Origin of the sequence: Pedobacter sp. MR2016-19 (genome assembly GCF_014947265.1) — a bacterium.
Taxonomy (GTDB): Bacteria; Bacteroidota; Bacteroidia; order Sphingobacteriales; family Sphingobacteriaceae; genus Pedobacter.
On record NZ_JADCNK010000015.1, the window covers coordinates 1 to 57,671 of the forward strand.

Consider the following 57,671-nt stretch of genomic DNA (forward strand, 5'->3'; position numbering starts at 1 on the left):
AATCGATTGCTTATGTTAGAATGATTTCCCAAAAGGATTGAGCGTACAGCAGGACCGAACGCAAGCTAAATGCACAAGAAAACTGCGCTCCAAAAAAATAAAAAGCAGCTGAGACTGATTATATTAAATTCATCACCTACAGTCTATAGTGTGCCATTTAAGAGTATCTTACTGATTTTGATCACATTTAAAACTGATTTAGCGCTAAATATGTTAATATCATAAGGTTTGCCGCAATATTTGGTTATCTTTGTTGTTAACAATATATAAATACAAATAATGAGTTTTTTTGCAGATAAAAGAAGGGAAGTAATGGTGCATATAGAAAAGTATATGCTGGAGATGATGGATACCTATCTTAAACCAATTGATACTAACTGGCAACCATCTGATTTTCTTCCTGATTCTACTAGCGAAACATTTTATCAAGATATTAGAATATTAAGGGATAATGCAAAGGATCTTTCTTACGATCTTGTAGCCGTATTAATTGGCGATACGATTACAGAAGAAGCATTGCCTACTTACGAATCGTGGTTAGCCATGGTACAGGGTCCAAGCATGAAAGAAGATGGTGGATGGATGAAATGGAACAGACATTGGACTGCTGAAGAGAACCGTCATGGTGATTTGTTAAATAAATATTTATATCTGTCAGGTCGTGTAGATATGCGTCAGATGGAAATTTCTACTCAATATCTTATCGCTGATGGTTTCGACATCGGAACTGGTCATGATCCATACCGTAACTTTATCTATACTTCTTTCCAGGAGATGGCAACCAATATTTCGCATAGAAGGGTAGCTTCTCTAGCTAAAAAGGATGGCGATACTTTATTGTCTAGAATGTGTGGTGTGATTGCTTCTGATGAAGCCAGACACGCTAAGGCTTATAAAGATTTCATGAACCGCATTTTTGAGGTTGATCCTAATGAAGCGATGTTAGCTTTTGAAGATATGATGCGCCAGAAAATTGTAATGCCAGCACATTTCTTACGTGAGGTAGGTTTAAAGATCGGTCAGACTTTTGGTCACTTTACCGACGCTGCACAGCGTTTAGGCGTTTATACCGCAATTGATTATGTTGAAATTATGCAACAGTTGATTGAAGACTGGAAAATTGAAGGGATGCGCGATCTAAATGAGGCTGGTGAAAAAGCCCGCGATTATATTATGGCTTTACCTTCGCGTTTATTACGTGTTGCAGAGCGTATGAAAACACCAACCATTGATTATAAATTTAGCTGGATTGCTGGCTAGGATATTTAAATCTTTAGTTATAAAATATATGAGCCCTTATCAAATCGATAAGGGCTTTTTTTATTACATGTTTCTTCTGTATTGTCCACCTACCTCGTAAAGGGCTTTGCTAATTTGACCTAAAGAGCAGATTTTACAGGTTTCCATTAACTGTTGGAAGATGTTATCGCCTGCAATGGCTGATTTTTGCAATTGTTTCAGTAAATCTGCTGAACGGTCTGCATTACGGTCCTGAAATTTCTGCAATGCCGAAATCTGGTACTGCTTTTCCTCTTCAGTAGCACGGATTACTTCGCCGGGAACAATAGTAGGCGAGCCATTTTTGTTTAAAAAGGTATTTACACCTACAATTGGATATTCGCCGGTATGTTTCAGGGTTTCATAATACAAACTTTCTTCCTGGATTTTTCCGCGTTGATACATGGTTTCCATCGCACCTAATACACCACCGCGATCGTTTATACGTTTAAATTCGGTGAGAACAGCATCTTCAACCAGATCAGTCAGCTCTTCTATAATGAAAGCGCCTTGTAGCGGATTTTCATTCTTGGCCAGGCCTAATTCCCTGTTAATGATCAGTTGGATTGCCATTGCCCTTCTAACCGATTCTTCGGTAGGCGTGGTAATGGCTTCATCATAGGCATTGGTGTGAAGTGAATTACAGTTATCGTAAATGGCGTATAGTGCCTGTAAGGTGGTTCGGATATCGTTAAAATCGATTTCCTGGGCGTGTAACGAACGACCAGAGGTTTGAATATGGTATTTAAGCTTCTGTGAACGATCGTTCCCTTTATATTTATTCTTGATGGCTTTGGCCCAAATTCTTCTGGCTACGCGACCGATAACGGCATATTCAGGATCAATTCCATTGGAGAAGAAGAAAGATAAGTTAGGTGCAAAGTCATCAATATGCATGCCCCTGCTTAAATAATATTCTACAAAGGTAAATCCGTTGCTTAGGGTAAAGGCCAGTTGTGAAATGGGGTTAGCTCCAGCTTCGGCAATGTGATAGCCAGAAATGGATACGGAATAGAAATTCCTTACTTTTTCATCAATGAAATATTTCTGGATATCGCCCATCATCCTTAAGGCAAATTCTGTTGAAAATATGCAAGTATTCTGTGCCTGATCTTCTTTTAAAATATCGGCCTGAACGGTTCCTCTAACTGAACTGATTGCTTTTGCCCTTATGTTGGCATAAACATCGCCAGGTAAAACCTGGTCACCCGTAACACCTAAAAGCATTAAACCTAAGCCGTTGTTTCCTTCCGGAAGTACACCATTGTATGATGGCCTTTCTATATTTTTTGCTTTGTAAATTGAAGCGATTTTAGCCTCAACTTCTTCTGTTAAACCATTTTCAATAATGTATTTTTCGCATTGCTGATCAATTGCGGCATTCATGAAAAAGCCCAATAACATTGGTGCGGGGCCATTGATAGTCATAGATACTGAAGTGGATGGTGCACAAAGGTCAAAACCTGAGTATAATTTTTTTGCATCATCCAAAGTAGCAATACTTACACCCGAGTTTCCGATTTTCCCATAAATATCGGGGCGGATATGTGGATCTTCGCCATAAAGGGTAACAGAATCAAAAGCTGTAGATAAGCGGTGCGCCGGCTGACCTAGAGAAACATAATGAAAACGTTTATTGGTCCGTTCGGGCCCACCTTCTCCGGCAAACATCCTGGTTGGGTCTTCACCATCTCTTTTTAAAGGAAATACGCCTGCCGCATAAGGAAATTCGCCTGGAAGATTTTCGGTTAACAGCCACCTTAAAATATCACCCCAATCTTCATATCTTGGTAAGGCTACTTTTGGGATATTCAATTTGGAAAGTGATTCGTAAAATAAAGGTTGTTTAATTTCTTTATCCCGGACTTTATAAATGAAAAACTCTTCTTTGTAAGCTCTTTTGGTTTCTGGCCATTGGCGGAGTAAACGTTTGCATTCGCCATCTAATTGCTCTTCAAAGAATTCATAGGTTGCATTTAGGCTTTTTGACACCCCGTCCTGCGGACCCCCCTCAGGAAGAGGGGAATTATTCTCGCTTAATAAATCGATTACACCTTTAAGCTGGTACATTTTACGGGCAATGGTAGATTGTTTATCTACCCATTCGTTATATGTCTGGCTTGCTTCGGCAATTTCTGCCAGGTAGCGGATGCGATCAGGTGGAATAATATAAATCTTCTCCGATTGATCGGAAGTTAACTCCATTTTGGCCTTAAAATCGGTTCCGGTTTTTAATTTAATCTGTTCCATTAAGGCCACAAACAGGTTGTTCATTCCCGGATCGTTAAATTGAGAAGCCATGGTGCCGTAAACAGGAATTTCGTCATCTTTGGCATCGAAAATATTATGGTTGCGTTTATATTGTTTACGCACATCGCGCAAGGCATCTAAAGCACCTCTTTTATCGAATTTATTAATGGCTACCAGATCAGCGAAATCTAACATGTCAATTTTTTCTAACTGCGTAGCTGCACCAAATTCAGGCGTCATTACATAAAGCGAAACATCGCAATGTTCGGTAATTTCAGTATCCGATTGGCCGATGCCCGAAGTTTCTACAATAATTAAATCATAACCGGCTGCTTTACAGATATCGATACTTTCCTGTACATTTTTAGATAAAGCAAGGTTAGCCTGACGGGTGGCTAAAGAGCGCATGTACACCCGTGGATTATTGATCGCGTTCATGCGGATACGGTCGCCAAGCAACGCACCTCCTGTTTTTCTTTTTGATGGATCTACTGATATGATCGCTAAAGTTTTATCTTTCACTTCTACCAAAAAACGCCGAACCAGCTCATCTACTAAAGACGATTTTCCGGCACCGCCAGTTCCGGTAATCCCTAAAATAGGGGCGGTATTATTTTTGGAGAGTTTCTTTAATTCATCAACAAATTTCTGGGCACCTTCAGGATCATTTTCTGCAACGGTAATGGCTCCGGCGATGGCTTTAATATCTTTTGTTGGAATGGTTTCGAGCTCGTTAGTGATATTGGCTTTGGTAACAAAATCGGTTTGGATCAGCATATCATTGATCATGCCCTGCAACCCCATCTTACGGCCATCATCAGGAGAGTAAATTTTAGAAATTCCGTAAGCCTGGAGTTCTTCAATTTCAGAAGGTAAGATTACGCCACCACCACCTGCAAATATTTTAATATGTCCTGAACCTCTTTCTTGCAGGAGATCGTGCATGTATTTAAAGTATTCGATGTGTCCACCCTGATAGGAGGTCATTGCAATGCCCTGAACATCTTCCTGAATGGCACAGTTTACCACTTCATCAACCGATCGGTTGTGGCCAAGATGGATGACTTCAGCACCTGAAGATTGGAGGATACGGCGCATAATGTTGATGGTGGCGTCGTGTCCGTCGAAAAGAGATGCAGCGGTTACAAAACGGATTTTATTTTTAGGCTTATAGATTTCTAATTGTTGCATACTATAGGATTTTAACGATCGGTATGCTCTGGTTACCGATCATTGTTTCCAAATATATTTGGTATGCAAATGTACTAAATTAAGCAGCTTAAAGCATGAATACCCTATACCGTTATGGCTTTTGGTTCAGTTACAAATTTTGCCCGAACTGCAGTAAATAACCGTTATTATCGTAAATGGCAAACTCCCTCATGCCGTAGTCAAAATCTTCAAGCGGATAACAAATTTTGCAATGATCTTTTAAACTTTCCCAGAGTGCTGTTACCTCGTTTGTTTTAATGTAAAGTGAACCACTCATGATCGGTTTTGGTATATTGCGATGCTCGTTAGGGCTACAGAACATGATTTCTATCTCATCTTTGCGGAGGGTTAACCAACTCAGGTCGTCGAATTTTGATGCACAGGTGAAGTTTAAAATTTCGGTATAGAATTTTAGCGTTTCTTGCATATCATGAGATTCGAGCATGGGCGTAAGTTTGGTAGCGGTGTATGTTGACATGATGTTAAGATAAAATATAGTTTATTTTTTACCATATAAGACATTTGAGACCATATAAGCTCAATGCGAAATCAGTGTATATAATCTTAGGTGTGCTAAGGTGACTAAGTTGGTTGAGAATAATTAGTTGTTTCCGTTTTTCTACCACCTAAGTCGACTAAGTTCATGTTAGTGGTAAGCTATCATTCTAAATATCTATAAACAAAAAAACTATGCTGGTGAGCATAGTTTCCTTAAATTATTTGTTTGTAATCTCTGTGATTGGTTCTCCAACATTACCATTTGGCATCTGAATATGGAGCAGCGCAGCCAGCGTTGGTGCAATATCGGTCATGTAATGTGTTTTATTAGAAGCGCCTGATTTGATTCCCCAGCCCATAAAAACCAATGGAATGCGTGAATCGTATGGGTTCCAGTTTCCATGGGTTGTACCTGTACTGCTACCGTTAAACCAGTTTGGTTGTAAAACATAATAGATATCACCACTTCTACGTGCATTGTATCCGTTGGTAATCATTTTTTTCTGGATTTCCTGAATTGTAGCCTGTGATATTTTAGCAATATCAACTGCATTCTGGAAACCATCTAACCTTTTTAAGAATTCTACTGATGCTGATTTAATTACATCGAAACTCACATCACCTTTGTCGGTTTTATCATGATCGAAAATGATCTGGTTGTTCATCGATCTTAAAACCACATTATTTACTTTAAATTTATCATTTAAGTAAGCATTTAATTTGTCTGCGATATCATGGTCACTCACTACGCCTGAAGGTAATTTGTTCTCCTGCATAAAACCTGGTACATGCGCAGCTCCATGATCAGCAGTTAAAAATACGGTATAATTTCCTTTACCTACTTTTTTATCCAGGTAGTTGAAAAACTCTTCGAAATCTTTGTCTAAACGTAAATAAGTATCTTCTGCTTCTACAGAGTTCGGACCATAGGCATGACCAACATAATCGGTAGATGAGCAGCTAACCGCCAGGAAATCTGTAATATTATCCTGACCTAAATCTTCTGATAGGATGGCTAATTTGGCCAGATCTAAAGTAATGGTATTGCCATAAGGGGTGCTTCTGATGGCATCGAAATTTTTATCAACGTTTTGCGTTAATTGGTGTGGAAATGTGCTTGATTTACCTTCGTAAGCATTCTCATCTTTGGTACTGTTTACATAGGTATTGATGGGGTATAAAGTTTCCCAGTTTTTTGCATAAAACTTGTTCGCTAGTTTCAGTTTATTATAATCGGCAATCCAGGTGGGCACTTCTTTCATATAATAGGTGCTGGTAATCCAGTTTCCGGTACTACCCTGGTACCAATATGCTGCATTTGCCGCGTGGCCGGCCGGAAGGATGGAACCTCTATCTTTTAATGAAATTCCGATTACTTTGCCTTTAAAGTTAGTGGCTAATCTCAACTCGTCTGTAATGGTTGTGGTTAGCATATTTTTTGGCGACATATTACCTTCTGATGACGGGGTACTGCCAACAGTAGATACCGAAGAATCCTCTGTACAATACACACTCTTTTTGGTTTCAGGATCGTACCAATCGTTACCGATAATACCATGAACAGCCGGAACGGAACCCGTGTAAATACAAGTATGGCCACATGCAGTATAAGTTGGGGTATAGGGGATGAAGGTATTTTCCACAGAAAAACCCTCGTTGATTAATCTTTTAAATCCGCCATTGCTATAGCGGTTATAGTAGCGGTATAAATAATCCCAACGCATTTGGTCGACCACTAAGCCAACCACCAATTTAGGGCGTGCAACCTCAGCTGGAAATGCTTTTGAAGGTACTGCGGTAGGTTTTTTGGTTTGAGCTGAGGAAAGTGAGATCGAAAAAATAGAAATGGTAAAGATTAAACGGGATATTTTATTCATTGTGTTTTAGTTAAATGGCTAAAGTAATCAATTTAGATAAAGCTAATTTGAAGTTTATGTAAAGATTTTATATCGCTTCGGCCACTACAAATGTACTTCCACCTATAAAAATAAGGTCATTTGTGCCGGCTGCCTGAATAGCAGATGCTTTTGCTTCGGCAACTGATGCATAAATGTATCCGTTTAAGTTAAATGCTGCCGCCTGTTCTTTTAGTGCGTTAGCAACTAAACCACGTTCTAAATCAGGTTTGCAAAAATAATAAATGGCATTTTTTGGCATAAGAGACAACACTTTCGAAATATCCTTATCGTTTACCATACCGAAAACAATGTGCAGGTTTTGATATGGAGTTTGTGTAATGTTTTTGATTACCTCCTTAATTCCCGCTTCGTTATGGCCGGTATCGCAGATGACTAAAGGATTTTTAGATAAAGTTTGCCAACGGCCCTGCAAACCGGTTTGTTTTTTTACCTGGCTTATTCCTTTATAAATACTTTCCTGATCGGTTTTTATTTCAGTTTTCTCGTTCAGTACTGCCAGAGTTTCTAAAACGGTTAGGATGTTTTTATACTGATAAACACCGGTAAGGTCGCTTTGAAGATCTTTGTATTTGATTTTACCATCCTGATAAACGGATAAAGAAAGTTTACTGTTTTTTATTTTAAAATCCTGGGCAGTTAACACTTGATCAGCGAAAACAATAGGAGCGCCCTCAGCTTTGGCTTTTTTGATAAAAACCGGTGCCGATTCTTCCTGGGTTTCGCCAATTATTACCGGAATATTCTTTTTAATGATGCCTGCTTTTTCACCTGCAATTTCGGACAGGGTATTGCCCAGCATATTCATATGATCGAGGCTGATGTTGGTGATGACCGAAATTTGTGGTGTAATGATATTGGTAGAATCTAACCTTCCGCCTAAACCCACTTCGATTACAGCTACATCTACCTGATGTTTGGCAAAATGATCGAATGCCATGGCAACGGTGACCTCGAAAAAAGAAGGCTCAGTTTTTTCGATCAATTTTTGTTGATCTTTTACGAACGATACCACTTCCGTTTTGCTCATCATTTTTCCGTTGATGCGAATGCGTTCGCGGAAATCTTTTAAATGGGGAGAGGTGTAAAGCCCCGTTTTGTATCCCTGTGCCTGCAATACTGATGCTAACATGTGTGATGTAGATCCTTTACCGTTAGTGCCCGCTACATGGACACTCTTAAATTTATCTTGCGGATTATCCAAAGCCTCACAAAGAATAATGGTATTGGTTAAATCTTTTTTGAAAGCAGAGGCACCAACGCGGGTAAACATCGGGAGTTTACTGTATAAAAATTCAAGCGTTTGTTGGTAGTTCATAATTTGCGTCAAATATAATGGATTGGCGTTTGAAGTTCAAATGAGATTGACTTCCGAAGTTTTGAAATTTGGGATTTGGGGGAGGGAGAACTTCTGAAGTCTAGGTGGTGTTCTGTGAAGACACAGACCATGGCAAGGGAAATATTTATATTAACAAAAAAGGTCTGTGAAGACACAGACCTTGGTTATTTAATTTATTTTTTATTTCACTTTGAAGTTAAACATCACAATTCCGGTTTGTACATCGGGAGCTGATTCCAGTTTATTTAAACTCGCACCTAAAACAGCCTGTTCACATTTTCTCCAGAGTGCTAAATCAGATAGGGTAGTGCCTTTTGCACCCGCACGGGCCTGAACCACTTTACCATTTTTATCAACCCGGATTTGAACGGCAATTTTTCCTGCACTTTGCCCATCATCCTGTATCCTTGGGATATCGATAAATTTTCTGCTGGCCAATGATAACTGTACATTACCATTTCCGGAACCACCTTCTCCATAATTAGAAGCCAATGGATCGCCATCTTTATCGCCCTGGTTACCTGGTGTTTTTCCGGTGCCGTCTCCTTGCCCCTGACCAGTATTTTTTTTGCCTTTGTAAAGTGCATTCTGGTTAATTACCGGTTTGGCCGGCTTGTCTTCTGTTACCGGAGTTGGTGCTGCTTTAGTTGGTTTTGTAGGTTTAGTATTTACGGCAATAGCATCTTCAGTATTTTGTGTCTGCACTTCTTTATCGCTACTTTCGGTAGAGGTAGTTGGTGTAACTTTTTCTTCTGGTGTTACCTTTTCTGGTGGCTTGCCATTTGCATTTGGATCAGCCGATGGCTCTTCAATGCTGGTATAATCATCACCCATTCCTTCTGCTGAAGTACCGTAATTTACAACCATACCGCCCATACCCACTTCTTCAGGTGGCTGGAAAGAACCAATCACTATAAAAAAGCTGATCAATAATAAAAAAACCATAATTCCGCTTGCTATGGCAATGGCTTTAGGGTAATTATTTTCTTCGTTAGGTATTTGTGCTTTGTAGTTCATTATTTTTTAGGCTCAACGGCTACAATAAGTTTTAATTTCAGTTTATTGGCAATATCATTTACCACAAATCCTTCCTGATATGTCACATTGCGCGATACATATAAAAGAATGGTCATATCTGGTGCTAATTTTTGGTATGATGCCAACGTAGGCTCTAATTCTTCAATACTAACCGGTTTCTTTTCAACGAAATATTTAAGGTTTTCATCTATTGTAACCGTAACTGCTTTCTTGGCGGTAGATTGCTGTCCGCTTGAAGATTGTGGTAATAATAGTTTAACTACTGTAGGATTAACCACGGCAGAGGCCAATAAGAAAAACAGCATCAGGAAGAACATAATATCGTTCAACGCTGAAGTATGTACTTCTACCGATCCTTTTGTTCTCTTACGTAAGTTCATTATTTGCCTGGTTCTTCTAATAAATCAATAAAATCAATTGCATCGGTTTCCATTTTAAGAATGATTTTTTCAACCATAATGTTTAAAATGTGGTACAGTACATAAGCGATGATACCAATAATTAATCCGGTTGCTGAAGTAATCATTTTGGTATATAAACCACCAGAGATAGTACCGATTTCAATCGCACCTTTTATTGATACTTGGTGGAAAATGGTAATTACCCCCACAATTGTACCTACGAAACCAAGCATAGGTGCAATACCTGCAACAATACCCAATATACTGATGTTCTTCTCTAATTTAGAAACCTCTAATTTACCAACGTTTTCAATCGCGCCTTCAATATCTTTAATTGGGCGACCAATGCGTTTTAAACCTTTTTGCAACATCCGCGAAAGGGGAGAGTTATTATTTCTTAACAGCGACATTGCGCCTTCTAAATTTCCAGATTGGATATAAGACCTGATCTGTACAATGAGGTTAGCCTCATCTTTAGTGGCTTTTTTGATGGTTAAATAGCGTTCAACAAAAATAATCAAGGCTAAAAAAGCAAGAAAAACCAAGGGGATCATTACCCAACCGCCTTTAAAAAGCAGATCGATAAAATGTAGTTCTGGCTGTGGCTGTGTTACTGCTTGGTTAACCGCATTTGCTGTGTCTTGTAATGCTTGTGTGGTGTCCTGAATTAATAAAGTTATCATTATGGTTGTGTGTTGTTAGATTTTTGTTGTACGAAATAGCCTTTTCCTTTTAGTTTTTTCTGTAAAATATCTTTCTGTTCTTTAGCTTCTTTTTCAGTTGTAAAACTCGCTATGCTTACCTTTTTTAAACGACCAGGTACTTTTGCGATTTCGGCACTTAAACCGATTTTTTCCATTTGCTTAATAAATACAAGTGCTTTTTTCTCTGATTGAAAGGATGCTGCAATAACATAAAACGTAGAAGGACCAGTGTTTGGTACAATTTTATTTTCTTTTGGTGTTTCTACAGTAGGGTTGGCTACAGGTTTTGATGCTGTTTTTTTAACCGTATCGGTTTTTTTCTGAACCTGATTGGCTTTTAAAATGCTATCTGTTTTGGCTGTTGAATCCTGTTTTGCTTTTAAGGTATCAACAGCAACCTTTGGCGAATCGACAATTACTTGTGCTGGTTTTATTGCTTCAGTACTTTTGCCTGTAAATAATTCGGGCTTAACCAAAAAGGTTATCGCTGCAATAACAGCTAAAGCTAAAATTGCAATTGTAATCATCAACCAGGTAGACATACCTTGGCGCGCTTCGTTTCCATGTTCAATTGGGTCATGGCCAAAACGGTTAGGATGCTCTGCATGTTGCTCTTTTATAAACGCCGGAGCCTCAATTACAGGTTCTTCATTTTTAGCCTCTTCTTCTAAATTGATGTATGTTTTTGGTTCCTCCGGTTCTGATCTAAGCGAGAAGCGGCCTGGTCGTTCGCTTTCCTGGATAACTTTTTCTGGTAATTCAACTGATTTGGTTTCTGTAGACACTGAAGTATTTTCTGTGGACTTTACTTCTTCTAGTGTATCGTCAGCCTCTGGTGTTTCTATCGCATCTTGTTCAGCAGCAGTATTTTCTACCTCCGATTCTGGTGTATGGCCAAAACGGTTAGGGTTTTCTTCGTGTTGTGTTACAACCGATTCTGGTATTGCTACTTCTTCAATAGTATTTGCTACTTCCTCTTGCGTTTCAGCAGATACAGGTGTTTCTATAGCATGTTGTTCTGCAGCAATATTTTCTACCTCTGATTCTGGCGTATGACCAAAACGGTTAGGGTGTTCTTCGTGTTGTGTTACAACCGATTCTGGTATTGCTACTTCTTCAATAGTATTTGCTACTTCCTCATGTGTTTCAGCAGATTCAGGTGTTTCTATTGCATGTTGTTCAGCAGCTATGTTTTCTACCTCCGATTCTGGTGTATGGCCAAAACGGTTTGGATGCTCTTCGTGTTGTTCCTTTATAAATTCCGGTGCTTCAACAACCTCTTCCGAATGTTTTAAAGTATTTTTAAGATCATCTTTAACTTCATCAAGTTCGATATTCTCAATAACAGGAGGCTGATAAGACTTGTTTTCGAAAGGAGAAGGGGCAACGGGTGCTTCGGCAATTTCGTCGAAAACTTCTTCCTCTTGTTGAGGTAAACCAGGTTTTGTTTCCTCAATTACGGTTTCTGCCAATGATGGAAGTCCATAAAATTCAGACCCATAGTTCATGTTTTTTACCGGTTCGAAACTTATTCCCTGCTCAGTAAAAAATAAACGACCGGTATTTTCTAATTCGACCTCATGGTTAAGTTCCAGTTTTTGCTTTACATCTTCAACAAACTGCGTGATGTAATAATTGGCACTCTCGTTAGAGATATTCCTTTTAGCGACAATAAAATCTACCAGCGCCTTTTCTTCGGTTAAATCGCTAGAAAACTGAAGGGTATAGCCCGGAGGTAAAAACGTTTGTTTTTCCTTATCGTATCTTCCAGGGTATTTCTTTTTATAAAAGGTGCCCAAGCCGGTAATACCAACTTCTTTGCGTTGCTGCAAGAGTTCTAACAGGTATGATAAGATATCCATTCGGGTAAAATTAAGCGTTTAAAATTAAAAATTATATTCTACCTTCAAATAGTGTCTATTGATGTTTTTACACATCATATTCCAAAAAGGGGACAAAAACGGGTACAATTTTGTTGTTCCAATCATGAAAAAAATCACAATTTTTAAACTTATAGCTGTATCCGTGCAAAGATAACGGTTACAAAGATAGAAATGGTATGTTAGTAAGCAAATCGCTAAATCGATATAATACTGAATGTTGTGGCATGCAACAAGATGGATGTAAAAAAAGTAGGACAGCTTATGCCGTCCTACTGGTTATATTTATGGCGATTACTGATTTGTTAAATTATATCTCTTAAAGTGTAGGTTTTATGATTTATCAGTTAAGGTGTGTATGTCGTGGTTTTGCCACCATATAAGTTGCTTGATATGCTTGATAAATAAGTATGCACATCGCTGTTGGGTAAATTATAGTAAAGGTAAATTCCATAACCATTATTAACGGTTTGGGTAGCTAAAGATGCTGCTGTAGATGAACTGGTAGCCTGAATATCTATTGCAGCAGGACCAAGATTTGCTTTGGCCAATCCGGGTATATTTGGAACGGAATAACTTCCGTAGATGGCATTCCAGCTATAGTTTACTTTAGATCCTACGGTAACACCGTTATATGATAATCTTGATGCTGCCGGGCCATAGAAGTAAAATGAAATGATTTTGTTCGGCAGTAATGATCTCAATGCGGTTACGAGGTATACAAATGAACTGGAATTTGGCTGGCCGGTACCGTTATTACCATATTCTGCATATTCATCATCAAAATCAATACCATCAAGCCCGTAAGTATTAACGGCATTTGCCAATTGCTGCGCAAAGGCCTGTGCTGAGGCTTGAGAAGTGAAATTACAAAAGCCTGCACCCTGGTGGTTGCCCAAAATGGAAAGCAGCACTTTTATACCTTTGTCTTGTAAAGGTTTAATGTAAGTTGTTTTATTATTCAAAACATTGGAAACATTTGTGTTGAAGAACAATTCAGCTTTTTGGGTTGAGGTATTGTAATTGATGTTGGCAGCAAAAATAATCGCAATGTCGAACAGCTGTTGCCCTGTAGAAAGTTTGTACTTTCCTACGTTTCGGATATCGGCATTGTTAACTTCTACATAACATACACCTTTTGGACCAGTTACACCGATTGCCGACGGAGATGCGGTTGATTCTTTTTTAGCCGGACCAGTTAGGGTTTCATCCTGGGTAATGTCTTTTTTCTTACAGCCGCTAATAGAAACGGTTAAAAAGAATGCAAGGGCTAATGCCACATTTTTGCATGTTAACGATTTGGTAGTTGTCATAATTTTTATTTTAAATTGGTTAGAAATTGATTGTAATCGCTACAAATAGGTTTTTATTCAGAGAGATATTATATTTTATTGATGTTCATCCTGTAAATCAGGAATTAGAAGGATGGATGGGTTTGCTTTTTCAGAGAGATCAACTTGCTCTAAAAGCATAAATAAAGCGAATTGAGTTTACAGCAATACGCCGAAAAGGGTAGTTTTCTCATAGGTTAAAAAAAAAATGGTTAGAATTGGTTTGATATAAAAAAGGCAGGATAACTTTCGTCATCCTACCTGGTATTTGTGTGTTAAAAATTTGCTTTGTTAACGTCCCACCATAATCTGGTGCCGCCGTTGTCCGGTCCGCCAAGTAAGGTTACTGCTTTACGCACCTCATCCTTATTTCCATTGCCGTATTCTGCTGTTGGATATGGCAATCTGCGAATTTGTAATTGGGTATTGATTGTACCACCGCTATTATTGTTGGCTACTGTAAACAATTTTGGATAACCAGTTCTGCGGAAATCAGCCCATGCCTCAGCTCCGTCAGGAAAAATAGCCAACCATTTTTGTGTAATAATGCGTTCTAATTTTACTTCGTTAGATGCAGTTCCATCCCATTTAACAGTAATGGTACTTGCTGCAGCCGCATTGTTAGCCGGGTTTTTCGGATCTACATAGTCAGTTGGTTTACTTGTTGCATCAGCTAAATAATTGCCAATATTGGCATTCCATTGTTGCATTGATGTAGTGATACCAGTTTCATAATTGGTCTGTGCATCTCCTGCACCTGTCCAGCCGCGTAAAGCTGCTTCAGCTTTTAAAAACCAAACCTCGGCAGCCGTCATTAATATTTGCGGCGCCTTTTGCCCTATAGGTGCTTTTGAGTTATCTGGAGTAGAAGAATTTAAACTCGAATAGGTTTTGTAACCAGCTTTGCCCAAACCATTAAAAGAAGTATTGGCTCCTGATCTGATTCCTACATACTTTCCTGCAAAAAGAGGATCGGTAGCCGGCGTACAGTATATTGATAAGCGGGGATCAGCATAACCCACCATGTATGATTCTAATGCTGCGCCCATGGCGTTATCTCCATCGTAATTTACAGTTACATTCCAAAGGTCGTTATTTCTGTTACCCGATTGGGCAACCGCTGCGTTATCACTTGGCACAGTCATCAATCCACCTGAAGCAGCCATTGCTTTTTCTGCCTGCAACTTTGCTGTAGCCGGATCAACTTTAACAATGCGCATGGCCAAACGTAACCTTAACGAATTGGCTAATTTAAGCCATTTTGCAACATCTCCACTATAAACCAGATCGCCGGTATCGTAATAGGCTTTTTTACCCGGATTTGCTGTGATAAAAGCTTGCAGATTATTTGCCGCTGTATCAATCTGTTTAAAAAATTCGTTATAAACGGTTTTCTGGTCATCGTAAGGTTGAGAAATCAATGATTTACCTGCTTGCGTATAAGGAATCGGGCCAAATTTATCGGTTACCCTATCCATTGCAATTACCTGTACCAAAAGTGATATACCCCACGATTCAGGCGCAGTTGTTTTTAAAGGTGATATGGCAATTTTAGAAATTGGTGCCATTACATTGGTATACTGGTCGTTAAAACCGGTTTCATTCCAGCCGTTATTAAGCGAATAGTTCATGTTGTTGATCCCACCGCCAAATGGTGTTGGAGGCATCATGTAACCACTAAATGCATCAGAACTTAAATTTTGAGCAATCTGGTAGTTGGAAAATATATTTTGCTGAATAGGCCCGATTGCTGATCGCAATAAAGCTAAACTCTGTTCTGTAGTTGGTAAATTATCGTTGGTGTTAAAACTTTCAAAGTTCTTCTTACAGCCCTGGTTTAAACCTGCAGCGGCTAAAAGTAAAACTAAAGATAAGCCTTTAATTTTATGTTGTGATAAATGATATATCGATTTCATGTTTGTTCGGATTAAAATAAAACATTAAGGTTAAAACCAAAACTTCTGGTAACTGGTTGGTTAAAAACGTCAATTCCTGATAAACCATTACCGGTAGACATGGTTACCTCTGGATCGTAAGGTGCTTTTTTATAGAAGTAAAACAAGTTTCTACCAATTAGCGAAAGGCGCATGCTTTTAAATGTTCCTTTTAAAGGTAAGTTGTAACCTATTGAAGCTTCGCGCAGGCGGACAACAGTAGCACTATAAACATATTCGCCGGTTACACCATTTCTATCACCTAAGAAAGAATAATAGCTTTGTGGATTAATGGTAGCCGAAACTGCTTTTCCGCTGGCATCTACTCCATCAATTTTAACACCGCCTTGTGCCCTTGCATCGCCTGATGCTTTTGAGGCACCAGCCTGATCCATTAATGCTTCGGTTAGTGAAAGTACCTTACCGCCAAACTTACCATCTACCAGGAAGCTTAAGCTGAAGTCTTTATAGTTAAAACTGTTATTCCAACCCAATTGAAATTTAGGGTTTGCATTTGCAATCAGACTATAATCTCCACTTTTAACCGGGAAATAAGGGTTTGCAGTTGTTCCATCACCACTTAATATGATACGGCCATTAGCATCTCTTTGCAAAGTATAGCCATAAATATCGCCATAAGATCCACCGGCTGCAATACGCGAGATATATGCATTATTACCACCACCTGTTAAATCTATCGAATTTAGACCCTGTGAAGCGGCTACATCAATAATTTTGTTTCTGTTTAGTGATCCGTTTATAGCTGTATTCCAGTTCAGACCATCGCCTTTTAATACGTCAGCTCCTAAAGTAAACTGTATACCTTGATTTTGAACATCGCCAGCATTTAGGTAGCCTGTAGCCACAAGGCCAGAAGGTGCTGGTTTAACCGGAATGTATTGGTTTTTGGTGTTTGTTTTATAATAGGTAAAGCTAAAGTTTAAGCGGTTGGCCAGAAAACGCATGTCTGTTCCAATCTCGAAAGATTTTGTTCTTTCTGGTTTTAACTCAGCAAATGCCCTGTTAGTGTTAATGTTAAGTGCACCACCATTACCCAAAGTGTTTTGGATAAAGGTTAAGTAAGGTGGCACTGCATTACCCACCTCGGCATAAGTACCTCTTATTTTGGCATAAGTAATGGCCTCTGGCAGTTTAGCCATTTGAGATACAATAAATGACAAACCTACCGATGGATAGAAATAGGAAATATTTGGTGTGAATGCAAGGTTCGAAGACCAGTCGTTTCTACCTGTTAAAGTTAAGAACGCCCAATCTTTATATGATAAATTCGCATTTGCAAATACGGCTTGTAACTGGCTGTGGAAAGCATCATTTGCTTTAGTTGTGTTTAATATATCCGAAGTATAAGTGCCGGCATTTGCTACAATGGTATTATTTGGTGTAAATAAATCAACCGCACTTAAATCGCCTGCTAAAGATAATCCCGTTGTTTTCTGATCGTTAATGCTACCACCAATTAATCCGTTGATCTTAAAGTCTGATCCTTTTAATGGCACGGTTACATTTAATATCGCATCAGCATATTTTTGGATAAAAGTTTGCGTATTCTGCGATAAGTATCCTTTGCCATTTGAGTTAAAGTTTCCGTTGATACCAGAATAGCGTCTGTTTTCGAAATCATCAGTAGTACGGTCTATATTTCCCCTTACCTGAAGGTTTAGCCAAGGTGTAAATTCATATTTCACATTTCCACTTAATAAAAAGCGGTTTCTGATGGCTGTGTTTGGGTTAAGGTTGGTTAAAAACCATGGGTTCTGGTTAATATCTGCAGAGCCACCTAACCAGTTCTGACGGGCAGTACCTACATTGCCTGCAAGCAGATAATTGTCTTTATAAGGTGTGATATCAACTCCTCTTGGAAAAAGATAAAGACCAACCAAAGGGTTGTTATACAATCCAATTGATGGGCTATTGTTTATGCGTTGGTTAATATAATTCACATTTCCATCAACCGTTAATTTGTTGTTTAGAAACTTGGCGGTTTCGCGCAGGTTAATATTATGCCTGTTTAATTTATTACCTTCCTGTATGCCACTTGCATAAGTATTGGCATAAGAAAAATAAGTTTGGGCAATTTCAGATCCGCCAGAAAAATTGATTGAATTGGTTGCGTTTGTTCCAGTTTGGAAAAACTGATCAAGGTTATCGGTAGTGTTGTTAATTGCTGCTCCCCAGCTGTCTCTGGTGGTAGTAGATGCAGGGCCATAACTGTTTTGAAATTCGGGTTTGTAGGCTATTTTATCAAAAGTTAAACTCGACGAAAAACCAATCTGTGTTTTACCTGCTTTACCTTGTTTAGTGGTAATTAAAATTACACCATTCTGTGCCTGGCTACCATAAAGTGCTGCTGCAGATGCACCTTCAAGCACGGTTAAACTTTCAATATCATCAGGGTTTAAATTCGATATCCCATCGCCACCGTCCTGGCCGCCACCAAAAATACTGTTCTGTTGCGCATTGGCATTACCGTTATTGCTGATAGGCACCCCATCAATTACATATAAAGGCTGGTTATTGCCGCTTACCGAACGGCTTCCCCTTAAAATTACCTTGGCCGAACCACCAACACCCGAAGAACTCGGACTGATCGTCATGCCGGCAACTTTACCATTTAATGAATTTACCAGGTTGGGGCTTTTCACTTTATTCAGTTCCTCGCCAGATACCTGTTGGGTAGTATATGTTAAAGATTTTTCTGATCTTTTTATCCCCAATGCCGTTACCACTACGGTTTCGAGGTTTTTAGAATCTGGAGTTAACGATACATCAAGAGTACTTTGTGTACCAACGGTAATTTCTTTGCTCTGGTAACCTATAAACGAGAATACCAAAACATCACCTGTTTTAGCTCCAATGCTATATTGGCCAGAAGTATTAGTTTGTGTTCCACCTTGTGCACCTTTAATGGTAATAGTAACGCCGGGTACCGGTTTACCGGTTTCATCTTTTACCGTTCCTTTAATTACATCCTGATAAACGGAATGATAAGAAACTGCACGTTTAAAATGATCTGCTGGTGTAGCTGCATACAGACCTGCCGATGCATAAAGCAATAAGCATGTGAGCTGTAGAGATTTTTTCATATTCATTATGAATAATTTTGAATAAGTATTTGGTTAATTGTTTGCCGCCTTCCGGATTCCGTCCGGACTGTTTTATAGATAAGAGTATTTTGCTTACACAAATTGCCTACAAGCAAATGAAATATTTTAAAATATTTTTTCTTGACGATCGCCGTCATTTCGACTGAAGCGCAGCGAAATGGAGAAATCTTTGAATTATGTAAAAAGATTTCTCCAGATGTATTTGAAATTTCTAACGTCTATCATTTACATATTACCATAGAAAAGTGCCATGAGTCAATTCATGATAGTGTAGTTGAAGACGCTTAAACTAAATCGAAAATATTATTCATAATAACAGTGTTCTTTGGGAAATGAATGTCAGTACTCCATAGGTACTGTTGTCCTGCCATCCGCTTTATCACGATGAAGAATCGTGATGCTCGCTGCTGTCAGGTTTATTGGACAGCGGTTTGTTTTCAAGGCGCATAACTTTGTACATAAACCCGATTAGAATGAATCCCGACGTTAAGTCGGGAGTAATGAGCGGGAGTGTAGTGGCCAAAAGCTCAGAAACTCCATTTCCTAATCATCAATCAAAATCAGCTGTGGGATTACTTAATAATATGGTTATTTTTTACAATAAATTACCTCTGGCTTGCAGTGTAATATGTAATCAAAATCAAATTCATTCGGTTAGGTTAGCGGCACCTACTGCCCAACAACCCGCAGCACCAACTAATGCTGCATCTTCATTCAGCCTGGATATATGAATAGGTGTATTGATCCCTTGCGACTCGAGGTATTTAATCACATTGGATAAAAACCGGTTGGAAGCATTGGCAATGTTACCGCCAATCACAATTGCTTCTACTACATGATCTTGTTGGAAATTTTTAAGGAAAAGGCCAAGATTATGGCTAAATTCTGTAAATATTTTCCGCACCGTCTGGTTCTCCTCATAAAGTAAGGTTAATTCACGAACGTTTAGGATATTTAAGCCTGTGAGTTCATAATAACGCTTTAAAAACCAACGGGTAGAAAGGTAATCTTCTGCTATACCATTCAAAAAAGAAGAGCACCAAAGGTTGGCATCGGTAATTTTTCCTTCTTTACACACGGCACTTCCGAGTCCGGTACCCAGGGTAATGCCAACCAGGTTTTGGTAGGCTCGTGCTTCGCCTGCAAACACCTCTCCGGCTAAAAAGCAGGCAGCATCGTTGCTCATTAAAATCTGATCGCTGTTAATCTGCAGTTCGCTGGCCAGCATTTCTTTTACATTCAGGCCATAAAATGCAGCATATTTGTCATTGCCAGCAATGTAAGAGATACCGTTGTCATAATCGAAAGGCCCTGGCATAGCAATGCCTAAACAGCCAATTTGAATATCTACCTTTTTGTAAGATGCTTTAATTACACTGCACCAGGTGTGGATAATCTGTTTTGTTGAGCCATGAGAGTCTACACGCTCACGTGTAAAGGAATTTTTAAGGATATTGCGCTGCTGCATATCTATTACCGCCGCTGTAATGTGCGAGCCGCCGATATCAATGCCCAGTACATATTTGTTTTTATTCATTGTTTTCTGCTTCAATAGATCTATAATTGGTTTGTGTCTTATTGTGGCACCTAATGAAGAGTCTTTTTTTTGTTAAATTGCCTACAGCAGGAAGATTTTTTTATGAAATATTTTTTATTACCTTACATTTGATTCAATCAAACTAACCAAGTTGAAAGCAACTAAGCCAGATCTAGTCGTTTTATGGAATAAGATTTGCCTTGAGGATGATATAAAATCTTTTGAGCAACTTTACCGCTTTCTATACAGCAGGTTAATCAAATTTTCCATTTATTATGTGAATGATAAACAGGTTGCTGAAGATCTTGTAGCCGAAATATTTGTGAAATGCTGGGAAAACCGGTCGACAAGTACTCCTGTTTTAAATCCCGAAAGTTATTTTTTTATTGCAGTAAAAAATCAATCGCTTAAATACCTTAAAAAAAATTCTTCCATTACGTTTATCGATTTAGTAGATGAAGAGGATAATATTTCGGTGTCAACTCATACACCAGAATACATTCTCGAAACTAAAGAACTGCATCAACAACTCGACCATGCCATTGCAAGTTTGGCGCCACAGGCAGCTACTGTTTTCAGGTTAATAAAAGAAAGCGGAATGAAGTATAAAGAAGTAGCAGAACTGTTAAATATCTCGCCCAGAACTGTGCAAACGCAATTATTCAGGGCCATTGCAAAACTCCGTATGGCATTACAGCCCTTAAACGATAAGGGAACCGATGGAAAAAAACTTGGAAAAATGATCTCCCTGATTATCTTAGCGGGTACTTTATCTTTTTTTATTTTTTGTAGGCAATTTTAACAGAAAAAGGAACATACAATAAAGGCACGGAAAAAAATGACAGATCAAAGATTTACAGAATTGCTTGGAAAACAATTGGCCGGTGAAATTTCGCCGGATGAATCTATTGAACTGAAATCTGTTTTAGCTGGCAGCGCCTCGCATAGAACGGAGTATGAACTGTTACAAACTTATTTTAATGGTGAAACGGTTGAGGATGAAAATGTTGATCAGGTTTTTAATCGGATCAAAGCTCAAATTACAGTTCCGGGAGAACCGGGCTTAACCGTTATCAAAAATAAACCTTATAATATCTGGCTAAAAATTGCTGCGGTTGTAGCTATTGTGATTGCTGGTGCACTGGTATACAATAGAGAAGCGATTTTCTTTAATAAAACAGATAGGTTGGAATTAACACAGGCGCTAACCAAAGCCGCCGAGGTAAAAACCATTGTACTGGCCGATGGCTCTACCGTAAAAATGAATTCGGGGAGTAGTTTAAAATACCCGGAACATTTTACTGCCGGTACCAGAGATATTTACTTATCGGGTGAGGCATTTTTTAATGTTAAAAAAGATCCTGAACACCCTTTTATCGTGCACACCGAACAGTTGGCTGTAAAAGTACTTGGTACCGCATTTGATGTTAAAGCCTACCCGAACGATACTTTTACCGAAACCACCTTAATCAGAGGAAAGGTATCTATTTCCCTTAAAAATAATATCAAACAAACTTTTATCTTAAAGCCAAATGATAAATTTACTTTATCCGATGGTAAAGGAAGCATAAGTCGGTTGACGCTTTTCAGCGGGGCAGGAGCAGATAAAGTAATTGAAACGGCCTGGCTCAACCATGAACTGATCTTTAAAAACAACCGTTTTTATGAAGTAGCCAAACTTTTTGAGCGTTGGTATGGTATCAAAATATCCTTTAAAGAACAAGAACTAAAAGAAATACAGTTTACCGGTCATTTCGAAAAAGAAAGCCTTACCGAAGCCTTAAACGTGCTAAAACTTATCGATAACTTCAATTATTCGGTAAATGGCAAAAATGTGTATATCTACCGTTAGCACATAATACTTTAGCCATGTATATTTGTTGCCATGAATTTTGTGCAGCGGATTATATTGTTAATTGGATTGATTTTTCCGCTATGTGCCAATGCGCAAACTAAAGTTACCTTAAATTTTAACGGGGCAAATTTTGAGCAGGTTGTGGAAGCTATACAGCAGCAAACTGTTTATCATTTCGCCTACAGCGAATCCAAAATTCCTAAACATCAGGTATCCATCAAGGTAGAAAAAGAGGAAGCTGTAAAAGTGATTGATCAACTTCTGCTCAACAGTGGTTACACTTATTCCTTGTTGCCCAATCATCTCATTGTAATTAGAAAAAATGCGCGAGGGGTGGAAACAGATAGTATTCGTTTTTTAAAAGAGGTGGTCATTACGGCTTTGGGCATCGAAAAGGATAACCGTAAGGTGGGTTACGCCCTAACCACCATCAAAGGCTCATCTATTACCAAAGCAAGAGAAAGTAATCTGATTATGGCACTGCAGGGGAGGGTAGCCGGACTAAATATTACAGGTGTAAACGGTGGCCCGGGATCTGCTGCGCGCGTGCTCATCAGGGGTGTTTCGAGTATGACTGCCGCCTCTCCATTATTTATCGTAAATGGTGTACCCATTGATAATAGTATCAGGGGAAGTGCCAACGAGTACGGTGGCGCCGATTATGGCGATGGGATCAGTAATATTAATCCAGATGATATTGAAACGATAACCATATTAAAAGGATCGGCAGCTTCGGCTTTATATGGGGCCAGGGCCGCCAATGGTGTGATCCTTATTAACCTTAAAGATGGAGGAGAAAATACCAAAGCTAAATTTGAATACAATACCAACCTGGCTTTCGATGTTCCTGTTAATTCAACTGATTTTCAATATTTATACGGGCAAGGAACTCAGAACAAACGTCCTGCCGATTTGTACAATGCCATTTCTACCGGTTTATTAAGTTGGGGAGAAATGATGGATGGCAAATTAACTCCTCAGGTAGATGGTTCTATGCGACCTTACGCTCCTGTTAAAAATAATATCCAGACTTTTTACCGTATTGCTCCGGCATTTACCAATACACTTTCTCTTGTTGGCGGAAATACAAAAAATAACTATCGGGTTTCGGTTTCCAATTTAGATTATAATTCTATTTTAAGCAATGGAGCACTAAACCGTAAAACGTTAAATTTTTATGGCACAGTGGCCTTAAGCCCTAAAATATCGCTGAGTTTAACAGGCAATTATATTTACGAATGGAATAAAAACAAGAGTTACTTAAGTGATGGTCCATTAAATCCTAATTATGGAATTTCTGCCCTGGCTACCAGCCTGGATCAATCGATTCTGGCACCCGGTTTTGATGCGGAAACAGGTTTCGAAAGTCGCTGGAATGCCGACGAATACAAAACCAATCCATATTTTTTGATGAATAAACAAGCTGATTATGCCAGCCGCAACCGCTATATTTCATCCGCAGTGCTGAAGTATCAACTGGCCAGTTGGGCATCTGTTCAGGGAAGAATTGGTTACGATTCGAGTAAGGATGAATTGGTAAGCATTTTGCCTACCGGAATTGCTTTTTCTATCAACCGGCAGGGCGGTATAAATGCCTACGATCAGAACCTTACCTCTGAATTGAATAGCGATATCCTGTTCAGTGCCACCCGGAATCTTAGCGATAAATTAAATCTCGAACTTTCTATGGGCGCAAATTACCGTGAAAGAAAAGGTAATAGCGAAAAGTTAAAAGGCTCACAATTTAAGGTACCTTACTTATATACTCCCGAAAATCTGATTACCAGTACCAAAACATTAGCTATATCGAGAATCGTAACAGAATCTGCTTATTACACAGCTGACCTGAGTTATCAGCATTTTCTTAATTTCTCAGTTACGGGTCGGTACGATATCTATTCAACCTTGCCTGCTAATAACCGTGGGATTTTTGTGCCAGGGGTATCGGGCAGTTTTATTTTTTCAGATCTGTTGAAATTAAAAGCTCTGAATTTTGGTAAACTGCGCGTTGATTTTGCCAAAACCAGCGGCGAACCTATCGTTCCTTATACCACACAAATTTATTATACAGTAGATGATCAGGTGAATGGTATTCCTGTTGGCGGCTTTTCCAGCGATTTACCTAACTACAATTTAAAACCCTTCACCTTAAATGAAATAGAAGCAGGTCTCGACCTTAAATTTTTTAACAGCCGGTTGGATATTGATTTTACTTATTTTAATCGCGTTACGCACAATGAAATTATTAATGCAAAACAGTCGGTTACCACAGGTTTTACCTCGGCTTACGTTAATCTTGGTGAAACCCGTAATGCAGGAATTGAACTTGCTTTAGGCTACACACCAATCCTTACCACAACCAGCAAGTGGCAGATTAATCTTAACCTTACTAAGGTAAAAAATACACTACTCTCCATTGATGGCAATAGCAATTATACGCTGACGGGTACTTATAGGCCATTAAACGCCAATACTGCGTTGGTGGTAGGCAAACCCATTACCCAGGTTATGGCTTACGATTATCTGCGCGATTCCAGAGGCAATATTATCATTGGATCCGATGGCATCCCTAAACGGGGTAATTTTATTCCAATGGGTGGTACTATGCCTACTTTGTATGGTGGGATAACCAATAGTTTTAACTACAAGCAGTTTAGTTTTTCTTTTTTGATCGATTACCGCTTTGGCAATAAAATCCTATCCGCAACAGAATATTATAGCTATGTGCTTGGCTTAAATAAGGCAACTCTGGTGGGCAGAGAAACCGGTATTGTAGCCGATGGGGTATTGGAAAATGGACAAAAAAATACCATTAACGTTCCTGCTTATGCCTATTACCCTGAACTGGCCACCAATATTTCTGCCTTAGCAGTACTCAATGGTAGTTTTGTTAAACTCAGACAGGCCACATTGGGCTATACTTTTAGCAACAACTTTTTAAAAAGGACACCTTTTAGCAGTATTGGGATTGATTTGGTGGCCCGAAACCTATTTACGTTACTTAAATACAGTAAGAATATCGATCCCGAGTCGCAGTTTTCGCCCACACTTGGTTATGCTGGTATAGAAGGGGCTTCATTGCCTGCAACGCGTACGTTTGGGATTAATTTTAATTTTAAATTCAAATAATGATGGTGATGAGAAAGTTATGTGTTTTGGGTATTTTTTTTCTGGCTTTAATGGGCAGCTGTTCTAAAGCAAAGTTGGATCAGATCAATACCGATCCAACCAAACTGACAGAAAGTAATTACGATCCCAATAGCCTGCTTGCCCAGGCACAGTTAAAATATGCTAATTTGGGGTATTACCAGCTTTTGTACCAAAGTACCATGATGCAATTGCTTGCCTCTACCTATTATTATTACAATAATGGAGATAAATACATCAATGTGGGCAGTTTTACCGATTATCAAGGGCGTATTTTTGACGAAGGATATAAGGATGCTTCATCCATCAGAGAGATGCAACGACTGGCCAGATTGAAAGATCCTGTAGCGTATAAAAACCTGATTGCCATTGGCGATATCATGTTCGTGCTGGTTTTACAAAGAATTACCGATACCTATGGAGACGTACCTTATACGGAGGCAGTTAAAGCCATGCAGGGTGTTAAATACCCTGTTTACGATCGGCAGGAAGATATTTACAACCAAATGCTGAACGATCTTGATGCCGCTACAGCACAACTGGATATTGAAAAACCAGGACCAACTGCCGATCTTTTTTATAAGGGCGATGTTGCAAAATGGAAGAAGTTTGGTTACTCTTTAATGCTTAGGGTTGCGATGCGCTTAACCAAGAGCGATCCGGAAAAAGCCAGGCGCTGGGCAGAGAAGGTTGCTGATAAAACCTTTACAGACATCAATGACAATGCGATTCTGTTGACCGATGCTTCTTCCTTTAACAGTCAGAACGGAACATCACTTGCTTTAAGAACCTTTTCTGATTACCTGGAAGTACGCTGGAGCAAAACCTTAATCGATCAGTTAAAGAATACCAACGACCCCAGGTTGAGTGTGATAGGTGAAGTACCAAAAGATGGACTGACCAGGAATGCTGATCAAAACCTAAACGGAAATACCGACGCAGCAGTTCAGTTAGGAATGCCTAACGGGTTTGATCTGCAGGGTGGGGCAACTGATATCAGTCATTCGCCAAACTATCCGGGCGGTACAGGCAGCGGAAGTGATTTTGCGCCGCTCGGGAAATACTCCAGACCACGTACCGCAGTATATCTTAAATTGGGCGGCCCGATTTTTATTCTAAGTTACGCCGAAACTGAATTTTTACTTGCCGAAGCTAAAGTGAGGGGATGGGATATTAGTGGTACGGCAAAACTACATTATACTAACGGATTAACCGGAGCCATACAGTCACTTGCCCAGTTAGATCCTTCGGCAACGGTTGATGCTAACAAAATTACTGCGTTTGTTAACCAGAACCCACTTGATGAAAGCAGCACACAAAATGCATTAGCTTCAATCAATACACAGTATTGGGTGGCCACCGGCACCAATTTTAATTTTATAGAAGCCTGGTTAAATTGGAAAAGAAGCGATTACCCCAAGCTTATACCCATAAACTACAAGGGTAACGTTACCAATGGCACTATTCCCCGCCGGATGATCTACCTATCAACCGAAGTGCTGAACAACCCCCAGAATTATAAAGATGCTGTGGCAAGAATAGCAGGCGGCGATGTACTTACCGCCAGGGTGTGGTGGGATAAGTAGACAAGCTTTACAATTATTTGATATGTGATTTGTTTCAATGCAGTTGGCTTTTTGTAAATTGCGTGTGCTTTGTTGCTAACTGCTTGGGTTTACTATCTTTTCGTGAAATTACTAGTGCTATAATTATTTAATTACTCGAGCACAAGGATACATCTCCCGAATATAAAAAATGCCATCGTAAATATCCGACCAAGATGCAGATTCAGTAAAATGATACACGCCCTTCATCAGGAAAGGTTTTTTATTGTCAGGATTTTCTTCACGAAACTGCTTAAAGTTTACGAATGTATAGGGTACAGTTTCTGGAATCCAGGTTTCAAAACTGTTCTTAGCTGGTGTCTCTACAGCATACTTTTTGTAGGTAATTATGCCAGTACTTCCAACCCTAGAGTTAAAACCCATAATATAAGTTTGTTTGTTAAGCTCTGGGTCTGCTGTGAATAAATTGCCCATAATTTTCGTCTCTTTATTATTGTGCCATTTTGAGTTTTTGATTAGTTCGGGGTGTTTAATAATATGTGCATTATGTGCCCAAACAATAATTTTTTCTTTTTGAAACTTGTACTTTAATAGCCATTTTAAATTCTCTGCCATTTGTTTATCCCTAATTTCAGAATCATCACTTTTTTTGCTTAAAAAAGAAATCTCACTTTCAGTTAATGCCATTAAGCTTTTAAGTAGCATCGTTTCAAAAGCCTTAGGATCACCTGCAGAAAGTTCATTGCTGATTTGTTGTAGTGCTTCTTTAAATTTTAGCTGTTTCTGAAGATTTTTATTATACGTTATCGAATCGATAAAGGAAAGAAAATCAATTTTATAGTTTTTAGTGTTAGCGTAGTTTATCCTTTTCTCTTTTAGATAATTGTCGATAAATGTTTTCAAATTTGTGTTGCTGTAGCGGCCATGTACCTGATTATCGAAACCAGATATGATTAGTGGATTTTTATCTCGATAAGTTTTTGGCACATAATGGTACAATAAATCGTCGCAAGAATTACATTTGCTCCACATACTAAAAATATTGCTTGATAGGAAAGGATCAATTTTAGATTTTTGCTTTTCCAGTCGATCCCAGCCTTCGTTTAATGCAAAAAAGTCACTTTCAAAGGCCAAAACATTGAATCCTTTTTGTTCATGAAGATATTTAACTAATCTTGTTTTCGCCAAAAAAGCTGGTGAGTCGCCATGGTCTTGTTCGCCCAACATCACCACCCTCGAATCACCAATTGCCTTTCCAATGGCCTGCAATTCAGAAAAATCAGTCGAATCTGGCGATATGGTTTGGATATCAACCCTTTCTTCAGTAACAAACTGCTTTATATCTTTTTTTACACAAGCCGAAAAAACAATTGAGATGAATGCGAATGGTAATAATCGATTTAACATATGTTATTATTTGATCAGTTGAAAATTGAAAGATAATATTTTTAGCCCACATTCACTTGCTATTAAATAAGCTTGAGTTTAAAGATACTTCAAATATGCAACCATATATAGGGGCTGCTGAAAAACTCAAGGTTTTCAAATTTTCATTAGAGTAATGTCTTTTAAAACAAAAATAGGTCACATATACCGAAAAATTAACGATAATCAGCCGTGCTTATTGGTCAAAAATTTATAGTTGAAAATCTAATGCAAGCTTTTTGAGCATACCTTATGAAAAAGCTTGCACTAAGATTAGTAAAAACTATCATAAATATATGAAAAATAATATGTTATACTTTTTTATGCAAGCCCTATAAGATCTATTGATAATAACTTACTTAAAATCTTTTTTGTATTTTTTATTTCGGCTATAAATATCTAACGTGTTTTTTTTCCTTTCCATGGTTTATGCCTTTAATCATCAGGTATATTCCTATAAATAAAAGAATAGCGGAAATAATAATTCCAACCGCAATGGGCAAAAAAATAGCTGCTGATGCGAAGAATTCGCTCCATAGCACACGGGGATAAAAAAAGTAAGTTAGCATCAAAAAACCTAGTAACGTTAAGATTGAGAAGAAGTAAAGGATTTTAGGTGTTGAGTTGATTTTCATATTTTATTTAGATGTGAGTGTATGATAAGAGTGGGTATCGCTTAATTCAGATAAGGGTTTTCTGGAATATAAACCAAATCGTAGCCGTTTTTCTTGAGCAGGTTTATGGTATTCTCATCTGGCAACTGTTTAAAAATAACCGTAGTTAATACCTGCGAGGGCATGGCTTTTACCTTAACAAGGACATCAAAGAGGAACTTCTTCATTCTAATAAAGAAAAACTGTTTACTATGGGTTGATGTTAAATCTGCCCCTTTAAACCAGTAGTTTGGATTGATCTTTTTAAAAGCGACCAAAGGTAGACCTAAACCAGCTGCCAGTTTTTCAAATTCTCTTTCCGATACTTTGTATACAAAATTTCCAACCGGCTCGAACGAAAAACGGTTTTTCCATAATTTATTCAAAAAACGTGCATTCCTGTCCAAAAGATTGCTTAACATTAGTAAAAGCGGCATCTTGGTTACCGGATCTTGTGGTTCTATTACTACCACACCACATCTGGCCACCCTGATCATTTCGTACATTGCAGCATAAGGCCTCGGGAAATGGTGATAGGATTCTTTACAAAGCACAAAATCAAAACTATTGTCTTCTTGCGTGAGTTTTTCTGCATTCTCCGCAGCACAAGTATTAATAATCCCTTTTTTTAGCGCAATATTCAAAAAATCGGTATTAAGATCGGTTGCCAATACCCTGTTGCCTGAATTAAGGATATACTGCGCATCAAATCCATAAGCATCACCAATAGTAAGCCAACGCTGGTCCTTTTTGTACAGAAGCGGGTCAAGGCAGTTAAAAAAGAGTTTTTGCAGCCAATAAGCTATATTATTTTCGCCCGTTGCTGTCGATTTTTCATAAAAATCAGTTTTAGCACTTTCAGATGGGAAATGTGTGTTGTACCATTCGTTATGTCTGTTGTAGCTTTGGGTATGGCGCATAGGTTAGGGTTTATAAGCTTATACGAACGCAGTATTATAAACGCTTGGTCGAAAAAGTAAAATAGACTGGAAAAAAATAAGTTAATTTTAACCCAGCGTTTTTCATATTCATTGCGTAATCTTATTACAACACGATGAAAAACCGCTTACCGAACCAAATGGATGAACCTTTTTTTTAAGCAAGATACTAAACTGATCAAAGGCTGCAAAGCCAATGAGCGGCAAGCGCAGGAAGGTCTCTATAAGCTTTACTATGCCGATATGCTGCGTATATGTTTCCGTTATTTAAAATCTGATGATCTGGCGCAAGATGCGCTGAACGTTGGTTTTTTGAAGATTTTTCAGCATATCCAGACCTTTGATGCTAAAAAAGGAGAATTTGGTGCCTGGATCAGGACGGTAATGGTGAGATCGTGCATTGATATTAGCAGAAGAGAAGCCAGGTTTAATGAAACGGTTAGCCAGGATGAGATAGAGGAAATCTTTATTCAACCATCGGTACTAGATAAGCTTTTTGTAGAAGATCTCCTAAAATTGATACGCCTGCTGCCAACTGCGACCCAGTTGGTTTTTAACCTTTCGGTTATAGATGGCTACTCACATAAAGAAATTGGAGAACATTTGAATATTACCGAGAGTACCTCAAGGTGGCACCTCACAGAAGCAAAGAAACAGTTGAGGAAGATGTTAGCTTCCTCAACAATTGATAAACCAACTGAAAACATAAAAAGAAGATGAGAAATTCAGCATGGTATCATAAACTCTGGAGCAATAAATTCGATAGTTTACCAGTTAAGGATGTTTCGGATGCCTCTTGGGCGGGTATGCACAAACTGCTCAATGAGCAGATGCCAGTCAGTACGGCAGGTGGCCACGGGCCTAATGTATCAACTGGAGCCAAATTGTTCAAAGTAATTGGTTATTCGTTATCTGTAGCCGTTACAGCTTCTACTGTAGGCTATTTCACCGTTCTGAAATCAAAAAATAAACATAAAGAAACACATCATAAAGTTAAGCCCATCCTTGCAGATTCAATTTCTGTAGATAGTAATACGGTATTAAATTACAATGAAATAGCTGATACAACAAGTATTAAAGATAGCATTAATGGGGCAGGGGATTCGATAGATGCAGCTGTGGAGCAAAATAAAACAGTTGATCATGATGGTGTCAGGCTTGTAGAAAAGACAAAGGGCATTGAAAACTTAACTTTAGCTGCTGCGAAAACAAATGCTTTTTCTCCTTTTAAAAACCGGCAGGATGTTATAAAAAGGTCAGATCGGTCTAAACCATTTGAGAATTTAGGTGCGCAACCACTAAGCGTTAACTCAAAAATTGAGGTTCCCGGAAATATTGGTCAAAAAATGGATAGTTCATTTGTGAAGGGTAGCGCTTTATTATTGGCACCAGAAGGATTTCAACGGGAAAATAGCCGCTCTAATTTTCTTCCTTCACCTATTTCGATTTTAGGTCAAAATACAGCATTGCCCATGTATAACACTAATAATTTGCGAAATGCATCATCAGGAAAGAGCAACAAGAAACAGAATAATAATAAAGCATATCGGATTACTTCTGGTAAAAACCAGAAGGTAAAAAATATCAGGTTCCCTAAAATTAAAACAGTTAAAACCAAGCAGGAAAATGATGCAGAGCCAACCTACAGTTATGGCATAACAGCAGGAATGAATGTACAAAAGGGTAATAGTAGTTTTTATGCAGGCATATTTGGTACTTATGCGCTAAATAAGAAGTGGCAGCTTTCTGTTGGTTTAAATGTTAATAGTTATCAAAAAATTGCAGGCGAATTTACACACCCTAATTATTATCAACCTGATTCTTTGCCTCCGTTTACGATTACAGCTGAACAAAAGGTGATTGCTGCAGACGTTCCTATAACAGCGAGTTACAAAATTTCGAAACATGTAAGCATTAAAGCAGGTCCGGTAATTGGTTTTCCAATAAAACAATCTGGAATTATCGCTGCATCGAATGCTATAGCCGATCCACGCGATACGATAAGCCATAGTAAAGAGATCAATACTGCATTGGCTAATACGGTAATGAATAAGATAAACGTTGGCTTAACAGGCGGCATCAGTATTCACATTAAGCAATTTGATATCAATGGAAGCTACCAATGGTTAACGCCATACAAGGTGAGCAATAGTTTGGGTTCTTTTAAACAGACTAATCAGGTTTTTAGGATTGGGATAGGATATCGGTTTAAGTAAAAATAATTTTCTTAAAATAACATCATTGCTGAGAAAGCTTTTTCAGGCAATGTAATTATGTTAAGTACGGCGGTTGTCAGACTGAGCGTAGTCGAAGACTTCTTAAGATTGATAAATCGCAAATAAATGCGTTTGACTACGCTATAAATTGACAGATTTAAAAAATTGTCGTCATTTCGACTGAAGCGCAGCGAAATGGAGAAATCTTTTAAAATAGTTCAAAGATTTCTCCACTGCGGTCGAAATGACGCCCTTGTATATCTGTCATCAGCCCTCCGATGTATTTGAAAAATTCTAACCTGTACCATTGACAAGACCTCCAATATAAAAATTGTCATTGCGAGGCACGAAGATAACCGAACGATTGAGCTCATGAATGCCTTTAAAAGCAACTGCAAAAATGAATAATCTTAATGCGCATGCTAGTAGCGATCGTTGTAAGATTGCTTCCCCGAAAATCGGGGCAGGCTGTCGGCAGAAAAAGCCTTCCCGCAATGACGATACGGTTGAAATGACTATCTGATTATACCTGTTATTCCAAATACTTTGTTTTTTAAAAACAGACTTTAGGCAATGAAGATTTTACTAAAAAGCCCATAAAAAAATGCCTCCCGATTTCGGAAGGCATTTTTTTGTTTCAGTAAGACTTTAGAGGTTTCTCTATCCTAAAATGAGTAAGTCAAGCCTCCGAAAATATTAAATCCATTAACCTGATAGTACAAATATCTACTGTAGTTTTTATTTAAGATGTTGTTTGCTTTAGCAAAAACAGAGAATTTTTTATTGATCCTGTAATCTGCACCGAGCCCTAAATCTACATAACCTTTAACCGTTTCAATAAGTTCTATATTAGTATTGGGAATTACATATTGTGAAGCGGGAACAGGAGCACCCGTGTATACTTTAGCTTTTACGTCATCTTGGATCACAACACCTGCATTAAAGCTTAGTTTTTTGTTAAAGGTATACATAAAGTTCGAGCTCACTTTTAAACCTGGTTTAAACCAGGAGTAAGTTTCAGAAGCAGGCTTCCAATCGTCGACGTTTAATTTACCGGTCCATTTTAAAGCATCACTTACCTGAACAGAAATTTCGCCTTCTAAACCCGTTAATTTTGTTTTACCGAAATCGTATATCACATCAAACTTATTAAAGTCAGTAAAGTTATTTACGAACAAAGGCATATCATCAAACTGTTTTACATAGATACGGGCTTTGTAACCAAAACCTGGTCCGCCGGTACCCTTAATACCTGCACTAAAACTTAATTTTTCTACCGTATTTTTTACAAAAATATTGTTGTTTAGCCAAGGGTTTTCATCTGTAAAACCTTTTAAAGAGTTTCTGTTTACATCTCCCTTAACCTCGCCAAAAACCTGCAAATAATCAGGAATCAGTGTGAAATCGGCAGTAATTGCCGGGAATATCTTTGAACTGCTGTAGGCGCCAAATTCCTGTACAAAATTAACTCCTGCAGTAATTTTAGCACCTTTAACCTGTAAACGGATATAAGGGTTTAAACGCAACAGGTTATTGCCAACACTGGTTAAAGCATCTTTGGTGTTTCCAAATTCGGTTGATGCAGCTAAGCCAAGGTTTAAAGAATTGATACGTTTGTTTACATAACCGTTTAAGCTGAGGTAATTTTCTTTGGCGCTAAATTTATCGTTCCAGATATAACCATTGGCTTTTAAAGCATAACTAAAAGCATCTTCATCTTCAGTAAAGTTTTTTACCAGTTCACCTTCTAATTCGATGGTAGTTAAAGCCTGCTTATCGGGATTTGGATTTAGTGTTGGCCGGGCATCATCTATACCGTAAAAATAAGTGCCGTTACGCTCAAAATTAATGCGTCCACTTACGGTATTTTCATCTAAAATACTGCGACCAAAAACACTTAACTGTTGGTTGCTGCTGTTCTGTTTGTTTAATTTTCCTTGCTGACTAAAGTGTTTAAAATAACCACCAACCTGTAGTCCTTCATCTTTGCCGGTGTTAAAATAGGCTTCGCCCAAAAGAGTACCCAACGATCCGAATGCACCTTTTACGTAGTTGTTAACCAAAATGCTTGCTTTTTCTTCAGCTAAGGCTTGTGCCTGTAACTTTTGGATATCACTATTCAACTCCAGCTTTCTATCTAAAATGCTATAGTTTAATTTTGCTTTGTAAGTTTTAACATCGTCCAAATTCGGGCTTCTTCTCAACTTTACCGCTTCGGCCAAAATTGGCTTATATGGGCGCACTACTTCAATCTCTTCGTTTACCACCCCTTTTTCCTCAGTTTTTTTATCCTGTGCCTGAGCAGTCATTAATCCAGCAGCTAAAAAAAACAGTGAACTATATATATATTTAATCGATTTCATAATGCTACTTCTTCTGGTTTAGTTTTTCTAGTTTTTCTTTGGCTGTAGGAATGATATCGTCCTTGCCTTCGTAATTATCAATTATACTGAGAAGTGTACTTTTTGCCTGTAAATTGTCTTTTAATGCCACATAATTATCAGATAAAAGGATAAATGCTTTCGCTACCCAATAATCGTAAGCGGCCATGTTGTTAACCAGATCAAAACAGGTTTTAGATGAAGTTTTGAAATCACCTTTGTTGTATTCTAATAAAGCTAAATTGTATTTTGCTTCGGCAGCAGCAATGGTTTTTGTTTTAGCCACTACATTTTTAAATTCTTTTATGGCTGTGGTAGTATCGCCTTTTAACAAGTAAGCTTTACCAGAGTATAAGCTGGAACTGTTTTTTTCTTCTTCCGAAGCTTTTTCCGATTCTTTGGTCAGCTGTGCATATTTAAGCATGTCATCAGGCATATTTAAGGCGGTGTAAGCCTTTAATAAATTATTGATGGCAAAACTATAGTGGGATTTGTAATCGGTTGTGGTTTCTAATCTTTTCAGGTAAACAATCGCTTCGTTGTATTTCTTCTGATTTAAGAAGAGTTGAGAAATACTTACTAAAGAACGTTCGGTGTAATCGCTCGTCCAGTCGTTTAAGATAAATTCGTAATCAGGAATGGCTTCATCCGGACGACCTAATTTAACCAACGATTCTGCCCTGATAAATTTAGCTTCTTTTTCATGGTTAGCCTTAGGAAATTTATCGAAATAAGCATTTACTGCCTGGAATGCGCCATTCGCATCTCCTTTTAGATAGGTATTATTGGCTGCGGCAAAAACGATGTTATCCTGTTCTGAACCAGAGTAATTTCCAAGTGGGGTAGTAGCCGCATAAGTAATAAAACCATTTGCGTCGCCACGATCTACGTAAATGTTCTTGATCGATTCCATCGCCTGTTTAGCTTCGTCGGCAGTTGGGTAATCGCGGATTACTTTTTTGAACGATTCTAAAGCGGCATCATCCTGGTCTTGATTGTACTGAACCAAGCCAATGGTAACCAGGGCTTTCGCTACATAGCTACTGCGTGGGTATTTGGCCACCAATGCAACAAGATCTGATTTAGATTTATCAAAATCGCCTTTGTTGAAATAAGTATAAGCGGTTTCGAAGCCGGCATCATCAGCATAATTTGAATTTGGAAAAGTATTTAACAAGCTTTGCATCGTTGCAATTTTCGCATCGTACTGCGTTTCCAATCCCTGGATCATTCCTTTTTGGAAAGTGGCATAATCTTCAGAAGTGGTTTTGCGGCTGATGATTTTGTTATAATTGGCCATTGCATCACCATAATTTTTATTTACGAAATACGAATCGGCTAAACGAATGGTCGCATCATCAATGGTTTTTTGATCTTTATCATTACCAGCAAGGAATTTTTCGAAATAAGTAGCTGCTTTGCTGTATTTCTCATCTTCGAAAGCAGCATAAGCCAAAGCATAATTTGCGAAATTGTAAACACCTGTTTTATCGGCATCTGGCATCTTTAAAAATTTTTCGAAAGTGCTAACCGCTTCGCCATACTTACGTAACTCGTACATTGATTCTGCTTTCCAGTAAGTATTTAATGCATTGATCTCATTGTCTTCGGGGAACGTTTCAGAACGTAAAAACATTGATAATGCATTCGGAAATGCCCTTTCGTTATAAAACTCTAATCCACGGAAATAGGTTACCTTTTGATAAGCTTCTTTGGCCTCAAGGTTTTTATCCGGAATTGGCTCCAGAATATCTACAGCTGCCTGGTAGTTTTTAGTGGTTAATAAAACCTCACCCAATAAGGTTTTCGCCTCGTTTATTTTGCGCGATTTCGGGAAAGTTTTTAAGAAACCTTGTGTAGCCTCTAAAGCTTGCTGGTGGAATTCTAACTCGTAACTTAATTTGGCATAGTTTAACCAGGCTTCCTCTTGTATGCCCTTATCAAAACTTAAACGCGAAGCCCTGAAAAAGGCACTTTGCGCTTTCTGCTTGTTGCCCAACTGGATAAATGCTTTACCCAGCGTATGCATACCATTCTGCAGGTAAATATCATCAGTATTCAGTTTTTCTAAAACGGCAACAGACTCTTTGTACTTTTTATTCTGAAACAAGGAATATCCGTATTGGTAAATGAAGAGATTGTTCTTGGTTTCGCTTTTATCTTTTGCATAATATTCGGCGAAATACTTTTCCGCATTTTTGAATTCAGATTTTGCAAAGTACGAAGCAGCAACCAGACTCAGCATTTCTGGTTCGAATTGTTGTCTGGTTTTTTGAATAGAAGCCAAGGCATAGCTGATTACATCATCGTAACGCTCATCAAGATAGTACATCGAAGTGATGTAGTATGGATAACTCGCCTCATAAGTAGGAGAGCCCTTTAACTTTTCGAAGTTGGCCAGTGCCGTTTTATATTCTTTATTTAAGTAATTGATGTAAGCAAAGTAGTAGGTAGCACTTTCCTGAAAATCGCCTTCTTCTTTTTTAACTTTTTCGAATAAAGGTTCTGCTTTGTCGTAGTCTTTAAGTTCGAAATATGCGTAACCCTGCTTAAACTGGTATTCGTTTCTTTGCTTACCCGAAAGTGTAGAAGGATCTGTTTTTTCGAACCATTCTAAAGCTTTTTTATAGTTTTTTTGGTTGAAATAAGTTTTTCCAACGTAGAAATAAGCCAGTTTGGTGTTCGGGTTTAACGGATAATCGCGGATAAAGGCCTGAAACAAGCTTTCAGCATCTGCATTGGTTAATTCAAGTGCACAAACGGCAGCATAAAATTTTGCATTCTCTTTCAGTAAAGACAATTCGGCATTGCTCTCTGTCTGGGTAGAAGGTTTATAACGTTGCAGCTCAACAAGTTTAAACTGTTGGGCAGCTGCAGTGTATTTTTCTTTGTCTAATAATTCTAAGCCCGTTTGATAGTTTTTGTTGAGGTTCTGCACCGCGTTAACCTGAGCGTAAGTGCTAAAACTTCCAGCTAAAATTAGCGGAATTAGTAAGTATTTTTTCTGCATTGGTTTCAAATATGGTTGGTACTAAATTAGAAATAGTATCAAAGCTTATCAACAGAAGTAATTAACATCTGTTAATAACACAAATTAACGATAGGATTTTTGGTTTGGTATTCAGGGGTGAACGAATGTGGAAAAAACGAGCGTGGTAATTGTTTAAACTGGTTAACTGTATTGTGGTAATTGTTAAATTGTTGGGGATTGTTACATTGCCAACTGCCACTATAAAATCTTGAATTACATCAAGCCATCAACCAATGCAGCTGATGACTCTGGACTGAGGACTCACGACTATAGACTGAGAACTTCGGACTAAGAAATCCAAACTAATCTACCCCTGACTTGCCAACAGATACAGCACAGCCATTCTCACGGCCACTCCGTTTTCTACCTGTTCTAAAATAATCGATTGTTTGCTGTCGGCCACGTCGCTGGTAATCTCAACACCTCTGTTTATTGGGCCGGGATGCATGACGATGATTTCTTTATCAAGATTATCTAAAATCTGTTTGTTTAGACCATACATCATGGCGTATTCCCTTAGCGATGGAAAATATTTAATGTCTTGACGCTCCAATTGGATGCGCAGCATGTTTGCTACATCGCACCAGTTTAAAGCTTTAATAAGGTTATGCTCGACCTTTACACCCAATTGATGGATATGTTTAGGAATTAGGGTTGTAGGACCGCAAACCATTACCTCCGCACCTAAACGCTGCAGGCAAAGAATGTTTGATATGGCTACACGAGAGTGCAGGATGTCGCCTACAATTACTACTTTTTTACCAGCTACAGCGCCCAGTTTTTGACGAATGGAAAAAGCATCAAGTAAAGCTTGAGTTGGGTGTTCATGTGCGCCATCTCCGGCATTTACAATTTGAGCCTTTACATGTTTACTTAAAAACTGACCTGCTCCGGCATAAGGATGACGCATTACCACCATATCAACTTTCATTGATAAGATGTTGTTTACAGTATCAATCAGGGTTTCACCTTTGCTTACAGATGATGATGACGCGGCAAAATTAACCACATCAGCTGAAAGTCTCTTTTCAGCAAGTTCGAAAGAAAGTTTGGTACGGGTAGAGTTTTCGAAAAAGATATTGGCAATCGTAATGTCACGAAGTGAAGGAACCTTTTTGATCGGTCTGTTAATTACTTCCTTGAAATTATCTGCAGTTTCGAAAATCAATTCGATATCATTCCGGTTAATATCTTTAATGCCTAAAAGATGTCGGGTTGATAGTTTTTCTGCTGCCATTTTATTTATTATTTTCGGATATTAAAATCACTTTATCTTCACTTCCTTCACTCGCCCAGGTTACTTTTACCTGTTGCGAGTTTAAGCTATCTACCTGATGCCCAATATAATCAGGTTCTATAGGTAAATGCCTGCTAAACCTCCGGTCTATTAAAACTAAAAGTTCCACTTTCTCTGGTCGGCCATAAGCAAGCAAGGCATCTAGTGCTGCCCTAATGGTTCTGCCGGTCCAAAGTACATCATCAATTAAGATTACTTTTTTGCCTTCGATAATAAAATCGATTGAGTTGCTACTTGCGGTAACCAATCCGTCTTTACGGCGGAAATCATCTCTGAAAAAAGTAATATCCAGGTTTCCCTTTAAAATTTTCTTGTTTTTAAGGATAAGCTGAAGATCCTGATGAATACGATCTGCTAAAAAAATACCCCTTGGCTGGATGCCAATTAAAACGGTATTTGCGAAATCGTCGTGGTTTTCAATTAATTGATGGCAGAGCCTCTTAATTGTAATCTGAATTTTTTGTCCGTCAAGAAGTGTTTTCTTTTGCATGGAAGAAGGATTGGGCAAATATATAAAAATGTTTTAAGGTAAGAAAGTTGAAGCTGGATTGTTTTAGCGTTTCGTGGCTAAATTGTTCTCTATCAAAATATAAAAACGTAAAATTATTTTTTGATAGTGCTTTAAAGACTAAAGTAAAATGATAGAATTATAAAATATAATAGGGATTATGTTTTTTTAGCTTTAGTCTTTCTGCTACAAGCTTAATATTCTGAGAAAACGATGGCTGTTTTTGCATTAAAAAACTTTATTTTTATAATCTATGATCCGGCAACCAGTAATCTTCTTTGATGGCATTTGTAACCTCTGTAATTCATCTGTGCAATTTGTTATTGAACATGATAAAAAGGATCAATTCAAATTTACTGCACTACAAGGTGATTACGCTAAAGAAATGCTGCCTAAATTTAATGCGGATCCGGAAAAATTGAATACCATTTTATTGCTGGAGGATGGAAAACTCTATACCAAATCTTCAGCGGCACTAAGAGTGGCCCGAAAACTCAATGGATTAACTCCGCTTCTTTATGCATTTCTAATTATTCCTAAGTTTATACGTGACTGGGTTTACGATATAATTGCCAAAAACCGTTACAAATGGTGGGGAAAGCAGGAGAGTTGCTGGGTGCCAACTCCCGAATTGAAAAGTAAGTTTATAGCTTAATTTTGTTGACCATTTTTATTTCTACCCGGCGACCAAAGCCAAAGTGTTAAAATGATTAATGGTATGGTAATGCTTAACGCAATTACAATCATGATGGCTTTTTGCTTAACCATGTCTGCTTCATTAGAAGTAAATACATACACCGTTTCTTTAATGGCAAATAAGGTAATGATGGTAGAAAGGACGGCAAATAGTTTACGCATGGTTTAATTTTTAATGCAAAGATTGCATAAATTTTTAAAATAGTGCATGTGCTTTATTAGAGTTATCTGAAATTCTGTTAAACAAGGTATTGGGAATGAAGTGAAATGAACAATGCTATGCTACAGAGGGCTGTCATTTAGAGCGCAGTAAAACGAAGTTGAGAACCACGAAGTGCTCAGCGAAGCTAAATCTATCGGGATAGATTTCTCCATTTCACTGCGTTCCAGTCGAGATGACGATTTATCATAGAATATATAAACAAAAAAAGCCAGCTGGATTGCTCCGAACTGGCTTCTGTTTAAACCAAATAAACCAAAATTACTCTGCCGTTTTAACCGGAGTTAAATCTTTTAATTCTTCTTCGGAGAATAAGCGGTAATGGATCTTAAAGGTTTTTTGAAGCGGGGTTTCTAACGAAAAGCCACCTACACCAAATCCATCCAGTACATCTAAAGTAAAGTGTGAGAATTTCCAATACTCGAACAGGTCTCTGTCTACCCAAAACTCGCAACCTTCTATTTCACCTAAACAAACATCGCGCATTCGCAGGTAATAACCTCCTTTTTCGAAACATTGGGGCTGTGTACCCTCGCAGCATCCACCGGCCTGATAGAACATCAGTTCCCCGTGTTTTTCTTTAAGTATCGCAATCAGCTCTTTTGCTTTTTCTGTACTGTCTATTCGCTCGATCATAATCGTTTTTTTAGGTTGGAAAACGGGTTTTTAGAAAGATGTTGTATTATAAAAGTAATGCCAGATTCCAAGAGCGGTCGTCTTTCCCGCGTAGGCGGGAATCTTAAAGCGTATTGCATTAGGATTCCCAATCAAGTTGGGAATGACGATATCCCTCAAAGTGTCATCACAAATACAATGTTTTAGCTAAAGAATGAATTTTCATGATGACAATTTGTATTTATAACACAGCTCCTCATTCAGACCAACTAAAAGAAACCTAATTTATTTTTATCGTAAGAAATAAGCATGTTTTTGGTCTGGCGGTAATGGCCTAACATCATTTTATGGTTTTCTCTACCCACGCCCGATTGCTTGTAGCCACCAAAAGGAGCACCTGCAGGATAAGCATGATATTGATTAACCCAAACACGACCTGCTTGAATGGCTCTGGGTACCTGGTAAAGCTCATGCGCATCGCGTGTCCAAACACCGGCACCTAAACCATACAAAGTGTCGTTTGCAATTTCAATGGCTTCTTCTACTGTTTTAAAGGTAGTAACTGCCAATACCGGACCGAAAATTTCCTCCTGGAAAATCCTCATTTTGTTATGGCCCTTAAAGATGGTTGGTTTGATGTAATAACCGCCACCCAATTCGCCAGGTAATTCGTTCACCTCGCCACCAGTTAACACTTCGGCACCTTCTTCTTTACCTAATTTAATGTATTGCGCAATTTTTTCATATTGGATTTTCGAAGCTTGCGCACCCATCATTACCGTTTTATCCAAAGGACTACCGATTTTTATCGCTTCTGTTCTCTCGATTACTTTGGCAATAAATTTTTCGTAAATATCTTCCTGGATCAATAAACGTGATGGGCAGGTACAAATTTCACCCTGGTTTAAAGCAAACATTACTGCACCTTCTACCGCTTTATCTAAAAAGGCATCATCTTCTGCCATTACCGAACTGAAGAAAATGTTGGGTGATTTTCCGCCTAGTTCCAGTGTAACCGGAATGATATTTTCGGTTGCATATTGCATCACCAATCTGCCTGTAGGGGTAGAGCCTGTAAATGCGGCTTTCGAAATTTTAGGATTGGTCACTAAGGCACGTCCAAGTTCAGCTCCAAAACCGTTTACCACATTTATTACTCCCGGAGGTAATAAATCGCCGATTAATTCCATTAAAACCATAATCGAAACTGGTGTGCTTTCTGCTGGTTTTAACACCACACAGTTTCCCGCGGCAAGGGCAGGGGCAAGTTTCCAGATGCCCATTAGCAATGGGAAATTCCATGGAATAATCTGCGCCACTACACCAATCGGCTCATGTACGATTAACGAAACAGTATTTTGATCGAGTTCTGAAAGTGAACCTTCTTCGGCACGGATTACTCCCGCGAAATACCTGAAATGGTCTACGCCTAATGGTAAATCGGCAGCTAAGGTTTCTCTAACTGCCTTACCATTATCGATGGTTTCAACCGCCGCCAGGTATTCGAGGTTATCTTCCATCCGCTGTGCAATCTTGTTCAAAATGATACTTCTTTCTGTAGAAGATGTTTTGCTCCAGGTTTTAAATGCCTCATGTGCGGCATCAACGGCTAATTCTAAATCTTCCTTTGTGGAATGTGCTGCTTTAGTAAAAACTTTACCATCAATTGGCGATATGTTATCGAAGTAAGCACCTTTTACCGGGGCTACAAATTTCCCTCCAATGTAATTATCGTAATGGCTTTTGAATGATGGTTTTTCAATTAAATTTTCCATAATTATTATTGATTATTAAATTTTAAAAATCATTTTGAGCGGGATTTGGTATAGGATTTTAATGGGATGGCTCATCATGATTTTACGTTTTTAAGATTTGGTTAATACAAACCTAATGGCAAAGCCTATGGAGCAGATAGTACAATCGAATCAATTGATAGCATTATTATTTCAGGAAATGTAACCAAATTGAAACCATAATGATCTTAACAGTCAGCAAATGGAGATTAGGTCATGTCATGCAGGTTGCTGGCATTTATCCATACGATATAACTAGCTGAAATAATTATATTTGAGTTTATTAAATATGTCTGACCAAATCTTTTCGGTTTATGCAACATACATTAGATCAGGTAAATCTCAGTGCATCGGAAGCCTTGCAAACTTTGGTAGAGAATAGAACCTCTTATACCTTAGAGCGTTGCGAATTAAATGTTTTCGAAACCTATACCGAATCGTATAAAGTTCCGCTTACTTTTAATGATTTTGTAATTACGAGCATGCTGAGGGGCAAAAAGGTAATGCATTTATTTGATAAGAAAGGTTTTGATTATTTTCCTGGCCAAACTGTTATTGTTCCGCCTGCCGTTACCATGGAAATTGATTTTCCTGAAGCTTCAGATCTTAATCCCACCCAATGTATCGCCCTGGCTATAGATCAGGAGCAGATCCAAAAAACAATTTCTTATTTGAACGAGTTTTTCCCGAAAGAAGGCAGTAATGAGAAATGGCTGCTAAACTACGATGAATATCATTTTTATAACAATGAAGAGATTGCCTACCTTATCAATAAAGTAATCAGGATCTGTTCTGAACGGACAAAAGAAAAAGATGTTTTAGCCGATTTAACTTTAAAGGAATTATTGGTCCGCATTATGCAGACCCAAAATCTTAAAACCATCAGCGATGAAGGTTATAACCTCAATCAAAATCCATTGGCCTTTGTGCTGAACTACATTAAATCTAACCTTAACGAGAAGATCAGCATCAATAGTCTGAGCGATAAGGCCTGTATGAGCAAGGCAACCTTTTATAGGTTGTTTAAGCGCGAACTGGGCATTAGTCCTAACGATTTTATCCTGGCAGAAAAAATTAACAAAGCCAAAATCTTACTTACCCATCCTGGGACAAAAGTGGCTTCGATAAGTTATGAGCTTGGTTTTAACGATGCCAATTATTTTATCAGGGCATTTAAAAAGATCGTGGGCATTACACCGGGTACTTATCAGATGCAGGTGGCAAAACAGATCATTCACTAATTTTCTAAATACCTTTTCGAATAAGTAATGCCCATTAAATCATATCGCTTAAACTGTGTTTTTAAGCGTTTTTGAAAATCAGGGTAATTGCGTTTTTCTTTCGGACTCCATAAAATTTCGCTTAAGGCATCTAACCTTGGGAAAAGCTGATACTGCACTTTTGCCGGATTGGTAATGTATTCACTCCACAAACAAGCTTGTCCGCCCCAAATGTATTTTGCCTGTTCGGCAGAGAGTTCGGCTGGTATAGGTTCATAATTGTATACATCAATTAGTGGCGAAAACTTATTCGCAGTTAAACTGTCTTCTTTTACAAATTGGGCGTGGTTAAAATACATTTTAATTTCAGGTGTCATAATTACCTTATGTTGCTGTTTGGTAGCTTCAATACCACCTTTTTCGCCCTGCCAGCTCATTACCACCGCATTTGGTGCTAAACCGCCCTGTAAAATCTCGTTCCAGCCGATAATGGTTTTGCCTTTGCTGTTTACAAATTTCTCCATCCTGCGGATAAAATAACTTTGTAGTTCGCTTTCATTTTTCAATCCGTTGGCTTTCATGATCTCTTGCGAAACATCCGATTTTTTCCACCATATTTTCGAAGCTTCATCACCACCAATATGGATGTATGGCGATGGAAATAGGTCCATTACTTCTGTTAAAACATTTTCTAAAAACTTAAATGTGGTATCAGAAGCCTGCAATACATTATTGTATTTGTTCATCATTCCCCAGGTTTCGGCAACTTCATATTTTTTATTGGGCTCGGTGCCTAATTCAGGGTAAGCAGCTAATAAGGCCATGCTGTGCGCAGGCATTTCAATTTCTGGAATAATGGTAATGTAACGTTTGGCGGCATAATCAACTACCTCTTTAATCTGTTCTTGTGTGTAAAAGCCGCCATGTTTAATGCCATCTGTTTGGAGTACAGCATCTTTTGGCGTAATCTTTACTTCTGTTGGCAATACCTGATATTTAATGTTTTCATTTCCTTTTCCCGGCCATAAACCAATAATGCTGCCGTTGCGCCAGGCAACGATTTCGGTTAGTTTGGGGTATTTTTTGATTTCGATCCGCCAGCCATGGTCATCAGTTAAATGCCAATGAAAATAATTCATTTTATGCAGCGCTAAGTAGTCGATGTACTGTTTTACAAAGGCTACATCAAAAAAATGGCGGCTTACATCGAGGTGCATGCCTCGGTAATCGAAACGTGGATAATCGGTAATTTCGACCGCAGGAATTTGTAATAAATGAGATTTGGTCTCAGGTATTAACTGAATTAATGTTTGAATACCATAAAAAAGTCCGTTTTCTGAACATGCATAAACTATTGTTTGATTGTTGTTGCTTATAAGCTCGTATTCGTTTAAGTTTTTTAATAACCGGCTAATTATTTCTAATTTAATTATGTTTTTTTTGCTCGTTGAATTAGGATTAATTCGAAGTTTTATATTATAATATTGTAGAATATAATTTTGTAGAAATAAAGCTGAATTTGATAAAGAATCATTTGAAATAATTTCTGTGTTTTGATCAATGATAAATTTTTCGGTATTTTTTCCTGTTTTAATACTTACAGGTTGTGGGATAATATTAATTTCCTGTGCCGAAAGTTTGTAGGAAATAATCGTCAGAAACAAAAGGATAATTTTTCTCATGCTGAAAAGACTTGGTTACGCTTTTCAAAAGTAATAATTATAGGCGGATGAAAGGAAAAGGTTTGGCAGGGCGAATTACTTTGTTACATAAACCCGATGGGGGGCGGGCACGAAGTGTAACGGAGTAAAGCGGACAGCGGGGCAGGAGTTGCCGATTTAGGATTGCGTTCGTTTTCAAATATTGAACCATATAAGACATTTAAGAAAATATAAGCTCATGTTGCAAATTTCTTCAATGTTCTTACATTTCTTATATGGTGAATGAAAATGAGATTGCTTTGTCGGCTGAAAAAGCCTTCTCGCAATGACGATTCATCAAAGAAATCCGTATTTCCGTGGCAAAAATAGGTCAAAAAAATCCCGATAACTTTCGCTATCGGGATTAATATATTCAGTTAAAAAGAACTAGCCTTTTTTAGCTTTGCTTTCTTCGCCTTCTAATTGCGATTTCAATTGAGCCAATACGTCTAAGTCTCCTAAAGTAGATTTCTCTACAGAATCTTTAACTTTTTTAACCGCAGTTACAGCAGCTTTAGCTTCTTTTTTCTTAGCATTTCTTTCTTCTGCTACAGCTTCAGCTTTAACCTCTTCCCAGATACGGGCGTGAGATACTACGATACGTTTTGCTTCTTTGTTGAATTCAATGATTTTGAAGTCATTGGTTTCTTCAGCTTTAACTGAAGTACCATCTTCTTTAACCATGTGTTTAGTTGGTACGAAACCTTCTACACCATATGGTAAAGCAATAACAGCACCTTTATCAGTTACTTTAACAACAGTACCCTGGTGAACCGAATCTAAAGTGAAGATCGTTTCGAAAGTATCCCAAGGGTTTTCTTCTAATTGTTTGTGACCTAAGCTTAATTTACGGTTATCAACGTCTAATTCTAAAACAACTACGTCTAATACATCACCAACTTTAGTGAATTCGTTAGGGTGGTTTACTTTTTTAGACCATGATAAGTCAGAAATGTGGATTAAACCATCAATACCTTCTTCGATTTCAACAAAAACACCGAAGTTAGTCATGTTTTTAACAGTTGCCTGGTGCTTGCTTCCAACTGGGAATTTAGCAGCAACTTCTTGCCATGGATCGTTAGATAATTGTTTAATACCTAAGCTCATTTTGCGCTCGTCTCTGTCTAAAGTTAAAACTTCAGCTTCGATCTCATCACCAACTTTTAAGAATTCTTGTGGATTTCTTAAGTTTTGTGACCAGCTCATTTCAGAAACGTGAATTAAACCTTCAACACCTGGGATGATTTCTAAGAAAGCACCGTAATCTGCAACAGTTACGATTTTTCCTTTTACTTTAGAACCAACAGCTAAGTTAGCATCTAAATTTTCCCAAGGATGTGGCGTTAATTGTTTTAAGCCTAAAGCGATACGTTTTTTCTCATCATCGAAATCTAAAACAACAACGTTGATTTTTTCATCTAATGATAATACTTCTTTTGGATGCTCTATGCGGCCCCAAGAAATATCAGTAATGTGAAGTAAACCATCAACACCACCTAAATCGATGAACACACCGAAATCAGTAATGTTTTTAACAGTACCTTCCAATACCTGACCTTTTTCTAATTTAGAAACGATCTCTACTTTTTGGCTTTCTAAATCGTCTTCGATTAACACTTTATGAGAAACAACTACGTTTTTAAACTCATGGTTAATTTTAACAACTTTAAATTCCATTGTTTTACCCACGTATACATCGTAATCGCGGATAGGTTTAATATCAATTTGAGATCCTGGTAAGAAAGCCTCAACGCCCATGATATCAACAATTAAACCACCTTTAGTACGGCTCTTAACGAAACCGTTGATGATTCTATCATTTTCAAGAGCCTCGTTAATTGCTTCCCATGATCTTTGGGTTTTTGCTCTTTTGCGAGAAAGGATCAATTGACCGTTAGCATCTTCTGGTGCTTCAACGAAAACGTCAACTGAATCGCCGATTTTTAGATCTGGTGTATCACGGAATTCCGAAGTAGAAACTAAACCGTCTGATTTGAAACCTACGTTTAATACTACATCTTTGTTGTTGATTGAAACAACAATACCGCTGATGATTTCACCTTTAGTGATCTGATTGAATGTTCCGGCATACATATCTTCAAACTTTTTACGGTCTGCATCATTGTAATTACCGAAAACTTTTTCATCTGCATCCCAATCGAAATCCTCGGTTGGTGTAGCTAATGATGATTTGATCGATTCGATCGAAACTGAATCAGCTTCTGATTCAATAGTTTCTTTTTCAGTCAGGCGTCCGCCTTCTCCCTGAAGTTCAGCTGTTTTAGCTGCTAATTCTTTTTCTGCTACTTGTTTTTTAGCCATTAATTAATTATCTCCTTTTTCCCCTATTTAGGGACTGCAAAGGTAAAAATTTTTTAATTAATAGAAAAGATTTTTTTAATAAATGTTGCTGATTTTTAGCGTTTTATAATTCCCCTCCCATGGAGGGGTGCCTGAAAGGCGGGGTGGTTATTTGAATTTGCCAGATACTCTTTGAGAATATGAAAGTATTATATAGTGATTTTAAGGTTAATTATTTGAAAATGAGCGCTCCGTATTTCATCGGGAACAGCAGCCCCGCTATCGCTTATAGTCCTCGCTACGCTCCGGGCTATTCCGCTCTATCAGGTTTAGAAACAAAGGATTGTGTAAAAAAAAACATCAAACGTTCCTACGGAACGAAACGCCAATAACAAATTGGCTACCCATGATTCGTCCCGCTGGGACGGCTTACAGGCAATGGTTTAAAATGTATGTTAAATAAATTCTTAATTAATCTTTGCCATTTTGCCAGGAAGGTTTACAGCAATGACTAAAGGATGTCAATTAAATATAAACTGCAAAATAACAATATTTGCCGTCCCATCGGGACGAATCATGGGTAGAAAAAAAATATATGTTTTTTTCGTTCCGTAGGAACGTTTGGTAGGTGGTGGTTTATTTTTTTGTAAACGTTCCCCTCGTAAAGCCTTCGCCAATTAAGGTATGGTCATTCCTGATCAATAGCATAATGGTGTTTTGCTGATCATATAATTTGATCATGTCACCCTCAACTACATATTTAGAGGTAAAAATCGAATCCCTGTAGGCATCGGTAACCGTTACCGAATCTTTTGATTTAAAATTGAAGGTTTTGTATTGTATATCTTCATTACTTGCAAATGTGCCTGTTACCACTTTTGCCTGTATAAAAGTAATGTAGCAGAAATATCCGGTTACCAGGATTACAAGCACTGCAAAACCGATCAAAAATTTGTTGCCACTGGCATATTTAATCGAAAAGTATAATATAGTGATAAGTATTAAGGCCACAACTGCAAAAAAGATAATGTTCGTGTAATCTGTTTTTACCAGAGGTACTGATGCGGTCACGCTGGTTTTTTCTACTGCAGCTTTTACAGGAGAAACCCTGACTAAAAATTCTTTACTCACCCATCCTTCACCGTTGGTAACCTTAATTTTATAGAAGCTCGTATTCGATGAGTCGATAACAGCCACATTTTCATTTTTAGGCAGGTATCCTACAATTTTGCTTTTTGGATCAGCTTGTTGCCTTACGCGTAAATCGTCGGCAGTTACGCGATACATGTCGGTGCTTGTTGCCGTTTGAGTGGCAGCACCTGTTTGTGCAGTAGTTGCCTGCGGAGTAGTCGGTTTAGCTGCCGGTGTAATTTTTTCTACAAAATCCTTGCTTACCCAACCTTCTCGGTTTTTAAACTTTACTTTGTAAAATTTGTCATTACTTGCGTCTAAAACCGTAATGTTTCCATTTTGGGCAATATTTCCAATCACCTTGCTTTTCGGATTGCTGCTTTCTCTTACGCGCAACTTATCGGCCTTGACCTTGTAAGTTTCCTGCGCACTTAAACGGTTAGCAAAAATAGAAAGAGCGATGAGGAGGAAGAAAATTCTAGTCATAAGTATAAGATTCTGCGAAACAGTTTAATCGGTAATTGCAAACACGCTATAAGCAAACACCGTGCTAAGAGTTTCAAAATTAGAAAATACTTTTAATAGCTAAGGATAGGATTTAAAAAAGAGTTCTAAATCCAATGTTTATAAAACTACACCAAGTAAATCGCTTTTTTTAATAAAACCAATATATCTGGAGTCCCTTGCATTGTTCCTGTTATCACCAAGCACGAAAAAACTGTCTTTTGGAACCAGTACTGGGCCGAAATTATCTGCATTCCATCTGTTCTGCCATTGTTTCTCGATATTTTCATCAAGGTATGCCAACATTGCCAGCTGTCTGTGCTGATAAATGCCTGCTTTTTTAGCTTCAGCATCAACAAGTTCAAGATGAACCTCATCAGCCATCGCATATATATTTTCTCCGGCCTTTATTTTACCCGAACTGATTAGTTTGTCGTATACTTGATTGCTAAAATTATAATTGTGTTTGGTATCGTAATTCTGCAGCATTATTTTGCCGTTTAAATAAGCGTCGCCCTTTTTTATTTCGATCTGATCTCCTTCGACAGCACAAAGCCTATAAATACAAGGCACTCCACCTACTTTCACGACAATGAGACTGCCTTTTTTCGCTTCTTTTAAATTTGAAGCCATTACGATCTGATTAATGGCAATATTGGGCTCATTGGCAGATGAAACATTTCTATAGGTATTGAAAATGCCAAAAATCCTGATGCCGATCCAAGAGCATACTAAGAGTAAAAAGAAACCTGCACAGATGAAAATTACCTTTTTCATGTTTGGAAAGCGTTAAGTTTGAACCGATAAGATATAACTATTTTTTTTTAATTACATAAATACCGTTTCCACCCCGGTCGCCAATATTTGTTCCATACGAGAGGATAATAAAAGCAACATCCAATTTATTTTCAAATGCTTTTGGGACCTGATATAAATCCAGATTAATTTTTGGTTCGGAAGAAAATCCAACAGCTTTAAGCGCAATTTCTTTAAACCCTATTAGCTGGCTTTTATGTTTTAAGGTCAGATAAACGTCGCCACCCCAGGTTTGTGGCAAACCAGTGTATGGCGCCCGGCCCTGTAAGTTCTCTTTTTTGAAATATTTTAGAATAACAGGATTTTTCGGGTCTGTCCAATTATAAGGCTGGTTTTCTACATTATTCTGGTTTTTATAACTCAATAATGGATATTTCCCAGTAATACTGCTTTTTAAAGCAATAAATCTGTTCCCTTTAATAGGGTAACCCTTAAAATCAAGCTCATTTTCTGAGCCCATATCCTGATAGATCCGATCATCGTTTTTAAAAGTATTCATGGCGAGCCAGCCTTTGGATGTTTTAAAATAAAAAGTTAAAGAATGCCAATCTGCTGCTGTTTTATAGGTTACTGCAAGCGCATTTTTGTAATTGGTCTCAAAAATTTCTTCCCAGGCCTTTTCGTCCATTTTAAAATCCTGGTTCAGGAAATCAATAAAAGGCTGTCTGTTTTTATTACCTGATGTGCTCCAATCAATAAAATAATCTTCGCCAAAAACCACACCTTCGTTATGAAAGGTATGAATGGCACTGCTATCATTAACGAGCGAATCGATTGAATTTCCATTTGCATCGAGTTTGTGGTATACCTCAAAATCCTGGTTTACATGTGCAGTGGTAATAATGAAACTCCCCGTTTCGGTATCGTAATCTATATTTGCCGGATCATAGAAAAGATAATCCACTTCAAAATTTTCTGATTGGGCTCCCTGATTTAAATAGGGGTAATGTTTCAGCTGATCAGGAAATGATAAATTAGATAAGGCTATATTAATGACCGTAAACTTAGCCATATAGATAATGATCAGAATGATGAAAATGGCAAGTGCGATCAAAATATTTTTCTTTGTCATTTAATTTGAGTTAACACTACCAGCTTCCACCTGTACCACCGCCACTACTGCTTCCTCCGCCCCAGCTACTGCTCGATGAAGAGGAAGAACTGCTGCTACTGCCAGACGAAGAAGAAGATGACTTCGATTCGACCAGCATGGCCAGTGTAATCCACTTTATAAATTCTGTTTTTTTGCAAAAACTGCACTCATTTATCAGTTTTGCCTGGCCTTCATGGCTGTAGGTTGCCGCTCTTGTGGTTATGCGTTTATTTAGTTTGTAAGTTCTAAAGTAACAATCCGGGCATTCAGTATAGCTATTGTAGTTTTCTGCAGGCCATGCCTTAATGATATGTTCTTTATGGTCGGCACTTTCCCAGATATCGTAATCATAAGCTTTTACTATTTCCTCTTTGCGTTGGCCCTTTGTTAAAAAAGGTTCGCCTTCAATATTGATATCCCTATCCAAACGCAGCATTTCCTGGCCCTTACTATCCAGCACTGCTTTAAATCGGTTAATGTTCTTAACACTTTTAAATAAATAGATGATAATGTTGATTAAAATAAGGGGAGAAAAAATGATCAGCCAAAAATTCTTTTTATGAAAGCTACTTACCGAATTAAAAAAGTTTTTATCGTCATTGTGTATTTTTCGCAATGCTGAAATGTGGAAAAGGTACCTGCCGAAAAGTACAAGAGCCAAAATAACATACAGAATAATCGGAACATCTTTTGGCCTTATTTTTTTAACTAATTCCAGTCCACCAAAAAAGAAGAATATAAAGCCAGTTACAAAAGTGATCATCATCGCCACCGCACAGCCTTTTCCAATCTTTTCATATTGGTTTCCATCTGACTTGGATTTATCTTTTGTAGCATTTTTAGCCTGCCGGTTTAAAATTTTGAATGCAGCCCAAAAAAGCAGAATGATTATCCCGGTAGGTAGTAAGAAATCTTCTAAATCATTACCACTTTCTTTCTGAGTAAACAATTGGTTGAGCTCCGATTTATGTTCAGGTTTTAAAATAACCTCGCCAATGGCATTAATGGTATTGGTAATTCCGGTGGCAAAATCATTTTCTCTAAAAGCTGGTATAAGCTGTTGTTCGGCAATATGTTTAAGCTTTACATCAGGTAAAACACCTTCTGCACCAGTACCCGTAATAAACCTGTATTTACGGCGCTCCTTTGAAATAAATAACAACAAACCATTGTTACTGGTTTTTGAACCTATTCCCCATGTATTGAACAGCTCATAAGCAAAGTCGAAATCCTCTTTATCATGGTCGAAATCGTTAACTACCACCACTGCCACTTGCACATTGATTTTAGTCTCGAAATCGGAGATGGTACTATTGAGCTCCGAAACCGCATTGGTACCCAATATTTTATCAGGGTCACTTACATAACCACCCCCATTATTTTTAGGATCGGGGATGTCTTTTACTTTGTAAGCAGTTTGCCCAAAAGCGATATTGGCAACTAAAAGAAAGAATAGCAGGGAAAGGGATTTGAAAAAACGGGTGTTGAGCATCATATAAATTTAGGTGTAATGTTTTTACATCATCATTCAACAACTAAGTAGTAATATGGTTTACTCTTTTAATATTTTAGCCAATACTTTGTCCAGTTTGGTCTTATTTTTCATATAGGCTGCTAAATCATAAAGTTTTACCGTTTTAAATTCTATCGGATGGCTTTCGCTTTGTAATGATATATAACCTGATGTTAATGCTTTACCATCTGTTTTAACTTTCGGGTCGAAGTTAGAGACGTTGCCGCCACCAATTTGAGGTTTGGTGTATTCTAAAACCACTTCGCCATCTATGATGTGTTTGATAACAGAATCACCTAAGACTAAAAATTCTGCGGTTACCCATTGGTCGCCTGCATAGGTTTTCGATTTGGAATCTAAACAATGTGGCGTAAACAATTTACCGTTATAATTTATCAATGTTCCAGGTGTACACACATTGCTGGTATGTCGTTCATGTTCTCCATCTCCACCTAAAATCTGCCCTTCGATAGAAATCGGAAAATCCTGGTCTTTTAACATCGTTGCCGGATCCTGGCAATGTAACATGGCACCACTGTTTCGGGTTGCCCAGCCTTCGCCACCTTTAGCCTGTTCGCCTACAAAACGATAGGTTACTTTTAAAAGATAGGCAGAAAAAGGTTGTTTATAAAAGATATGACCATATTGTTGGTCAAATTCATTGTATCCGTCATAACTCACTTTCATTACACCTTTTTCTACACGGAAAGTATTGGCATAATTTTCTTTATAGCCGTGTTTTGCAATTTTAATGTTCCAGTCTTTTAAATCTTTTCCGTTAAAGAGATTGATCCAGCCTTTTTGGGCATTTACATTTAAAATAAAAAGGGATAGAAATAATACAGTAAGGTAAATTGATTTTAATTTCATAGCAACATTTGGGTTATGTGCTAAAAATATGAATTTTTTTCTGAAGTCAAAGTTTGATTGCCAGATAGTTCATAGACCCAACTATATTAAAAAAAATCAATTCTTCCCTCGGTATGTCATCCTGAGGGTTAATTTATTTCATAAAAATCAATATAAATGACAGTATTAATCTACTCGTAAAAATCCATCGAGCTACCGTCATTTCGAGCTGAATGCAACGCAGTCGAGAAATCTAACGAAATAGATCTCTCCATTTCGCTGCGCTACAGTCGAGATGACGACCTTTCTATTGGTGTCCTGTCAATGGTATCGGAGTCGAAGGACCAGTAGTTAGGTAGTTCATCGTTAATAGCTTGGGTGTCAGTTAATCGATTTAGACAATTAACCAGTTAACCAAACCTTTGTAATATTTTTCGTCGCTTCATAGTAACCAATATGGCCATCAACTACTAAACCATTGACCAGTGAACAAATGAAACTGCTGACTAATGAAACTGCTGACTAATGAACCAAAAACGGATTAACTTTCTCCAGCGCAAAATCCAATTGTTCTTCCTGTGTAAGATCGGTATTATCTAAAATAATGGCATCATCGGCCCTAACCAACGGACTTTCCTTGCGGGTGGTATCCGCATAATCACGGTGTGCAAGGTTTTCAAAAACCTCTTCTAACGTAGTTTCGTTATTGCCTTTGCTTTCCAGTTCCTTGAATCTGCGTTCGGCCCTGATTTTTGGATCAGCTGTCATAAAGAATTTTACCGGTGCATCAGGAAAAACGGTGGTGCCAATATCACGGCCATCCATTACGATATTTTTCGATTTGCCCATGCGCTGCTGTTGTTTCACCATTTCATGGCGTACAATTTTATGTGCCGAAACCTCGCTTACATTTTCAGACACAGGCATTAGACGGATCTCATCAGAAACTTCTTCACCATTAAGGGTAATGTGCGATTCATAATCGCGGGAGTGGAAATTCAGTTCAATGTGCTGTAAAGCATCAACAACTTTAGCATCATCAGTAATATCGATATTATTCCTTAAAAAATATAGGGTTACGGCACGGTACATTGCCCCGCTATCTACATAAATGAAACCTAATTTTTTAGCCAGTGCTTTCGCTAATGTACTTTTTCCGCAAGATGAATAGCCATCTATTGCTATTACCAGGTTTTTCTTCATCGTAGCGCAAAGGTAAAAAATAGAAACAGAATGCTGAATTTTTTTAAGATAGATTATAAACAAGGTATTGCTAAAACATTGATTTGCTGGATGTGTTTAATTAGAAAAATAAATAGAAAATTTATGTTACTATCTGAAAGAATGTTGGCGGCGCTGAATAACCAGGTTAAATTGGAAGCCGAATCATCACAAGTTTATCTGGGCATTGCCTCGTGGCTGGAAACACAGCCGGGTTTAGAAGGATATACCGAGTTTTTTTACCGCCAGAGCGACGAAGAACGCCACCACATGCTGAAGTTGATTCATTATATTAACGACCGCGACGGACATGCCATAATAACCGCATTAGATATGCCTAAAAATTCTTTCTCGCAGGTAATAGAGGTATTTCAGGATTTCCTTGATAATGAACTGTTGGTATCAAAAAGCATTAACGATCTGGTAGAACTTTCGTTGAACGAAAAAGATTACCTGACTTTTAAATTTTTACAATGGTATTTAGATGAACAACTGGAAGAAGAAAAAATGGCAAAAACCATGTTAGAGAAACTGCAATTAGTGGGTAACGATAGGGGAGGAATTTACCAGTTGGATAAAGATATTGTAGGTTTACGTAGTAAGGTAAGCGAAACCAAAGAAGGAGAATAAGATTTTATTAGTCCTAATTTCTTACTTTTGTAGCATGTTACCTACAAGAGAAGAAATTTTACGGTCTGTTACATTTAAAACTTCCAGAAGTGGGGGTAAGGGAGGACAAAATGTAAATAAAGTTTCGAGTAAGGTAGAGCTCATTTTTAATATCGATGCCTTTGAGCATTTCAACGACGAGGAAAAAACACTGTTAAAGGAGAAACTTCAAAACCGTTTAGATTCTGAAGGACTCTTGCATATTGTTTCGCAGGAAGATAGAAGCCAGCTTTTAAACAAAGAGAAAACCATTGCAAAACTGATTGATTTATTAAAGCGGTCACTAACCGTTCAGAAAAAAAGAAAGCCAACCAAAATTCCCAAAGGCGTTATCGAAAAGCGGCTAAAAAATAAAGCCTCAACAGCTGAAAAGAAGAAAAACAGGAAAGTAATTGATCTATAATGATTTATGGTTATACTGTTGCTGTCTTTTAGTTGTTTTGATTTACCTTTTGATAAACCCATTCAAATACCAGAATTTGTTGTGTAAGTGGCACCAAAATTGACACTGGTGAGCACACACAAATAATTAAACCAAATGAAAAGAACTATTTTAGCGCTGGCCTTTATGGCTACACTTGCTGCCTGCAAGAAAAATCCTGAAGAAATTCCAAACCCAGTTCCTGAAGAAAAATTATCCCCTGATATTGCCTATACGGTTAAGGGAGCAACCCAGGATACTCAACCTTTATATCCACCATCTGCAACCTTCAATTTTTTAGGGTTCGGATATGATGTTACAGATAAGTTTAATGATCTGGCTTCTGTAAGAGGCAATGTAGTCGATATTTCTGCTTATGATGCCGACAGAACATATAACGTTGTTTTTATAAGAGGTACACAATCTTCGTGGAGGACTACTCAGGCTGAAAGTGCCGTTGATTTATCAACAAAATTCTCTAATTCATATAACGCAACCAAGGGTTTAAAACTCTTTGGAAATACCATTAATCAGGTATTTCCAGGAACGGATGCTACTAATAAAAAATATGTTTACGGACACTATTCGTATTACATAACCTGGAAGGTGTATAAGTTTTATTACGACCAGTCGGTAAATAAATTTTTAACAGCAGATTTTAAGAGAGATATTACTTTATTATCTGCTCAGGAACTTGTTAGTAAATACGGAACACATGTTTTAACAAACATAAAAATAGGTTCTAAATTTGACGTTGTTTACCAGGCAGAAGCACCTCAGAACGAGAGGCGGGGGGCGATTATTATGGAAGGATTACGTTATACGTTAAAAAGGACATTTGGCTTGCCTACCGGCTACTTGGATGAGCCTATCCTACGCAATTTAAATGATAATACTGCTGCCCAGATCTATTATAGTTCAACAGGAGGTGATATTAGCAAATTAAAGCCCGAAACCATAAATAACAGAGTTATTGTGAACCTTAACAATTGGGTTGCTTCTACTACAGAGGATAAAGCAACTTTTATAGGCGCTTCGGATGATGGTTTGACCCCACTATATAACTTTATTGATGATGCAGCTAAAAAAGCTGAAGTAAAAGCTTACCTCGATCAGTACTATGCCGCAAAGGTGGTTAAACTGACAAATTAAATAGATACAATAAAGGGCAATTTAATTGCCCTTTATTGTATAACCAATTCTCTCAAATCCAAAATAAATTTAAGGCCTGATTTCTATTTTAGTTCCAATATTTACGGCATAAAACAATTCGTCTACTTCGTTATTGGTTAGTGCCATACAGCCATTTGTCCAATCGAAAAATCGTTGAAACTTGCCAATAAAGCCTAATTTATTTCGAATTCCATGTATTTTAATATCGCCACCAGGTAATTTATTCAGGGCTTTAGCTTTGGCAATATCTTCTTTATTTGGATAAGATACTCCAAGA

Annotated in this window: 42 protein-coding genes (1 of these 42 running past the window's edge); 12 read left to right on the forward strand and 30 right to left on the reverse strand. The window is 38.0% G+C overall.

Annotated features, from left to right (window positions below; genetic code table 11):
• Nucleotides 1–279: 279 nt before the first annotated feature.
• Entirely contained in the window at nt 280–1,260 is a 981-nt protein-coding gene (locus IM793_RS17510; RefSeq protein WP_193423578.1) for an acyl-ACP desaturase, read from the forward strand.
• Nucleotides 1,261–1,323: 63 nt separating this feature from the next.
• Here the strand turns inward: IM793_RS17510 and IM793_RS17515 are convergent, their stop codons facing one another.
• From IM793_RS17515 to IM793_RS17570, 12 genes are all read right to left on the reverse strand, one after another.
• Nucleotides 1,324–4,719, reverse strand: a complete 3,396-nt coding sequence (locus IM793_RS17515; protein ID WP_193423579.1) for a methylmalonyl-CoA mutase family protein — start codon at nt 4,717–4,719, stop codon at nt 1,324–1,326.
• 130 nt (nt 4,720–4,849) lie between these two features.
• Nucleotides 4,850–5,218 carry a VOC family protein gene (locus IM793_RS17520; protein WP_193423581.1) on the reverse strand — a complete coding sequence of 123 codons (369 nt, stop codon included), beginning with the start codon at nt 5,216–5,218 and terminating at the stop codon, nt 4,850–4,852.
• Nucleotides 5,219–5,456: 238 nt separating this feature from the next.
• Nucleotides 5,457–7,115, reverse strand: a complete 1,659-nt coding sequence (gene pafA / locus IM793_RS17525) for an alkaline phosphatase PafA (RefSeq protein ID WP_193423583.1) — start codon at nt 7,113–7,115, stop codon at nt 5,457–5,459.
• A gap of 67 nt (nt 7,116–7,182) precedes the next feature.
• Nucleotides 7,183–8,472 (reverse strand): folylpolyglutamate synthase/dihydrofolate synthase family protein, encoded by a 1,290-nt coding sequence (locus IM793_RS17530; protein WP_193423585.1) that lies wholly within the window; start codon nt 8,470–8,472, stop codon nt 7,183–7,185.
• A 201-nt stretch (nt 8,473–8,673) separates the two neighbouring features.
• The gene (locus tag IM793_RS17535; RefSeq protein WP_193423587.1) at nt 8,674–9,510 is read right to left on the reverse strand and encodes an energy transducer TonB; all 837 of its coding nucleotides are present in this window, start codon (nt 9,508–9,510) and stop codon (nt 8,674–8,676) included.
• Entirely contained in the window at nt 9,510–9,911 is a 402-nt protein-coding gene (locus IM793_RS17540; protein WP_193423589.1) for a biopolymer transporter ExbD, read from the reverse strand. The genes IM793_RS17535 and IM793_RS17540 overlap by 1 nt, the downstream gene beginning before the upstream one ends.
• Nucleotides 9,911–10,615 carry a MotA/TolQ/ExbB proton channel family protein gene (locus IM793_RS17545; protein ID WP_132395340.1) on the reverse strand — a complete coding sequence of 235 codons (705 nt, stop codon included), beginning with the start codon at nt 10,613–10,615 and terminating at the stop codon, nt 9,911–9,913. The genes IM793_RS17540 and IM793_RS17545 overlap by 1 nt, the downstream gene beginning before the upstream one ends.
• Nucleotides 10,615–12,498 (reverse strand): SPOR domain-containing protein, encoded by a 1,884-nt coding sequence (locus IM793_RS17550; protein ID WP_193423590.1) that lies wholly within the window; start codon nt 12,496–12,498, stop codon nt 10,615–10,617. The genes IM793_RS17545 and IM793_RS17550 overlap by 1 nt, the downstream gene beginning before the upstream one ends.
• Before the next feature lie 365 nt (nt 12,499–12,863).
• Nucleotides 12,864–13,829, reverse strand: coding sequence for an endo-beta-N-acetylglucosaminidase H (locus tag IM793_RS17555; RefSeq protein WP_121287255.1), 966 nt, complete (start codon nt 13,827–13,829; stop codon nt 12,864–12,866).
• A gap of 293 nt (nt 13,830–14,122) precedes the next feature.
• Entirely contained in the window at nt 14,123–15,763 is a 1,641-nt protein-coding gene (locus tag IM793_RS17560) for a SusD/RagB family nutrient-binding outer membrane lipoprotein (protein ID WP_193423591.1), read from the reverse strand.
• Nucleotides 15,764–15,774: 11 nt separating this feature from the next.
• Entirely contained in the window at nt 15,775–18,885 is a 3,111-nt protein-coding gene (locus tag IM793_RS17565) for a SusC/RagA family TonB-linked outer membrane protein (RefSeq protein WP_193423592.1), read from the reverse strand.
• Between the two features lie 667 nt (nt 18,886–19,552).
• Nucleotides 19,553–20,443, reverse strand: coding sequence for an ROK family protein (locus tag IM793_RS17570; protein ID WP_193423593.1), 891 nt, complete (start codon nt 20,441–20,443; stop codon nt 19,553–19,555).
• Between the two features lie 151 nt (nt 20,444–20,594).
• On the opposite strand from IM793_RS17570, the gene IM793_RS17575 reads away from it, so the two are divergent.
• From IM793_RS17575 to IM793_RS17590, 4 genes are read left to right on the forward strand one after another with little or no spacing between them, the layout of a single operon-like run.
• Nucleotides 20,595–21,245, forward strand: coding sequence for an RNA polymerase sigma-70 factor (locus IM793_RS17575; protein WP_193423594.1), 651 nt, complete (start codon nt 20,595–20,597; stop codon nt 21,243–21,245).
• Between the two features lie 36 nt (nt 21,246–21,281).
• Complete coding sequence (locus IM793_RS17580; protein ID WP_193423595.1) at nt 21,282–22,295, forward strand: FecR family protein; 1,014 nt, start codon at nt 21,282–21,284, stop codon at nt 22,293–22,295.
• A gap of 33 nt (nt 22,296–22,328) precedes the next feature.
• On the forward strand, nt 22,329–25,427 hold the full coding sequence (locus IM793_RS17585; protein WP_193423597.1) for a SusC/RagA family TonB-linked outer membrane protein: 3,099 nt from the start codon (nt 22,329–22,331) through the stop codon (nt 25,425–25,427).
• 8 nt (nt 25,428–25,435) lie between these two features.
• The gene (locus IM793_RS17590) at nt 25,436–27,031 is read left to right on the forward strand and encodes a SusD/RagB family nutrient-binding outer membrane lipoprotein (RefSeq protein ID WP_193423599.1); all 1,596 of its coding nucleotides are present in this window, start codon (nt 25,436–25,438) and stop codon (nt 27,029–27,031) included.
• Nucleotides 27,032–27,154: 123 nt separating this feature from the next.
• Here the strand turns inward: IM793_RS17590 and IM793_RS17595 are convergent, their stop codons facing one another.
• Together IM793_RS17595 and IM793_RS17600 are read right to left on the reverse strand one after the other, a co-directional pair.
• Nucleotides 27,155–28,417 (reverse strand): erythromycin esterase family protein, encoded by a 1,263-nt coding sequence (locus tag IM793_RS17595; RefSeq protein ID WP_193423602.1) that lies wholly within the window; start codon nt 28,415–28,417, stop codon nt 27,155–27,157.
• A 694-nt stretch (nt 28,418–29,111) separates the two neighbouring features.
• Entirely contained in the window at nt 29,112–30,008 is an 897-nt protein-coding gene (locus IM793_RS17600) for a class I SAM-dependent methyltransferase (protein ID WP_193423604.1), read from the reverse strand.
• Nucleotides 30,009–30,170: 162 nt separating this feature from the next.
• Here IM793_RS17600 and IM793_RS17605 point away from each other — a divergent pair, with 162 nt between their 5' ends.
• Together IM793_RS17605 and IM793_RS17610 are read left to right on the forward strand one after the other, a co-directional pair.
• Nucleotides 30,171–30,746 (forward strand): RNA polymerase sigma factor, encoded by a 576-nt coding sequence (locus IM793_RS17605; RefSeq protein WP_193423606.1) that lies wholly within the window; start codon nt 30,171–30,173, stop codon nt 30,744–30,746.
• Entirely contained in the window at nt 30,743–32,242 is a 1,500-nt protein-coding gene (locus IM793_RS17610) for an outer membrane beta-barrel protein (RefSeq protein ID WP_193423608.1), read from the forward strand. The genes IM793_RS17605 and IM793_RS17610 overlap by 4 nt, the downstream gene beginning before the upstream one ends.
• A 665-nt stretch (nt 32,243–32,907) precedes the next feature.
• On the opposite strand, the gene IM793_RS17615 is transcribed toward IM793_RS17610, so the two are convergent.
• The 4 genes from IM793_RS17615 to pyrR all read right to left on the reverse strand — a co-directional run bounded on the left by IM793_RS17615 (nt 32,908) and on the right by pyrR (nt 39,441).
• The gene (locus IM793_RS17615; RefSeq protein WP_193423611.1) at nt 32,908–34,605 is read right to left on the reverse strand and encodes a TonB-dependent receptor; all 1,698 of its coding nucleotides are present in this window, start codon (nt 34,603–34,605) and stop codon (nt 32,908–32,910) included.
• A gap of 4 nt (nt 34,606–34,609) precedes the next feature.
• Entirely contained in the window at nt 34,610–37,633 is a 3,024-nt protein-coding gene (locus tag IM793_RS17620; protein WP_193423613.1) for a tetratricopeptide repeat protein, read from the reverse strand.
• 328 nt (nt 37,634–37,961) lie between these two features.
• Entirely contained in the window at nt 37,962–38,891 is a 930-nt protein-coding gene (locus IM793_RS17625; RefSeq protein WP_193423615.1) for an aspartate carbamoyltransferase catalytic subunit, read from the reverse strand.
• A gap of 1 nt (nt 38,892) precedes the next feature.
• On the reverse strand, nt 38,893–39,441 hold the full coding sequence (pyrR, locus tag IM793_RS17630; protein WP_138817984.1) for a bifunctional pyr operon transcriptional regulator/uracil phosphoribosyltransferase PyrR: 549 nt from the start codon (nt 39,439–39,441) through the stop codon (nt 38,893–38,895).
• Nucleotides 39,442–39,712: 271 nt separating this feature from the next.
• Here pyrR and IM793_RS17635 point away from each other — a divergent pair, with 271 nt between their 5' ends.
• A complete protein-coding gene (locus tag IM793_RS17635) occupies nt 39,713–40,114 on the forward strand; it encodes a thiol-disulfide oxidoreductase DCC family protein (RefSeq protein ID WP_193423617.1) in 402 nt (133 codons plus the stop codon).
• Here IM793_RS17635 and IM793_RS17640 read toward each other — a convergent pair.
• The 3 genes from IM793_RS17640 to IM793_RS17650 all read right to left on the reverse strand — a co-directional run bounded on the left by IM793_RS17640 (nt 40,111) and on the right by IM793_RS17650 (nt 42,765).
• Entirely contained in the window at nt 40,111–40,317 is a 207-nt protein-coding gene (locus IM793_RS17640) for a hypothetical protein (RefSeq protein WP_193423619.1), read from the reverse strand. The genes IM793_RS17635 and IM793_RS17640 overlap by 4 nt on opposite strands.
• A 319-nt stretch (nt 40,318–40,636) precedes the next feature.
• Complete coding sequence (locus IM793_RS17645) at nt 40,637–41,011, reverse strand: DUF779 domain-containing protein (protein ID WP_121287232.1); 375 nt, start codon at nt 41,009–41,011, stop codon at nt 40,637–40,639.
• Between the two features lie 248 nt (nt 41,012–41,259).
• Nucleotides 41,260–42,765, reverse strand: coding sequence for an aldehyde dehydrogenase family protein (locus tag IM793_RS17650; RefSeq protein ID WP_193423621.1), 1,506 nt, complete (start codon nt 42,763–42,765; stop codon nt 41,260–41,262).
• A gap of 332 nt (nt 42,766–43,097) precedes the next feature.
• Here IM793_RS17650 and IM793_RS17655 point away from each other — a divergent pair, with 332 nt between their 5' ends.
• Nucleotides 43,098–44,024, forward strand: a complete 927-nt coding sequence (locus IM793_RS17655; protein ID WP_193423623.1) for an AraC family transcriptional regulator — start codon at nt 43,098–43,100, stop codon at nt 44,022–44,024.
• Here IM793_RS17655 and IM793_RS17660 read toward each other — a convergent pair.
• The 8 genes from IM793_RS17660 to cmk form a co-directional block, all read right to left on the reverse strand.
• Entirely contained in the window at nt 44,021–45,685 is a 1,665-nt protein-coding gene (locus IM793_RS17660; RefSeq protein WP_193423625.1) for a beta-N-acetylhexosaminidase, read from the reverse strand. The genes IM793_RS17655 and IM793_RS17660 overlap by 4 nt on opposite strands.
• A 405-nt stretch (nt 45,686–46,090) precedes the next feature.
• Nucleotides 46,091–48,025, reverse strand: a complete 1,935-nt coding sequence (rpsA, locus tag IM793_RS17665; RefSeq protein WP_029288947.1) for a 30S ribosomal protein S1 — start codon at nt 48,023–48,025, stop codon at nt 46,091–46,093.
• 615 nt (nt 48,026–48,640) lie between these two features.
• Nucleotides 48,641–49,621 carry an SH3 domain-containing protein gene (locus IM793_RS17670; protein ID WP_193423627.1) on the reverse strand — a complete coding sequence of 327 codons (981 nt, stop codon included), beginning with the start codon at nt 49,619–49,621 and terminating at the stop codon, nt 48,641–48,643.
• 138 nt (nt 49,622–49,759) lie between these two features.
• Complete coding sequence (lepB, locus tag IM793_RS17675; RefSeq protein WP_193423629.1) at nt 49,760–50,416, reverse strand: signal peptidase I; 657 nt, start codon at nt 50,414–50,416, stop codon at nt 49,760–49,762.
• Between the two features lie 37 nt (nt 50,417–50,453).
• Nucleotides 50,454–51,527 (reverse strand): hypothetical protein, encoded by a 1,074-nt coding sequence (locus tag IM793_RS17680; RefSeq protein WP_193423631.1) that lies wholly within the window; start codon nt 51,525–51,527, stop codon nt 50,454–50,456.
• Nucleotides 51,528–51,543: 16 nt separating this feature from the next.
• Nucleotides 51,544–53,043, reverse strand: coding sequence for a YgcG family protein (locus tag IM793_RS17685; protein WP_193423633.1), 1,500 nt, complete (start codon nt 53,041–53,043; stop codon nt 51,544–51,546).
• 57 nt (nt 53,044–53,100) lie between these two features.
• Nucleotides 53,101–53,931, reverse strand: a complete 831-nt coding sequence (locus IM793_RS17690) for a DUF1080 domain-containing protein (protein ID WP_193423635.1) — start codon at nt 53,929–53,931, stop codon at nt 53,101–53,103.
• Between the two features lie 501 nt (nt 53,932–54,432).
• Nucleotides 54,433–55,113, reverse strand: coding sequence for a (d)CMP kinase (gene cmk, locus IM793_RS17695; protein ID WP_193423637.1), 681 nt, complete (start codon nt 55,111–55,113; stop codon nt 54,433–54,435).
• Nucleotides 55,114–55,236: 123 nt separating this feature from the next.
• Here cmk and IM793_RS17700 point away from each other — a divergent pair, with 123 nt between their 5' ends.
• From IM793_RS17700 to IM793_RS17710, 3 genes are all read left to right on the forward strand, one after another.
• A complete protein-coding gene (locus tag IM793_RS17700) occupies nt 55,237–55,761 on the forward strand; it encodes a ferritin (RefSeq protein ID WP_132395314.1) in 525 nt (174 codons plus the stop codon).
• Nucleotides 55,762–55,795: 34 nt separating this feature from the next.
• Entirely contained in the window at nt 55,796–56,203 is a 408-nt protein-coding gene (gene arfB / locus IM793_RS17705) for an alternative ribosome rescue aminoacyl-tRNA hydrolase ArfB (protein WP_193423639.1), read from the forward strand.
• Between the two features lie 135 nt (nt 56,204–56,338).
• Nucleotides 56,339–57,373: an MAC/perforin domain-containing protein gene (locus tag IM793_RS17710; protein WP_193423641.1), complete on the forward strand. Its 1,035-nt coding sequence runs from the start codon at nt 56,339–56,341 to the stop codon at nt 57,371–57,373.
• A 69-nt stretch (nt 57,374–57,442) separates the two neighbouring features.
• Here IM793_RS17710 and IM793_RS17715 read toward each other — a convergent pair whose 3' ends face one another.
• Nucleotides 57,443–57,671: the end of a murein L,D-transpeptidase family protein gene (locus IM793_RS17715; protein ID WP_193423644.1), read on the reverse strand. It continues 287 nt past the right edge of the window; only the last 229 of its 516 coding nucleotides appear in the window; its start codon lies off the right edge, out of view; it ends in the stop codon at nt 57,443–57,445.

Excerpts from the sequence above, each read along its gene's own strand:
- IM793_RS17510 (WP_193423578.1), top strand. The coding sequence starts at position 280 with ATGAGTTTTTTTGCAGATAAAAGAAGGGAAGTAATGGTGCATATAGAA.
- IM793_RS17515 (WP_193423579.1), bottom strand. The coding sequence starts at position 4,719 with ATGCAACAATTAGAAATCTATAAGCCTAAAAATAAAATCCGTTTTGTA.
- IM793_RS17520 (WP_193423581.1), bottom strand. The coding sequence starts at position 5,218 with ATGTCAACATACACCGCTACCAAACTTACGCCCATGCTCGAATCTCAT.
- pafA (WP_193423583.1), bottom strand. The coding sequence starts at position 7,115 with ATGAATAAAATATCCCGTTTAATCTTTACCATTTCTATTTTTTCGATC.
- IM793_RS17530 (WP_193423585.1), bottom strand. The coding sequence starts at position 8,472 with ATGAACTACCAACAAACGCTTGAATTTTTATACAGTAAACTCCCGATG.
- IM793_RS17535 (WP_193423587.1), bottom strand. The coding sequence starts at position 9,510 with ATGAACTACAAAGCACAAATACCTAACGAAGAAAATAATTACCCTAAA.
- IM793_RS17540 (WP_193423589.1), bottom strand. The coding sequence starts at position 9,911 with ATGAACTTACGTAAGAGAACAAAAGGATCGGTAGAAGTACATACTTCA.
- IM793_RS17545 (WP_132395340.1), bottom strand. The coding sequence starts at position 10,615 with ATGATAACTTTATTAATTCAGGACACCACACAAGCATTACAAGACACA.
- IM793_RS17550 (WP_193423590.1), bottom strand. The coding sequence starts at position 12,498 with ATGGATATCTTATCATACCTGTTAGAACTCTTGCAGCAACGCAAAGAA.
- IM793_RS17555 (WP_121287255.1), bottom strand. The coding sequence starts at position 13,829 with ATGACAACTACCAAATCGTTAACATGCAAAAATGTGGCATTAGCCCTT.
- IM793_RS17560 (WP_193423591.1), bottom strand. The coding sequence starts at position 15,763 with ATGAAATCGATATATCATTTATCACAACATAAAATTAAAGGCTTATCT.
- IM793_RS17565 (WP_193423592.1), bottom strand. The coding sequence starts at position 18,885 with ATGAAAAAATCTCTACAGCTCACATGCTTATTGCTTTATGCATCGGCA.
- IM793_RS17570 (WP_193423593.1), bottom strand. The coding sequence starts at position 20,443 with ATGAATAAAAACAAATATGTACTGGGCATTGATATCGGCGGCTCGCAC.
- IM793_RS17580 (WP_193423595.1), top strand. The coding sequence starts at position 21,282 with ATGACAGATCAAAGATTTACAGAATTGCTTGGAAAACAATTGGCCGGT.
- IM793_RS17585 (WP_193423597.1), top strand. The coding sequence starts at position 22,329 with ATGAATTTTGTGCAGCGGATTATATTGTTAATTGGATTGATTTTTCCG.
- IM793_RS17590 (WP_193423599.1), top strand. The coding sequence starts at position 25,436 with ATGAGAAAGTTATGTGTTTTGGGTATTTTTTTTCTGGCTTTAATGGGC.
- IM793_RS17595 (WP_193423602.1), bottom strand. The coding sequence starts at position 28,417 with ATGTTAAATCGATTATTACCATTCGCATTCATCTCAATTGTTTTTTCG.
- IM793_RS17600 (WP_193423604.1), bottom strand. The coding sequence starts at position 30,008 with ATGCGCCATACCCAAAGCTACAACAGACATAACGAATGGTACAACACA.
- IM793_RS17605 (WP_193423606.1), top strand. The coding sequence starts at position 30,171 with ATGAACCTTTTTTTTAAGCAAGATACTAAACTGATCAAAGGCTGCAAA.
- IM793_RS17610 (WP_193423608.1), top strand. The coding sequence starts at position 30,743 with ATGAGAAATTCAGCATGGTATCATAAACTCTGGAGCAATAAATTCGAT.
- IM793_RS17615 (WP_193423611.1), bottom strand. The coding sequence starts at position 34,605 with ATGAAATCGATTAAATATATATATAGTTCACTGTTTTTTTTAGCTGCT.
- IM793_RS17620 (WP_193423613.1), bottom strand. The coding sequence starts at position 37,633 with ATGCAGAAAAAATACTTACTAATTCCGCTAATTTTAGCTGGAAGTTTT.
- IM793_RS17625 (WP_193423615.1), bottom strand. The coding sequence starts at position 38,891 with ATGGCAGCAGAAAAACTATCAACCCGACATCTTTTAGGCATTAAAGAT.
- pyrR (WP_138817984.1), bottom strand. The coding sequence starts at position 39,441 with ATGCAAAAGAAAACACTTCTTGACGGACAAAAAATTCAGATTACAATT.
- IM793_RS17635 (WP_193423617.1), top strand. The coding sequence starts at position 39,713 with ATGATCCGGCAACCAGTAATCTTCTTTGATGGCATTTGTAACCTCTGT.
- IM793_RS17640 (WP_193423619.1), bottom strand. The coding sequence starts at position 40,317 with ATGCGTAAACTATTTGCCGTCCTTTCTACCATCATTACCTTATTTGCC.
- IM793_RS17645 (WP_121287232.1), bottom strand. The coding sequence starts at position 41,011 with ATGATCGAGCGAATAGACAGTACAGAAAAAGCAAAAGAGCTGATTGCG.
- IM793_RS17650 (WP_193423621.1), bottom strand. The coding sequence starts at position 42,765 with ATGGAAAATTTAATTGAAAAACCATCATTCAAAAGCCATTACGATAAT.
- IM793_RS17655 (WP_193423623.1), top strand. The coding sequence starts at position 43,098 with ATGCAACATACATTAGATCAGGTAAATCTCAGTGCATCGGAAGCCTTG.
- IM793_RS17660 (WP_193423625.1), bottom strand. The coding sequence starts at position 45,685 with ATGAGAAAAATTATCCTTTTGTTTCTGACGATTATTTCCTACAAACTT.
- rpsA (WP_029288947.1), bottom strand. The coding sequence starts at position 48,025 with ATGGCTAAAAAACAAGTAGCAGAAAAAGAATTAGCAGCTAAAACAGCT.
- IM793_RS17670 (WP_193423627.1), bottom strand. The coding sequence starts at position 49,621 with ATGACTAGAATTTTCTTCCTCCTCATCGCTCTTTCTATTTTTGCTAAC.
- lepB (WP_193423629.1), bottom strand. The coding sequence starts at position 50,416 with ATGAAAAAGGTAATTTTCATCTGTGCAGGTTTCTTTTTACTCTTAGTA.
- IM793_RS17680 (WP_193423631.1), bottom strand. The coding sequence starts at position 51,527 with ATGACAAAGAAAAATATTTTGATCGCACTTGCCATTTTCATCATTCTG.
- IM793_RS17685 (WP_193423633.1), bottom strand. The coding sequence starts at position 53,043 with ATGATGCTCAACACCCGTTTTTTCAAATCCCTTTCCCTGCTATTCTTT.
- IM793_RS17690 (WP_193423635.1), bottom strand. The coding sequence starts at position 53,931 with ATGAAATTAAAATCAATTTACCTTACTGTATTATTTCTATCCCTTTTT.
- cmk (WP_193423637.1), bottom strand. The coding sequence starts at position 55,113 with ATGAAGAAAAACCTGGTAATAGCAATAGATGGCTATTCATCTTGCGGA.
- IM793_RS17700 (WP_132395314.1), top strand. The coding sequence starts at position 55,237 with ATGTTACTATCTGAAAGAATGTTGGCGGCGCTGAATAACCAGGTTAAA.
- arfB (WP_193423639.1), top strand. The coding sequence starts at position 55,796 with ATGTTACCTACAAGAGAAGAAATTTTACGGTCTGTTACATTTAAAACT.
- IM793_RS17710 (WP_193423641.1), top strand. The coding sequence starts at position 56,339 with ATGAAAAGAACTATTTTAGCGCTGGCCTTTATGGCTACACTTGCTGCC.